At 41.2% G+C, this 56,306-nt stretch carries 70 protein-coding genes and 9 tRNA genes; 69 read left to right on the forward strand and 10 right to left on the reverse strand.

What is annotated here, in order from left to right:
* The first annotated feature begins 7 nt into the window (after positions 1–7).
* The 11 genes from V1L65_RS22550 to V1L65_RS22600 all read left to right on the forward strand — a co-directional run bounded on the left by V1L65_RS22550 (position 8) and on the right by V1L65_RS22600 (position 3,151).
* A tRNA-Gln gene (locus V1L65_RS22550) sits at positions 8–82 on the forward strand.
* Positions 83–87: 5 nt separating this feature from the next.
* Positions 88–163: transfer RNA gene (locus tag V1L65_RS22555), tRNA-Lys, on the forward strand.
* Positions 164–187: 24 nt separating this feature from the next.
* A tRNA-Leu gene (locus tag V1L65_RS22560) sits at positions 188–272 on the forward strand.
* Positions 273–652: 380 nt separating this feature from the next.
* Positions 653–737, forward strand: a tRNA-Leu gene (locus V1L65_RS22565).
* A 97-nt stretch (positions 738–834) separates the two neighbouring features.
* The gene (gene aspA, locus V1L65_RS22570) at positions 835–2,247 is read left to right on the forward strand and encodes an aspartate ammonia-lyase (RefSeq protein ID WP_331701600.1); all 1,413 of its coding nucleotides are present in this window, start codon (positions 835–837) and stop codon (positions 2,245–2,247) included.
* 2 nt (positions 2,248–2,249) lie between these two features.
* Positions 2,250–2,399 (forward strand): hypothetical protein, encoded by a 150-nt coding sequence (locus tag V1L65_RS22575; RefSeq protein WP_331701524.1) that lies wholly within the window; start codon positions 2,250–2,252, stop codon positions 2,397–2,399.
* A gap of 12 nt (positions 2,400–2,411) precedes the next feature.
* Positions 2,412–2,496, forward strand: a tRNA-Leu gene (locus V1L65_RS22580).
* 317 nt (positions 2,497–2,813) lie between these two features.
* Positions 2,814–2,888, forward strand: a tRNA-Gly gene (locus tag V1L65_RS22585).
* 6 nt (positions 2,889–2,894) lie between these two features.
* Positions 2,895–2,971 (forward strand) — tRNA-Arg (locus V1L65_RS22590).
* Between the two features lie 19 nt (positions 2,972–2,990).
* Positions 2,991–3,067: transfer RNA gene (locus V1L65_RS22595), tRNA-Pro, on the forward strand.
* A gap of 10 nt (positions 3,068–3,077) precedes the next feature.
* Positions 3,078–3,151, forward strand: a tRNA-Gly gene (locus V1L65_RS22600).
* A gap of 93 nt (positions 3,152–3,244) precedes the next feature.
* Here the strand turns inward: V1L65_RS22600 and V1L65_RS22605 are convergent.
* The 4 genes from V1L65_RS22605 to V1L65_RS22620 all read right to left on the reverse strand — a co-directional run bounded on the left by V1L65_RS22605 (position 3,245) and on the right by V1L65_RS22620 (position 5,901).
* Entirely contained in the window at positions 3,245–4,444 is a 1,200-nt protein-coding gene (locus tag V1L65_RS22605) for a tyrosine-type recombinase/integrase (RefSeq protein WP_331701525.1), read from the reverse strand.
* Positions 4,445–4,465: 21 nt separating this feature from the next.
* Complete coding sequence (locus V1L65_RS22610) at positions 4,466–4,840, reverse strand: hypothetical protein (RefSeq protein WP_331701526.1); 375 nt, start codon at positions 4,838–4,840, stop codon at positions 4,466–4,468.
* Positions 4,837–5,454 (reverse strand): ImmA/IrrE family metallo-endopeptidase, encoded by a 618-nt coding sequence (locus tag V1L65_RS22615; RefSeq protein ID WP_331701527.1) that lies wholly within the window; start codon positions 5,452–5,454, stop codon positions 4,837–4,839. The genes V1L65_RS22610 and V1L65_RS22615 overlap by 4 nt, the downstream gene beginning before the upstream one ends.
* A 69-nt stretch (positions 5,455–5,523) precedes the next feature.
* A complete protein-coding gene (locus tag V1L65_RS22620; RefSeq protein ID WP_331701528.1) occupies positions 5,524–5,901 on the reverse strand; it encodes a helix-turn-helix domain-containing protein in 378 nt (125 codons plus the stop codon).
* A 136-nt stretch (positions 5,902–6,037) separates the two neighbouring features.
* Between V1L65_RS22620 and V1L65_RS22625 the strand changes: the two genes are divergently transcribed.
* The 48 genes from V1L65_RS22625 (at position 6,038) to V1L65_RS22860 (ending at position 41,418) form a co-directional block, all read left to right on the forward strand.
* A complete protein-coding gene (locus V1L65_RS22625; RefSeq protein WP_331701529.1) occupies positions 6,038–6,256 on the forward strand; it encodes a helix-turn-helix transcriptional regulator in 219 nt (72 codons plus the stop codon).
* Between the two features lie 19 nt (positions 6,257–6,275).
* Positions 6,276–6,584 (forward strand): helix-turn-helix domain-containing protein, encoded by a 309-nt coding sequence (locus V1L65_RS22630; RefSeq protein WP_331701530.1) that lies wholly within the window; start codon positions 6,276–6,278, stop codon positions 6,582–6,584.
* A gap of 2 nt (positions 6,585–6,586) precedes the next feature.
* Entirely contained in the window at positions 6,587–6,886 is a 300-nt protein-coding gene (locus V1L65_RS22635) for a hypothetical protein (RefSeq protein WP_331701531.1), read from the forward strand.
* Positions 6,887–7,022: 136 nt separating this feature from the next.
* Complete coding sequence (locus tag V1L65_RS22640) at positions 7,023–7,274, forward strand: helix-turn-helix domain-containing protein (protein WP_331701532.1); 252 nt, start codon at positions 7,023–7,025, stop codon at positions 7,272–7,274.
* Positions 7,275–7,289: 15 nt separating this feature from the next.
* Positions 7,290–7,568 carry a hypothetical protein gene (locus tag V1L65_RS22645; RefSeq protein WP_331701533.1) on the forward strand — a complete coding sequence of 93 codons (279 nt, stop codon included), beginning with the start codon at positions 7,290–7,292 and terminating at the stop codon, positions 7,566–7,568.
* Positions 7,565–7,786 carry a hypothetical protein gene (locus V1L65_RS22650; RefSeq protein WP_331701534.1) on the forward strand — a complete coding sequence of 74 codons (222 nt, stop codon included), beginning with the start codon at positions 7,565–7,567 and terminating at the stop codon, positions 7,784–7,786. Before V1L65_RS22645 ends, V1L65_RS22650 begins: the two co-directional genes overlap by 4 nt.
* A gap of 279 nt (positions 7,787–8,065) precedes the next feature.
* On the forward strand, positions 8,066–8,218 hold the full coding sequence (locus V1L65_RS22655; protein ID WP_331701535.1) for a DUF6906 family protein: 153 nt from the start codon (positions 8,066–8,068) through the stop codon (positions 8,216–8,218).
* A 27-nt stretch (positions 8,219–8,245) separates the two neighbouring features.
* Entirely contained in the window at positions 8,246–9,223 is a 978-nt protein-coding gene (locus V1L65_RS22660; RefSeq protein ID WP_331701536.1) for a DUF4373 domain-containing protein, read from the forward strand.
* The gene (locus tag V1L65_RS22665; RefSeq protein ID WP_331701537.1) at positions 9,201–9,563 is read left to right on the forward strand and encodes a hypothetical protein; all 363 of its coding nucleotides are present in this window, start codon (positions 9,201–9,203) and stop codon (positions 9,561–9,563) included. The genes V1L65_RS22660 and V1L65_RS22665 overlap by 23 nt, the downstream gene beginning before the upstream one ends.
* Positions 9,511–11,055, forward strand: a complete 1,545-nt coding sequence (gene dnaB, locus V1L65_RS22670) for a replicative DNA helicase (RefSeq protein WP_331701538.1) — start codon at positions 9,511–9,513, stop codon at positions 11,053–11,055. The genes V1L65_RS22665 and dnaB overlap by 53 nt, the downstream gene beginning before the upstream one ends.
* Complete coding sequence (locus tag V1L65_RS22675) at positions 11,052–11,204, forward strand: hypothetical protein (protein ID WP_331701539.1); 153 nt, start codon at positions 11,052–11,054, stop codon at positions 11,202–11,204. The genes dnaB and V1L65_RS22675 overlap by 4 nt, the downstream gene beginning before the upstream one ends.
* 4 nt (positions 11,205–11,208) lie before the next feature.
* Positions 11,209–12,897 (forward strand): DNA cytosine methyltransferase, encoded by a 1,689-nt coding sequence (locus V1L65_RS22680; RefSeq protein WP_331701540.1) that lies wholly within the window; start codon positions 11,209–11,211, stop codon positions 12,895–12,897.
* 12 nt (positions 12,898–12,909) lie between these two features.
* Positions 12,910–13,725 (forward strand): DNA adenine methylase, encoded by an 816-nt coding sequence (locus V1L65_RS22685; protein WP_331701541.1) that lies wholly within the window; start codon positions 12,910–12,912, stop codon positions 13,723–13,725.
* 11 nt (positions 13,726–13,736) lie between these two features.
* Positions 13,737–14,195: an ASCH domain-containing protein gene (locus tag V1L65_RS22690; protein ID WP_331701542.1), complete on the forward strand. Its 459-nt coding sequence runs from the start codon at positions 13,737–13,739 to the stop codon at positions 14,193–14,195.
* Positions 14,192–14,344, forward strand: coding sequence for a hypothetical protein (locus tag V1L65_RS22695; protein WP_331701543.1), 153 nt, complete (start codon positions 14,192–14,194; stop codon positions 14,342–14,344). The genes V1L65_RS22690 and V1L65_RS22695 overlap by 4 nt, the downstream gene beginning before the upstream one ends.
* A gap of 217 nt (positions 14,345–14,561) precedes the next feature.
* A complete protein-coding gene (locus tag V1L65_RS22700) occupies positions 14,562–14,732 on the forward strand; it encodes a hypothetical protein (protein WP_331701544.1) in 171 nt (56 codons plus the stop codon).
* Entirely contained in the window at positions 14,729–15,052 is a 324-nt protein-coding gene (locus V1L65_RS22705) for a hypothetical protein (protein ID WP_331701545.1), read from the forward strand. The genes V1L65_RS22700 and V1L65_RS22705 overlap by 4 nt, the downstream gene beginning before the upstream one ends.
* Positions 15,049–15,234 (forward strand): hypothetical protein, encoded by a 186-nt coding sequence (locus tag V1L65_RS22710; RefSeq protein ID WP_331701546.1) that lies wholly within the window; start codon positions 15,049–15,051, stop codon positions 15,232–15,234. Before V1L65_RS22705 ends, V1L65_RS22710 begins: the two co-directional genes overlap by 4 nt.
* Positions 15,188–15,535 (forward strand): hypothetical protein, encoded by a 348-nt coding sequence (locus V1L65_RS22715; RefSeq protein WP_331701548.1) that lies wholly within the window; start codon positions 15,188–15,190, stop codon positions 15,533–15,535. The genes V1L65_RS22710 and V1L65_RS22715 overlap by 47 nt, the downstream gene beginning before the upstream one ends.
* A 46-nt stretch (positions 15,536–15,581) precedes the next feature.
* Complete coding sequence (locus tag V1L65_RS22720) at positions 15,582–15,950, forward strand: hypothetical protein (RefSeq protein WP_331701549.1); 369 nt, start codon at positions 15,582–15,584, stop codon at positions 15,948–15,950.
* A gap of 646 nt (positions 15,951–16,596) precedes the next feature.
* Positions 16,597–16,935 carry a YolD-like family protein gene (locus tag V1L65_RS22725; protein WP_331701551.1) on the forward strand — a complete coding sequence of 113 codons (339 nt, stop codon included), beginning with the start codon at positions 16,597–16,599 and terminating at the stop codon, positions 16,933–16,935.
* Positions 16,936–16,957: 22 nt separating this feature from the next.
* Positions 16,958–17,218: a hypothetical protein gene (locus V1L65_RS22730; protein WP_331701552.1), complete on the forward strand. Its 261-nt coding sequence runs from the start codon at positions 16,958–16,960 to the stop codon at positions 17,216–17,218.
* Positions 17,219–17,264: 46 nt separating this feature from the next.
* Entirely contained in the window at positions 17,265–17,813 is a 549-nt protein-coding gene (locus V1L65_RS22735) for a tyrosine-type recombinase/integrase (protein ID WP_331701553.1), read from the forward strand.
* A 242-nt stretch (positions 17,814–18,055) separates the two neighbouring features.
* On the forward strand, positions 18,056–18,364 hold the full coding sequence (locus V1L65_RS22740) for a hypothetical protein (protein WP_331701554.1): 309 nt from the start codon (positions 18,056–18,058) through the stop codon (positions 18,362–18,364).
* Positions 18,361–18,705: an HNH endonuclease gene (locus V1L65_RS22745; protein WP_331701555.1), complete on the forward strand. Its 345-nt coding sequence runs from the start codon at positions 18,361–18,363 to the stop codon at positions 18,703–18,705. Before V1L65_RS22740 ends, V1L65_RS22745 begins: the two co-directional genes overlap by 4 nt.
* Positions 18,706–18,814: 109 nt before the next feature.
* Positions 18,815–19,132 (forward strand): P27 family phage terminase small subunit, encoded by a 318-nt coding sequence (locus V1L65_RS22750; RefSeq protein ID WP_331701556.1) that lies wholly within the window; start codon positions 18,815–18,817, stop codon positions 19,130–19,132.
* Positions 19,132–20,808 (forward strand): terminase TerL endonuclease subunit, encoded by a 1,677-nt coding sequence (locus tag V1L65_RS22755; RefSeq protein ID WP_331701557.1) that lies wholly within the window; start codon positions 19,132–19,134, stop codon positions 20,806–20,808. Before V1L65_RS22750 ends, V1L65_RS22755 begins: the two co-directional genes overlap by 1 nt.
* A 21-nt stretch (positions 20,809–20,829) precedes the next feature.
* Positions 20,830–21,966: a phage portal protein gene (locus tag V1L65_RS22760; protein WP_331701558.1), complete on the forward strand. Its 1,137-nt coding sequence runs from the start codon at positions 20,830–20,832 to the stop codon at positions 21,964–21,966.
* A complete protein-coding gene (locus V1L65_RS22765) occupies positions 21,966–22,703 on the forward strand; it encodes a head maturation protease, ClpP-related (protein ID WP_331701559.1) in 738 nt (245 codons plus the stop codon). Before V1L65_RS22760 ends, V1L65_RS22765 begins: the two co-directional genes overlap by 1 nt.
* 24 nt (positions 22,704–22,727) lie before the next feature.
* On the forward strand, positions 22,728–23,894 hold the full coding sequence (locus V1L65_RS22770) for a phage major capsid family protein (RefSeq protein WP_331701560.1): 1,167 nt from the start codon (positions 22,728–22,730) through the stop codon (positions 23,892–23,894).
* A gap of 38 nt (positions 23,895–23,932) precedes the next feature.
* Positions 23,933–24,232, forward strand: a complete 300-nt coding sequence (locus tag V1L65_RS22775) for a hypothetical protein (protein WP_331701561.1) — start codon at positions 23,933–23,935, stop codon at positions 24,230–24,232.
* A 5-nt stretch (positions 24,233–24,237) separates the two neighbouring features.
* On the forward strand, positions 24,238–24,537 hold the full coding sequence (locus tag V1L65_RS22780; RefSeq protein WP_331701562.1) for a hypothetical protein: 300 nt from the start codon (positions 24,238–24,240) through the stop codon (positions 24,535–24,537).
* Entirely contained in the window at positions 24,524–24,889 is a 366-nt protein-coding gene (locus V1L65_RS22785) for a phage head closure protein (RefSeq protein WP_331701563.1), read from the forward strand. Before V1L65_RS22780 ends, V1L65_RS22785 begins: the two co-directional genes overlap by 14 nt.
* On the forward strand, positions 24,882–25,268 hold the full coding sequence (locus V1L65_RS22790; protein ID WP_331701564.1) for an HK97-gp10 family putative phage morphogenesis protein: 387 nt from the start codon (positions 24,882–24,884) through the stop codon (positions 25,266–25,268). The genes V1L65_RS22785 and V1L65_RS22790 overlap by 8 nt, the downstream gene beginning before the upstream one ends.
* Positions 25,269–25,646, forward strand: a complete 378-nt coding sequence (locus V1L65_RS22795) for a DUF3168 domain-containing protein (protein ID WP_331701565.1) — start codon at positions 25,269–25,271, stop codon at positions 25,644–25,646.
* A 5-nt stretch (positions 25,647–25,651) separates the two neighbouring features.
* Positions 25,652–26,239 carry a major tail protein gene (locus V1L65_RS22800; RefSeq protein WP_331701566.1) on the forward strand — a complete coding sequence of 196 codons (588 nt, stop codon included), beginning with the start codon at positions 25,652–25,654 and terminating at the stop codon, positions 26,237–26,239.
* Between the two features lie 3 nt (positions 26,240–26,242).
* Positions 26,243–26,752, forward strand: a complete 510-nt coding sequence (locus tag V1L65_RS22805) for a hypothetical protein (protein WP_331701567.1) — start codon at positions 26,243–26,245, stop codon at positions 26,750–26,752.
* A gap of 20 nt (positions 26,753–26,772) precedes the next feature.
* Positions 26,773–31,164: a phage tail tape measure protein gene (locus V1L65_RS22810; protein WP_331701568.1), complete on the forward strand. Its 4,392-nt coding sequence runs from the start codon at positions 26,773–26,775 to the stop codon at positions 31,162–31,164.
* A gap of 14 nt (positions 31,165–31,178) precedes the next feature.
* Positions 31,179–32,030, forward strand: a complete 852-nt coding sequence (locus V1L65_RS22815; RefSeq protein WP_331701569.1) for a phage tail family protein — start codon at positions 31,179–31,181, stop codon at positions 32,028–32,030.
* 15 nt (positions 32,031–32,045) lie between these two features.
* Positions 32,046–32,762 (forward strand): hypothetical protein, encoded by a 717-nt coding sequence (locus V1L65_RS22820; protein ID WP_331701570.1) that lies wholly within the window; start codon positions 32,046–32,048, stop codon positions 32,760–32,762.
* Positions 32,763–32,765: 3 nt separating this feature from the next.
* Positions 32,766–34,829 carry a Gp37-like protein gene (locus tag V1L65_RS22825; RefSeq protein WP_331701571.1) on the forward strand — a complete coding sequence of 688 codons (2,064 nt, stop codon included), beginning with the start codon at positions 32,766–32,768 and terminating at the stop codon, positions 34,827–34,829.
* Between the two features lie 14 nt (positions 34,830–34,843).
* Positions 34,844–35,404 carry a hypothetical protein gene (locus tag V1L65_RS22830; RefSeq protein WP_331701573.1) on the forward strand — a complete coding sequence of 187 codons (561 nt, stop codon included), beginning with the start codon at positions 34,844–34,846 and terminating at the stop codon, positions 35,402–35,404.
* An 11-nt stretch (positions 35,405–35,415) separates the two neighbouring features.
* Complete coding sequence (locus V1L65_RS22835; RefSeq protein ID WP_331701574.1) at positions 35,416–35,694, forward strand: hypothetical protein; 279 nt, start codon at positions 35,416–35,418, stop codon at positions 35,692–35,694.
* A 61-nt stretch (positions 35,695–35,755) separates the two neighbouring features.
* Complete coding sequence (locus V1L65_RS22840; RefSeq protein WP_331701575.1) at positions 35,756–35,902, forward strand: CD1375 family protein; 147 nt, start codon at positions 35,756–35,758, stop codon at positions 35,900–35,902.
* Between the two features lie 54 nt (positions 35,903–35,956).
* Positions 35,957–36,424: a phage holin family protein gene (locus V1L65_RS22845; RefSeq protein ID WP_331701576.1), complete on the forward strand. Its 468-nt coding sequence runs from the start codon at positions 35,957–35,959 to the stop codon at positions 36,422–36,424.
* A complete protein-coding gene (locus tag V1L65_RS22850; RefSeq protein ID WP_331701577.1) occupies positions 36,390–37,988 on the forward strand; it encodes an N-acetylmuramoyl-L-alanine amidase in 1,599 nt (532 codons plus the stop codon). Before V1L65_RS22845 ends, V1L65_RS22850 begins: the two co-directional genes overlap by 35 nt.
* A gap of 360 nt (positions 37,989–38,348) precedes the next feature.
* Positions 38,349–38,873 (forward strand): hypothetical protein, encoded by a 525-nt coding sequence (locus V1L65_RS22855; protein WP_331701578.1) that lies wholly within the window; start codon positions 38,349–38,351, stop codon positions 38,871–38,873.
* 64 nt (positions 38,874–38,937) lie between these two features.
* Entirely contained in the window at positions 38,938–41,418 is a 2,481-nt protein-coding gene (locus V1L65_RS22860) for a hypothetical protein (protein WP_331701579.1), read from the forward strand.
* Between the two features lie 308 nt (positions 41,419–41,726).
* Here the strand turns inward: V1L65_RS22860 and V1L65_RS22865 are convergent, their stop codons facing one another.
* The 3 genes from V1L65_RS22865 to V1L65_RS22875 form a co-directional block, all read right to left on the reverse strand.
* Positions 41,727–42,281: a hypothetical protein gene (locus V1L65_RS22865; RefSeq protein WP_331701580.1), complete on the reverse strand. Its 555-nt coding sequence runs from the start codon at positions 42,279–42,281 to the stop codon at positions 41,727–41,729.
* A 565-nt stretch (positions 42,282–42,846) separates the two neighbouring features.
* Positions 42,847–43,227, reverse strand: coding sequence for a WGxxGxxG family protein (locus V1L65_RS22870; protein WP_331701581.1), 381 nt, complete (start codon positions 43,225–43,227; stop codon positions 42,847–42,849).
* Positions 43,228–43,840: 613 nt separating this feature from the next.
* Positions 43,841–43,972 (reverse strand): hypothetical protein, encoded by a 132-nt coding sequence (locus tag V1L65_RS22875; protein ID WP_331701582.1) that lies wholly within the window; start codon positions 43,970–43,972, stop codon positions 43,841–43,843.
* A gap of 235 nt (positions 43,973–44,207) precedes the next feature.
* Here V1L65_RS22875 and V1L65_RS22880 point away from each other — a divergent pair, with 235 nt between their 5' ends.
* Positions 44,208–44,462 carry a hemolysin XhlA family protein gene (locus V1L65_RS22880; RefSeq protein ID WP_331701583.1) on the forward strand — a complete coding sequence of 85 codons (255 nt, stop codon included), beginning with the start codon at positions 44,208–44,210 and terminating at the stop codon, positions 44,460–44,462.
* A gap of 87 nt (positions 44,463–44,549) precedes the next feature.
* Here the strand turns inward: V1L65_RS22880 and V1L65_RS22885 are convergent, their stop codons facing one another.
* Complete coding sequence (locus V1L65_RS22885; protein WP_331701584.1) at positions 44,550–44,888, reverse strand: L,D-transpeptidase; 339 nt, start codon at positions 44,886–44,888, stop codon at positions 44,550–44,552.
* Positions 44,889–45,061: 173 nt separating this feature from the next.
* Here V1L65_RS22885 and V1L65_RS22890 point away from each other — a divergent pair, with 173 nt between their 5' ends.
* Positions 45,062–46,135, forward strand: a complete 1,074-nt coding sequence (locus tag V1L65_RS22890) for a glucose-1-phosphate thymidylyltransferase (protein WP_331701585.1) — start codon at positions 45,062–45,064, stop codon at positions 46,133–46,135.
* 86 nt (positions 46,136–46,221) lie between these two features.
* Here the strand turns inward: V1L65_RS22890 and V1L65_RS22895 are convergent, their stop codons facing one another.
* Together V1L65_RS22895 and V1L65_RS22900 are read right to left on the reverse strand one after the other, a co-directional pair.
* Positions 46,222–47,307, reverse strand: a complete 1,086-nt coding sequence (locus V1L65_RS22895; protein ID WP_331701586.1) for a glycosyltransferase — start codon at positions 47,305–47,307, stop codon at positions 46,222–46,224.
* Entirely contained in the window at positions 47,304–48,077 is a 774-nt protein-coding gene (locus V1L65_RS22900; protein ID WP_331701587.1) for a glycosyltransferase family 2 protein, read from the reverse strand. Before V1L65_RS22900 ends, V1L65_RS22895 begins: the two co-directional genes overlap by 4 nt.
* 261 nt (positions 48,078–48,338) lie before the next feature.
* Here V1L65_RS22900 and V1L65_RS22905 point away from each other — a divergent pair, with 261 nt between their 5' ends.
* From V1L65_RS22905 to V1L65_RS22940, 8 genes are all read left to right on the forward strand, one after another.
* The gene (locus tag V1L65_RS22905; RefSeq protein WP_331701588.1) at positions 48,339–49,319 is read left to right on the forward strand and encodes a phosphotransferase; all 981 of its coding nucleotides are present in this window, start codon (positions 48,339–48,341) and stop codon (positions 49,317–49,319) included.
* A gap of 2 nt (positions 49,320–49,321) precedes the next feature.
* Positions 49,322–50,398 carry a glycosyltransferase gene (locus tag V1L65_RS22910; RefSeq protein WP_331701589.1) on the forward strand — a complete coding sequence of 359 codons (1,077 nt, stop codon included), beginning with the start codon at positions 49,322–49,324 and terminating at the stop codon, positions 50,396–50,398.
* A gap of 16 nt (positions 50,399–50,414) precedes the next feature.
* A complete protein-coding gene (locus V1L65_RS22915) occupies positions 50,415–51,248 on the forward strand; it encodes a glycosyltransferase family 2 protein (RefSeq protein WP_331701590.1) in 834 nt (277 codons plus the stop codon).
* Entirely contained in the window at positions 51,245–52,015 is a 771-nt protein-coding gene (locus V1L65_RS22920) for a GT-D fold domain-containing protein (protein ID WP_331701591.1), read from the forward strand. The genes V1L65_RS22915 and V1L65_RS22920 overlap by 4 nt, the downstream gene beginning before the upstream one ends.
* A 30-nt stretch (positions 52,016–52,045) precedes the next feature.
* A complete protein-coding gene (locus tag V1L65_RS22925; protein WP_331701592.1) occupies positions 52,046–53,377 on the forward strand; it encodes a UDP-glucose dehydrogenase family protein in 1,332 nt (443 codons plus the stop codon).
* Positions 53,374–54,330: an NAD-dependent epimerase/dehydratase family protein gene (locus tag V1L65_RS22930; protein WP_331701593.1), complete on the forward strand. Its 957-nt coding sequence runs from the start codon at positions 53,374–53,376 to the stop codon at positions 54,328–54,330. The genes V1L65_RS22925 and V1L65_RS22930 overlap by 4 nt, the downstream gene beginning before the upstream one ends.
* Positions 54,331–54,340: 10 nt before the next feature.
* Complete coding sequence (locus V1L65_RS22935; RefSeq protein ID WP_331701594.1) at positions 54,341–55,405, forward strand: YheC/YheD family endospore coat-associated protein; 1,065 nt, start codon at positions 54,341–54,343, stop codon at positions 55,403–55,405.
* An 82-nt stretch (positions 55,406–55,487) separates the two neighbouring features.
* The gene (locus tag V1L65_RS22940; protein WP_331701595.1) at positions 55,488–56,189 is read left to right on the forward strand and encodes a histidine phosphatase family protein; all 702 of its coding nucleotides are present in this window, start codon (positions 55,488–55,490) and stop codon (positions 56,187–56,189) included.
* Positions 56,190–56,306: the final 117 nt, after the last annotated feature.

Here is a 56,306-nt window from a genome sequence, read left to right on the forward strand (position 1 = left end):
CCCTTGTTGGGGATTAGCCAAGCGGTAAGGCAACGGACTTTGACTCCGTCATTCCAAGGTTCGAATCCTTGATCCCCAGCCATTTATGAGCCATTAGCTCAGTTGGTAGAGCACCTGACTTTTAATCAGGGAGTCGAAGGTTCGAGTCCTTCATGGCTCACCAGTTTTACTGGTCATATTGTAATGTGCGCGTGTGGCGGAATTGGCAGACGCACCAGACTTAGGATCTGGCGTTTAACGACGTGGGGGTTCGACTCCCTTCACGCGCACCACTACAGCTACTCAAACTCTTTGGATATTTCATCCGAAGAGTTTTTTATTTTGCTACGATTTTAGGATTTAAGCGGTGACACATCATATGTGTACAGAGAGCGCTATTGGCTTTCTAGGCCGTTCGCTAAGCTGACATGGATAAAATGTACATACTAAGATAGCGTGGCGCAATGGAGCGTCTGCGAGGTGATGAGGAGAAAGTTTGCTTTTTCTCGAAACCCCAGCAATTACTGGACGGATAACGAAGAACTGGAAGTATGTAGTTGGAATAAATTTTTAATTGCAAAAAAAGAAAATGGTATTGCATTTTTTGATTATATTCGGTATTATATTAATGTTCTATTAAAACATGCTTCATTCACTTGATTGCATGCAATATGCGCGTGTGGCGGAATTGGCAGACGCACCAGACTTAGGATCTGGCGTTTAACGACGTGGGGGTTCGACTCCCTTCACGCGCACCACTTATGATAATTAAGCTCTTTGGACATTGTAATTAATCCAAAGAGTTTTTTTCATATGTGCACAATAGTTCAGGAGGAGAACGAGTTGCTTAAACAAATGGAGCTAGTAAGGGTTGAACGAGATTTTCTAGGAGAAAAATCAGTTCCTGCGCAGGCCTATTACGGTGTTCAAACCTTGAGAGCCGTAGATAATTTTCCAATTACCGGATATCGTATTCATGAAGGATTAATTACTGCGATGGCGATGGTGAAAAAGGCTGCGGCGCTAGCTAATGTAGATACAAAGCAAATGAGCAAAGACACGGGAGAAGCTATTGCTCAGGCTGCTGAAGAAATTATTCAAGGTCGGTGGCATGAACAGTTTATCGTTGATCCGATTCAAGGGGGCGCTGGCACTTCAATTAATATGAATGCTAACGAAGTGATCGCCAATCGCGCAATCGAGCTTCTAGGCGGTCAAAAAGGCGATTATACGATCATTCATCCTAATAACCATGTTAATATGGCCCAATCGACGAATGACAGCTTTCCGACGGCTATTCATATAGCTATTTTATCATTAGTGGACAAGCTGCTTTTAACGATGGAGGAGCTATATCAAACGTTCCAGCTTAAGGCCAGCCAGTTCGATTCTGTTATCAAAATGGGAAGGACTCACCTCCAGGATGCCGTGCCTATTCGTCTAGGACAGGAATTCGAGGCTTACAGCCGTGTATTAAACAGGGATATCAAAAGGATTGCCAAGACGAGAGACAACCTGCTGGAGGTCAATATGGGCGCTACAGCGGTTGGTACGGGGCTGAATGCTGAGCCTGCATATATTAAGCGAGTTGTTGAAATATTGGCTCAGATTAGCGGCTATCAGCTTAAAAATGCCGAGCACCTGCCTGATGCAACTCAAAATACGGATGCCTATACCGAGGTATCAGCTGCTTTAAAAATTTGTATGATAAATATGTCCAAGGTAGCAAATGACTTAAGATTAATGGCGTCGGGGCCGCGTACAGGCCTTGCAGAAATTAACTTGCCAGCACGCCAGCCTGGCTCCTCAATTATGCCGGGCAAGATTAACCCTGTAATATGTGAGGCAGTAAATCAAGTGGCATTCCAAGTAATCGGTAATGATCATACGATTTCACTCGCTTCGGAAGCAGGACAATTTGAGCTTAATGTCATGGAACCGGTTATGGTATTTAACTTGCTGCAATCCCTGGATATAATGAATAATGTGTTCAAAGTATTCCGTACGCATTGCTTGGAAGGCATTGTCGCAAATGCAGAAACCTGCAAAAGCTATGTTGATAACAGCGTAGGCATCATTACAGCGCTTAACCCCTATCTGGGCTATCAGACTTCAGCAAAAATCGCATCGGAAGCGATAGCAACCGGTCGGCCTGTACGTGAGTTATGCCTAGAATATAAAGTGCTGACCGAGCAAGAGCTGGATGTGATTTTAGATGCATTCCAAATGACGCAGCCGGGCATATCTGGGAAGCAGCTGCTGAAATAAATGTGATAAGGAGAGGAGCAGGTGCTGTTGGTTTCTCTCCTTTTTGTTATTGGAAAATCTTTGTTGATAATTTCTTAAAAAAAGACTTGCATTTTCCCGAAAAACTTGGCATAATATTAATGTTAGCTCATCGCCTATTGGCTTTTGACTAACTTGCCAAATGTGCGCGTGTGGCGGAACTGGCAGACGCACCAGACTTAGGATCTGGCGTCTAACGACGTGGGGGTTCGACTCCCTTCACGCGCACCACTTCATAAATGACAGCTCTCAAACCTATCGGAATGAGAGTTTTTTATTTCTAAAATAAATCGATGAGGTGCTGTAGTTAATCTCAGTGTTTATTTCATGCTTTCGACGGAGCAACTAAATACCAGTAATTAAGCTTTAAAAAGTTATGATTTTGCTGATTTTGCTAAGTGTTTTTCCATGAATTCCTAGAAAATTTCAAACTGGTAAAACTGTTGAAATTTTTTTTGAAAAAAATAATAAAAATAGTTGCAATTCATGCGTGAAGATGATATATTATTACTTGTCGCTACGATAATGAAATTGAAGCGAAACGTTATGCGGAAGTGGCTCAGCGGTAGAGCATCGCCTTGCCAAGGCGAGGGTCGCGGGTTCGATTCCCGTCTTCCGCTCCATAATGTGCGCCCTTAGCTCAGCTGGATAGAGCGTTTGACTACGAATCAAAAGGTCAGGAGTTCGAATCTCTTAGGGCGTGCCATTCTTTTCAGGATTTACTACGGGACGTAGCTCAGCTTGGTAGAGCACCTGGTTTGGGACCAGGGGGTCGCATGTTCAAATCGTGTCGTCCCGACCATTTATAAGATGCGGGTGTAGTTCAATGGTAGAACTTTAGCCTTCCAAGCTAATAGCGTGGGTTCGATTCCCATCACCCGCTCCATAACTTTCGGAGCTCAGAAGCCTTGATATTCAAGGCTTTTTTTGATTTCTAAGTTCTCAAAAATTCACAGCTACTGGCGAGTCAGGTGACAGACTAGGTGACAGATTTTTTATTTTTTGGATTTAGCACCTCTAATCGATCAGCAGTATCCCTGCTAATAAGTTCTGTTTCATGCATATATATGTCAGTTGTAGTACTTAATTTAGTGTGGCGCAAACGTTCTTGAATTTGTTTTAAGTCGGCTCCATATTCCCGCAATAACATTGCAGTTGTGTGGCGCAGATCGTGCAGACGAATGTATGGCAACTCCTTCTTGGCCAGAAATCTCCTCCAGGTAAGCGAAGGAGTGTTAGGATAATACATTTGCCCATCTCCCGGGTGAAACACATATTGCTTTATGCCGCCATTCCATGCCTTGCAATTTTTCTTTTCTATATCCCATAACGTTCGGTACTTTTTCAATTCCTCCATATACCATATCGGCATGGGTACAAAACCCTCAGAATGCTCCGTTTTCACTTCATCTTCTGCTTTATCTCCATCTTCATCAAATGTTATTTGTTTCTCGATGTATATTCCACCAGCTTCAAACTGTACGTTGTCCCACTGCACAGCAAGCATTTCGCCGCGTCTAAAGCCTCCAAGCAATACACCGATATAATATAACCTCCACCTGTCTGGCAGCTCGTAGAGGGCCGACATAACCTGTTCTACTTCTTTTGCAGTATATGATTTTTTTCGTTGGCGCATTTCTCGCTTTTCCTTTTTTGCAGCTGAAGGCTTGTCCACTCCTTCCATTGGATTATCTGCTATAAGACGCCACTTAAAAGCATGGCCGAAGAGGCTCTTTAATACTTTATATATGTTATGCTTTGTATTTGTTGCCATAGGCTTGCCATCTTTACGTTTTAGTTCCGCAAAAAAATTAACAAGATGCAATGTTTTGATCTTATCAATATATTCTGCTCCAAATACAGGCTGAATATAAATTCTGTAGACATTATTAGTCATGTAACGTGTGTATTCACCCATAGATTGATCCGCGTAACCTTTTTTCCATTGAACTAGAAACTGATCAAGAGTTACTTTATTTGATTTTATGATTTCTCCATTTTCAATTTTTTCTGCGAATATTGCGAGTTCTTTGTTTAGCCAAAGTTGCGTTTTTCGCTCAGAATTAGATAATTCTGCTGGAACCTCTACCGTTAAACAAATCCTTTTGCGTTTTATTGACTTTGGATCGTCAGTGCACAATTTGTACTTCCTGTCTTTTACATGTTGAATATAAGGCATTTAACTCACTCCATTTATTAATTAATTATTCCATTCTAAATAATTTTGAATAGTGTATTGAAGGCAGTCTTCAATATCACTGATTCTCATCACAAGTCGTTCAATTTCCAAATCATTTGGATTAGCATACGTTTGTGATTCAATGAAATTTGCAAGGGTTGGCATATGTATTCCAAAGGATGCCGGTTCATAAGGATTTCTCACATACGCGAAATCAGGAATACTTATCGATGAAATATCTACATCAAAAGATTCAAGTGTAAGAAGTTCGAAAGGTGTATGTAAATTGATATAGAGTGTATTACTCCAGTCAAGTCGAATTCGATCCAACACGATCCAGCTTGGAATTAATGAACCCGACTCGCTCTCATGTTCAAAAAAAGCAATTTGTCTCATAGAATTAATCCTCCTTTCATGGTTTGGCGATTAAGTTTTGCTATTAAATCTAAAGTTTCTTCAGAGTAGCCATAACTTGCCTTAACAGGCGCTATCAGAGCTTTAAAATTACGTTCCTGGTATTCACGATATATACGTCGCTTTATTTGATCAATCCGCTTTTCAACAAATGAATAAGGGACTTGGAAGGCGTCAGACAATGTTAAGAAATATTCATGCCAGGTTCCTTTGGGTTCAATATTTTTAATCATAAATATCGGCATAGATGCGTAGAGCTGGAAAGCAGCAGCTTGCGATTCTTGTAAATCTGCAAATGCTTCCTTCATTCGCCGTTGATCACCTACATGTAAAGCAGGATGCGATAACTCATGGAAAAATTCTAATCGTTGTTCTTTTTCACAATTGTTTGCACCTAAGAAAATCATCCCTCCATCTATGTCGTCAAAAATCACCCTTGATCGTCTAGCTGAATAAACAATGACACAATTAAATAGATCAGCAATTGCATCTAAGTCCATATCATCTGGATTAAGTATAAAATTATCTTGATATATGTTAATAATCCATTGTTCGAGTTTGGTCGTTTTGTATAAATTTAAGTTAAATGGCATCATAATCCCTCCAAACGAGAATATATGTTCGTATTTAGTGGTAAAAAAATATAGCCTTGTAGTGGCCATATTTTATTTTTTATTGTTGCCTTCACGTTCTTTTCTTCGTTTCTCACGAAATGCTCGGAACATTTCCAATTCACGTTCCAAGTGCTCTGCTTCTTCTTCGTCCAGTACTTCTTTGCCTCCACCTAAGAAGGCGATGGAGAAATCAGACTCAACCTCTGATTCTTTTTTATGAGGTGACGGATCATTAGTGCGGCCAAGTAGGTAGTCAGTACGAACATTAAAATATGCAGCAATTTTATCAATTGTTTCAAAGTTAGGTTCCCGTTCTCCGCGCTCATACATACCGATAGCACTTTCACTAACATTAAGAATTTTTGATAATTCTTTTTGAGTAATTTTCTTACCTTCTCTAAGCCCTCTTAATCTTTGGCCAAATATCATTTAGCATCACCTTTAATAGAATATAACACATAATGTGTGAATTTAAATAATAAAACACAAAATGTGTTGACAACACGAATCGTGTTGTGATACATTTGATTCAACAACACAAAGTGTGCGGAAAGGAAGGGGAGTCATGAAAGAAATAGTAGCCAAGCGACTAATTCTTTTACGGGCGGATAAACCTCGTGAAGAAGTAGCTGAAGCATTAAATATCAGTGTTAGTGCACTGCAAATGTATGAAAATGGGCAAAGGGTGCCTCGTGATGATATTAAATTAAGAATTTCTTCGTTTTACGGTAAATCAGTACAGGAAATTTTTTTTGACAATATACCACACGAATTGTGTTCTTAATATGAAAGGAGATGGAGATATGAGTCAAGCTGTTGAATCTCAGGCGTCCACTACATCAGATTTTATCAGTTTACTTCGATCGGAGATTGAACAAGGACTACTTGATCAAACATTGGCGATTCTCGAACCAAAAATTAATGAGATGTTGTACAGCAATGTATTTAATTGTACTGAAGCAATTGAATACTTGAAAATTTCAGACTCAACGTTGCGTCGTTTGATTAGAGATAAGGAAATCCCATATTTTCGACTACGAGGAACGATTTTGTTTCGCCAGTGGGAACTCGATGACTTTATTTCAAAGAGAATGATTATAAAAGGGGGCTAAAAATGATACCAGATCATTTACTAAGAGATCGTTACTGGAAAGCAATGCTGTATTTATTTTCTAACCATCCAAAGCTGGAACGTTATTTTACAGCGCAATACTTTGACTTGGAATCTGGGACAGTTAGAGCAGCTGCTTTAAAAAAAGCAGCGGCGCCGTGGTCTGAATCGGAAAAATTTGTTTTAAATCTCGCTCTTCACTGTTTTAACGAAATTCATAAGGTGAATTTGAGTGACATGGATTATTTGGACCAGCAGAGTAAGCAGCTAGCTTTCGAAGCTATTAAATTGCGGTTTGGTTGAAGGGAGCTGCCGATCGGCCAGGCACAATCGGCAGCGGGGGAATGTTGAGGAATGTTTAACTTTATTTTACAACATCATTGTCCTCATAAAATTCCAGTTAGGAATTATTCCTACTAGGAATAGGGGGTGAGTATAGATGACGGCGGGCAATTTATTAAAAGCTTGTCGTGAACGAGCTGGGCTGAGCCAAGTAAAGATGGCAAGGTTGCTGAATAGAACCCAGTCGAGTATTAGCAAGCTTGAACAAGATCATAATCCTGTAGACGTAGTAACGTTTCGAGATTGGACAAGGGTAACAAATCAGATGGAAGCAGGCATAGCTTTTTTATATGGGGTAGATCCTGCAGCTATTTTACAAACTATTATGCAAGTTACTGGGGTAGCTTGATAGGGAGGAATTACATTGTCACGAGAACAATTGGTAGCAGAAGCATTGGCTGCTGGACAAGCTGCTAAGCACAATCTGCGTTGGATGGACAAGCATCCTGATCGTTTCGATCAGAGCAAGCGTGAGGATATGAAGGAGTATTTGAATAACATGATTCGCTTTTCTAAAGTAGAAATGAAAAACGCCCGGCTGGCGGGCCGGACGTCCAAGTTGAGAACACGTCTAAGTAGTCTCGTTGTGTCTATTATACCACATTTAATTGCAAAACAACATATGAAAGGGATGGGGAAATGAGAGAAGCAGAAGAAAATTGGATGAAGGAACATAGGGAACGCACAGCACTCGAGCTGCAAGAACGTGGTTTTATTGCAGTAAATGAATATGGTCAAGCTCATTTGACTGAGAAAGGGAAGAAGCGTGCAGCTGCCCGCTTGGATAACATGCCTATTGGTGATGATATTTTGCTGGAGATAGCTGTATGTGAAGCATACAACGTGTCAGCAAATATTTAATAGATTGATAGAGCGTCAGCTCTATCGAAGGCTTAGCGAGCTAACCCCCTGCTCGTTATGTCCTCGATGCAGCTGACAAGGAGGGATTACCAATGATACTTAAGGGCGATAGCGTGCTTTTGAAAGATGGTAGCACTGGAGAGGTAGTTGAGCTTTGGGGCTTCGCACGTACGTTTGCGCGTATAAAGCTAGATTCAGACAATAAGCTCATCCCTGTCATGGCATCGTACATTGTTAGTTATCAGCGGCCTATACAGCCGAAGTGGGGAGGTGTTCGACGTGAAAAACGGAAAAAATCCAACGCTTAAGCAAAAGCTGGCTATTGCCAGTTGTAATTTAACGCCGGAGAACTGGCTTGTTTTTAAGGTTGAGCCGCACCGCCTACATATTGTGCACCGTCTGTCTGGCAGGCCGCGAATTATACCATCATAATATCTAAAACAAGAAGGGGGGAGTGGCATGGCTCGTCCTGCAAAAGAGGGATTAGATTACTTTCCGCTGGATGTAAGTATCGACCAGGACGACAAATTAGTCGTCGTAATCAGCAAGTTTGGCATGGAAGGATTTGGCGTCATTATTCGCTTAATGTCAGAAATTTATAAAAACAGTTATTACTATGCGTGGGGTGAACGTGAGCAATATGTGTTCAGTAACCGAGTTAATGTAGACATTAATACGGTAAAAAGCATAGTTAATGAGTGCATTAAGTGGGGTTTCTTCGATCAAGGATGTTTTGATAATCATCATATATTAACTTCTCGTGGATTTCAGCACCGTTACATTGGTGCATCCAAACGTAGAAAAAGCATTACTTTTATAGATGACTATACATTGATCGACTTGCAACAAGCATGCGAAAAGGTGAGTTACCCCATAATTTCAGTAGATGCCTGCGGAAACCAAGTTAATGTATACATTAATGAAGTTAAGGCAGACATAACGAATACAGAAAGTACACAAAGGGAGAAGGAGATAGAGAAGGAGAAGGAGAGGGAGAAAGATATAAAAGATATATCCGCTGAAATTAAAAATTTCCGCATCTCTTACTCAACTGAACTACTCGAAATCATTGATTCCTATTTTGAATTCATTGCAGGGATGCGTAAAAGCAAAAAGATTGGTGACGGCATTTATCTAAAGGTGTATAGGCAGTTTATGCGCTATTCCTCTGTAAGAATTGAGTTTGCAATTAAAACACATATGGGTAGCATAGAGCATTCCAAAGCCCAAGAAGAATATACGTTTGGCATTCTTAGGAATACGACTGATGACGAGGCTGCAGCAAAGCTTCGAAAAATGGCAACGAAACCAAACCGTCCGTCTGCAAATGCAAATGATCGCCTTGCTGACCGAAACCGAAAAGAAGCCGAGAAAATAAGGGAGGCGATGGAACGTGAGAGAATCGGAACTGAGAATGTTATTATTGCGAATTTCTAATTTTTACAATGCGTTTTACTTTGATGATTTCAAGGTTACCGAATGGCTAAATTTACTGTCGCATATACCTTACGACCAAGCATCGGCTAATCTCGAAGCATATACGCTCAACATACAAAATCAATATCCGCCACACCCTGGCATACTTGCTGCAACAGCTATTCAGCAATCAACAGGTCAAGCTGTACTTGATGCAGCAGAGACACGACTTATGTTGGAGGGGCGCATGGTGGAGGAAAAGGATTTTGTAGGCATGCCGGAGCATGTAAAGGAGGCGGCAAGGCAAATTGCACGGGAATCAACCGATACCGGAGTTCCATCCATTACTTCAAAACCTTGAAGCAGAGCAAGGCATACTTGGTGCAGCCCTAATAAATTCTAAAGCATCTGACGAGGCACTAAGCAGCTTGAAAGGTAGTGAATTTACAAGTCTTACACATAAACGCATTTTCAAAGTGATGCTGGACGCCGCGGCAGCAGGACAGCCAACAGATGTTATTATAGTGGCCGAACGATTAAGGGCAAAAGGATGGCTTGAAGACGAAAGTATCAGTTACATGTCGAAGATGACAAGTTCTATTCCGACATCGGCATATATTGGGCACTATATCAAAATTGTCAAAGACCTGCATACTCAAAGAGAAATTATTGCTGAGCTTGGCAAAAAGACCGAAGAGGCCCGGCAACTCGATAATCCATCAGAGTTTATATCAATGGTCCAATCCAGCATGGACGCATTGGCCGACCAGACAATATCACAAAAACCGTATCGATCGATCAGGGATATTGTGCCTGAGGTCATCGAAGATTTGGAAGTAAAGCAATCTGGCCGTGATGGAGATGTTACAGGGGTACCATCAGGATTTGTTGATTTGGATCGAATGACAGCCGGTTTTCAGCGAAGTGATTTAATTATTATTGCAGCTCGTCCATCCGTTGGTAAAACAGCGTTAGGACTGAATATAGCGAAAAATGCAGCTGAATACACAAAGAAAGTAAACGAGTCAGTGGCTGTGTTTTCACTGGAGATGTCTGAAAAGCAATTGGTCAATCGGATGATATGTGCCGAATGCAACATAGATGCTTCAAGGTTTAGAACAGGGCGATTGACAAAAGAGGATTGGGAGCGTGTATCCATATCAATCGGACAACTGGCCGAATTACCAATCCTTATCGACGATACACCTGCAATTAGTGTCAATGAAATTCGTTCAAAATGCCGCAAAATAAAGCGAGAACGGGGGTTAGGGCTAATTGTCATTGATTATCTCCAGCTCGTTTCGGGAAAAGGATCTAACCGCCAAGAAGAAGTATCTTATATTTCCCGTACATTTAAACAAATCGCGCGTGAGCTCGATGTACCTGTCATTGCGCTTTCCCAGCTCAGCCGAGGTGTGGAGCAGCGGCAAGATAAGCGTCCGATGATGTCAGACCTTAGGGAGTCGGGATCAATTGAGCAGGATGCAGACATTGTAGCGTTTTTGTATCGAGATGATTATTACGATAAGGAATCTGATCGTAAAAACATTATCGAAATTATCATTGCTAAACAGCGAAATGGTCCTGTTGGCACCGTAGAGCTTGCTTTCCTTAAACAGTTTAATAAATTTGTTAATTTGGATCGGTCGCATCATGAGGAATCGAATACTCAGAGTAGCACGAAAAACGATCCTTGGTGGAAGGTACTAGGTGTTCTCAAAACTGCGACTTCGCAAGAAATTGAAAAAGCATATCGTGAGTTATCGAAAAAGTATCACCCTGATAGAGGTGGTAGTAACGAATTAATGGTTCGCATTAACAGAGCTATTGCAGAAGCGAGGCGAGCTGTTTGAAGGATAAGATACGAAATAATGAACTAGATTATAGGTCAGCATCAGACGGAGAGCTTCAAGACATAGCCTACAACGACGATCAAGCTTCATGGATAGATAAGGCTGCTGCTGTAGCTGAATTGATGCGGAGGAATTATGAGGGGCGGTAGAAAGATGAATGAAATCATCGTGGATAACTTTGCAGGAGGTGGCGGAGCCAGCACAGGCATAGAATTAGCTACTGGCCGCAGCGTAGACATTGCTATTAACCATGATCCAGCAGCCATTGCAATGCATAGGGTTAATCATCCTGATACTGTACATTATAACGAAAGCGTTTGGGATGTTGATCCAAGAGAAATAACAAAAGGTCGCAAGGTAGGTCTTTGCTGGCTTAGCCCAGATTGTAAGCATTTCAGTAAAGCTAAGGGTGGTAAGCCGGTTGAAAAGAATATTCGCGGGCTTGCTTGGGTAGCAGTTAGATGGGCTGCAACAGTAAGACCGAGGGTTATCATACTTGAAAATGTAGAGGAGTTCAAAACATGGGGTCCACTGCTAAAGAATGGATATCCTGATCCAACACAAAAAGGCAGGACATTTAATTGTTTTGTCAATGCGCTTAAGAGACAAGGATATAAGGTTGATTGGCGCGAGCTGCGCGCTTGTGATTATGGGGCGCCTACAATACGCAAGAGATTGTTTCTGATTGCACGCTGTGATGGCAAGCCAATTCAATGGCCTAAACCTACACATGGCGATCCACAAAGCGAAGGAGTTAAAAAAGGTAAGCTTATGCCTTGGCGTACAGCTGCAGAAATCATAGATTGGTCAATTCCTTGCCCAAGTATTTTTGAACGCAAACGACCTCTAGCAGAAAATACAATGAGGCGTATAGCTAGAGGAATTGAACGTTTTGTCATTAATAATCCTAAGCCTTTCATAGTCCGTGTTAACCACAGCGGAAGTAATCATCACTATACAGATTCAATAGAGGAACCATTTAAAACTGTAACGTCTAAAAATGGTTGGGGGTTAGTAACACCATACATTGCCCGCATTGGTCAGACAGGATTTGGTGGCGACCGCCTTCAATACGAAGCTGAACAGCCACTTACGACAATTACAACTAAAGCTGAGCATTTACTCATAAGTCCTACATTGATCGAAATTGGATATGGAGAAGGACCAGGACAATCACCAAGAGTACCCGGGCTGCAAAAACCATTAGGAACTGTTGTAGCTGGAGGACGAAAGCACGCTTTGGTCACAGCATTTATGGCAAAGCATTACGGCGGGAATTACACAAGTCCGGGCACTGATTTAAGTGATCCACTAAGTACTGTGACTACAGTAGATCATAATGCACTCGTCTCAAGCCATTTGATAAAACTGCGCGGGACTTGTCAAGATGGACAGCTAGTTACGGAACCAATGCCTACCATTACGTCAGGCGGTTTACATGTAGGAGAGGTTAGAGCTTTCTTACTTAAGTATTATGGCAGTGCAGATAATGGACAGAAGTTAGAAGGTCCACTGCACACAATTACTACAAAGGATCGTTTTGGACTCATTACGATTCAAGACACCGACTATCAAATAGTTGATATTGGAATGAGAATGCTAGAGCCACATGAGTTATTCGCAGCACAAGGATTTCCTAAAGATTATGTACTTGATGTTGATGCAGAAGGCAATAAATACAGCAAGAGTGCTCAAGTAGCACGCTGCGGAAACGCTGTACCGCCGCCATTTGCGCAAGCTTTAGTAAGAGAAAATCTGCCAGAGTTATGCACTGGATCAGGCAATACTTTAACATTTGAGCGATATGCGGAAGCCTATGGGCAGCTGCAGTTATCGATATAAGAAGGTGAAACCTTGAGTTTACCACGTATATTGCATTACCCAGGCAGTAAGTGGAGCATGGCAGATTGGATTATAAGCCATATGCCGCAGCATACGACATACTTGGAGCCGTTCTTTGGATCGGGTGCGGTATTTTTCAATAAAGCGCCAAGTGGGATTGAGACAATCAATGATTTAGACGGAAATGTAGTAAATCTATTTAAGGTGATAAGAGATAAACCGCAAGAGCTTGCTGATTTGGTCAAATGGACGCCATACAGCAGGCAAGAATACTACGAATCATATCACTCGACTGAAGAAATGAACGAATTGGAAAGAGCTCGTTTATTTCTAGTCCGCTGCTGGATGGCCCGTGGTGGAAAAACAAGCGATAGAACCGGTTGGAAGCATAACATAGATGCTTCTAAATCTCCAAACAATCGCATGCCTGATCAGTGGAGCAAGGTTCCGGAAAGAATCATGGCCGTAACGGATCGGCTCAAGAGCGTGCAGATTGAGCAGCAGCCTGCTTTGAAATTAATTGAGAGATATAATGCACCGAGCGTAATGATATATGCGGATCCGCCTTACTTACTCTCTACTAGAAGCAAACGATTATACGCAAATGAAATGAAGGATGAGGATCATATCGAGTTGCTGGCTGCATTAGATAACCATGCAGGGCCAGTTATCCTAAGTGGTTATGATCATCCTATGTATAACGAAACATTAAAAGACTGGCACAGAGAAGAACGCCAAGCGGTTGCTGATATGGGAAAGGTTAGGACAGAGGTTCTTTGGATTAATCCAGTAGCAGCAGAGTATAGTAGGCAGCTAACACTTTTCTAGGAGGCATAACAATGCGAGCAATAACACTTATACAGCCTTGGGCGACGCTTATAGCACTAGGTGAGAAGCGCTTTGAAACAAGATCAAGACGCACTCATATTCGCGGACCACTAGCAATACATGCGGGTAAAAAGATTGACCGGGAAGCCTGTGAGCGTGAGCCTATTAAATCAACTCTCGCAAAGCATGGGTATACAGCTGATAACCTGCCTACTGGTGTGGTGGTAGCTGTAGCAGAGTTAAAGGATAGTTTCGTAATTCATCCTGATTACATTGGCGGGGCGGTTATGCTGCATTCCGAAACAAGGAAAACTCACTTCTCAACTTTGAACAAAGAATTTGAATTTGGTTGGTTCGAACAGGGGCGCTATGCTTGGGAACTTGCAAATGTACAGCAGCTGCCGGAGCAGATACCAGCTAAAGGGCAGCAAGGCTTTTGGTTCTTTGATGGATTGGAGGTAAGGGAATGACAGAGGAATTGTGGAATGACCATGCTTGCGTGACCTGTAATAACTCAACACCAATGAATGAGGACGAAAACGGAAATCCCAAATACGTTATATGCGGATTGAACGGCAAGGAAATGCCTTTGGATGGCATTTGCATCGATTATGAGTAGTTGGAGGGCTAACCATGCGTGAATACAGAGGTAAGCGGATAGACTTAACTGCTGGAATCAGAATAGACACATATTACGAAATAGAAAGGACGCGAAAATATGCAAGAGTATACTGTCGGAAAATCTACAATGGAACGCTATAACATTCGCCTAAATGGCGGAAATCATTGGCGGTGTGCTTGGGCAATCATCTCAATAAGCGCTGATGGTGTTTTTAATGCACAAACAGATTGCGGCGATTTTTCATATCGTTGGGGATCATTTGGAGACTGTTTTAAGTCGTTCCTTCTCGAAATTTGCTCTAAGGACACCAGTTACCTTTACAGGAAAATCAGCGATCCAGAACGTGAAGGTAAAATCGATATGGAGAAAACCATCGACAACATGAAGCTTCGAATCCTCAAAAAGCGCAGGGAAGATGGGAATAGAAAACCGTACTTGCATGATGAACTATCGGAATATGAAGCTAGGGAGTTATGGGATGCGTTGGATTCGGTTGACCATAGCGAAGTATCCAACGATGCTTTCACTTCGATCTTCTATTACGAGCTTCCGAGCGATGAACGGAGAAAAGTTTTTTCGGATGAATTTTGGTATGATGATCTACTTGTCACGTTGCCGGACAGAAGGGCCCAGGCATTCTGTGAAGCGGTTGCGCCGATATTTGCAGAAGTATTGCAAGCTGAGCTGCTGGAGGTAAAGGGATGAAACGGATATATAGGCATTATTCAGATACCGAAGTAACTCAATTATCAACGTATGTTAAATGTCCATATTGCGGTGAAGAATGGCTAGAAGCTGATAAGGATGAATGCGGCACAACCTATGTATTAACCTGTGAAAATGAAGACTGTGAAAAAGAATTTGAAATGCACTTTGATGCTAGTTAGGGGAGGAGAAAGCAAAAAATTGATAACTCCAAAAGCGATGTTACTTATTGAAAGCAGTCTATCATCTTTAATTAGATCGGGAAAGAAAATAAACAACTTAAGTTTAATGGTGAACCGATCATCTGTTATATCACAGCTGAATGAGGTCAATACAAGGTTTGGTAAACTGAAGGTTGTTCCTGGGGAGTATATTCCGAAAGGATATAGCTATTTAATAGAAAGGCCATTGAGTAAAGGTGGAATAAGTTTTAAATGGGTATCAAAAAGCCCACCGGCAGCTGTTGGGGAACGGAGCCAGTGAGCTAATAACGAAACTCATCTCTATTATAACAGAGGGGATGAGGGGAATGTTAGCTATGCAATTATATTTTTTTGAACCAGCTAATGAGGAAGAGATAAAGCAAACCAAGTCTCTGTTAATGAGGTATCGGAGACATAAGGCACTGATCGCTGAGTTGGAGCTAGTTGGGGAGCTTGCTCCAAAGCAAAAAAGAGCGTACAATGCATATTTAAAAGCTAACAAAGAAATTGAACGTGCAGTCAGGCTGATTATAGACCAAGACATTAAAAGAGCTATTCAAATGCGCTTTATTGATGGGATACGGAGAAAAGATGTCGTGACTCACTATCGTTTTCTTGATCCATCGACTGTCGACCGTCGGATTAATAAAGGGATAGAATCCATAGCAAATACGATCAAAGAGTTTGAAAGTTGAAAATGCGTGTAAAATGCGGGCAAATTGCCTGCATGACACTAAACAAATGCGGGTTTTATAAAGGTACATTGTTTTTAGGAAGATAATTCTTCCAAATAACAGTGTACCTTTTTTTGTACTTTGAAAAGTAAATAGGTCGTGTGAAAAGTCTTTTGACGAAGTAGCTAGGGAAAAGTAGGCGCGGTATCCGTAAGTGACTCGGAGGTTCAGATGCCTTGCTCTAAGCAGCGACCACATTTATTTTCTAACAAGATTGTACGATTTTTTTCGATCCATTTTGTTAGTAAATAAATAAGAAAGAGGTGAGCCGGTTGCGGTTTACTCGCAGGATTACGCAAAAAAGTGATAGAGAGCTGCAGCCGGCTAAATGCCAGGGCTGCTTGTGGGGAAGATTTGAAGGATCAAAGCAATACTGTTCAAAGATTCGATGTGTAAAGGAGGACAAGCATAGTGAAGCTCATAGAGTGGCTAGTAAATAAATTAGCTCCGTTTACTGTACCAGCTCGCAATCGAAGTGAACGAAGAAATGGGCGAGTAAATCAAAATCCCAAGCGTTTGGGAAAATGAATTGGATAATGTCAAGACTTATATAGAAACAAATGTTCGCATATAATTAAATTAACTCTAAAAAAGGACGGTGTTAATTATGGCGAATACTGCACAACCAAAAAGGTTTCAAAATAACGGATTTTGGGAAGCAAGTCGAATGATGCTGCCAGAACATAAAGAGGCATTACAACAATACTTGCAGAAAACAAAGATAAAGCAGCGCAAGGAACTTGACGAGCAAGAGTGGGAGGATGTTTCAAGGGTCGTGGCAGCGTCATTAAAGGCCCGTAAGATCGCTGTTATCGAAATGTATCACCAGTACGAAGACTTACAAATAGTGGGTGTTGTGGATCGCATTGATAGGCTCGCCGGTCAGTTTATGGTTGATGGTGAGTGGTTTAAGATCAAGGACATCCAAGGTGCAATACTAGATTAAAGCAAATATGAAAAATTACCCTATGGACAGCCGGCAATTAACTGTGAGACAATCCATTAAAATGGAGATTGGAGGCGGTTGGATGGTTGTAAGGGAAGAAATTATTTGCGGGCATAAACTTGTTGGTGAGATCAATGAGGATAACAGTTGGTTTGTGGCAACATTGTTGATGACTGCGCCTGATGGTACTGTCGATCCATTTTACCGAACGGCTCCTGATTATCAAACTGCGTTAAACTGGATAGATGATTCATTGGAAGAATTGAGAAAGTTAAAGTCATAAATATAAAGTCACTCTAACGAGTGGCTTTTTTTAATGAGGTGGTGAAGTGCGATATGTAGAACCGATTAGGGATAGAGAAATTATTGCAGACATAAGACGTAGGTTATTAGATAAAGAAGATAAGCGAGATTATATATTCTTTCAACTTGGCATTAACACCGGGTATAGAATATCCGACTTATTAAGGCTAAGGGTTCATCATTTAAGGGCGAAAGAAATCAAAATCATCGAGAAGAAAACAAGAAAGCAAAAGTCATTCGAGATGAATCCTAGTGTCAGAAGGGAACTGCTGGAGCTGCTAAAAGATCGTGATGACTTTGAGTTTATTATCAAAAGTCGAGAAGGTACAAACAAACCTTTAACACGATCTATGACATACAAGATTATCCGCGACATAACTGCAAAGTATAACATCGAAGGTGGAATCGGTAATCATACATTGAGAAAAACATACGGATACCATTTCTACTTAGAAACAAAGGATGTTGTGGCCTTGCAGAACATTTTTAATCATTCTGATCCAAGCATCACGCTTCGATATATTGGATACGCCCAGGATACAATGAACGCCATTACCAAGCGCTTCAGAATATGAGTTATCCATAAATGAATAACGATGAACTGCATTTTTCAAATACGGGTAAAGCCTTGATAGATAAGGCATTGCGGGCTGTTCACCAGTTACCCACAATATAAGATATGGATAACTCAGTTTTTATTCATTTTCTGCATAAAACCCATAGAAAAGCATACATTCATTCGTTATTTAGTATGAAAAAAACCTGTAGAATAAAGGGTTTTGAGTGAATGAATAATTATACATGGAGGATTGATCAAATGACAGCCATTGAAACAGTATGCAATTCTAGCTGCGGCCGAGGGTTCAAGATCAATGAAATGCCGACAGAGAAGCTAAAAGGCGGCATCGAGAAAACCTATTTCACATGTCCGCATTGTCAGGAAGAATATATTTGCTTCTATACAGATGATGAGATTCGTAAGCTGCAAAGTCGCATACGAAGGGTACAAAGTCGCTTCGCTGATCCGAATGACAATCATAATGATGCAGCAAAGAAAGAGGCAGAACTACAGGCAATAATCAAAGTGAAGATGGATGAGCTGAGGCAAAGGGTGGAGTCGGTGTGAAGATATACCAGACTCTTGAACAGAAACGAAAGTTCTATGATTCTCCGGAATGGCGTGGATCAGACGGAATTAGAAACAAAGCATTAGAACGGGATAATTACGAATGCCAAGAGTGCAAACGTAACGGACTGGTTACTATCGACACTAACGAGTACAGCGAGAAAGCAGGGCGCAAGAAGATAGCATTAGTAGTTGACCATATAAAAGAATTGGAAGACTATCCTGAGCTGGCGTTAGAGATAGATAACCTAGAGACTCTTTGCGTTGGGTGCCACAACATAAAACATGGACGAGTATTCAAACAGAATTTGAACAAGTGGGAACATGACGAGAAATGGTAGTACACCCCCCGGTCAAAAGGTTTTGCCTAATTTTAAATCTAGGGCACCGGTGAGGGGAGTCTATTAGCACATTTTTTTTGATCACATCGCGCATAAGGGGGGTTAGGCTATGGATGATAAGAAACTGAAAGCCATAAGAAGTGAATTGATGAAGCGGATTGATCGGAAAAGCAAAGTGGAAGTCGAGAAGGTTGATCGCTATGTTAACCTGGTCGGAATTTATTACATGCTTGACGAAGCCATTGAAGAACAAGGTGTAATGGTAATAACAGAAAACGGCTCACAGAAGTTCACCAAGCCTAATCCGGCCATAGCGGAAAAGAATAAAGTCAACAGTTCCTTGATTGCTCTCGGTAAAGATATGGGTTTGGATGTTCCGTTAAAGCCTGCAGAACGTGACGGAGATAGCAAAAGTGACTTGATCTAATGCTAAAACAAAAATATGTTGATGAATATATAGCTCTTTATCGAGAGGGCAAAATCAAGTTAAACGAAGATCGAAAACTTTTAATTGAATATCTAGAACGTGATGTGCTGCCGCGTAATGATTTGCGATTTAATGACGAATTGATTGAGAACTGTATAAGGTTTGCCGAAAAGTGGTATTTTCCTCTGCAACCTTTTCAAAAGTTCTTGATTGCATTCGTTTTTTTATTTTTCAAAGACAGTGACCGGGTATTCTACCGCAAACATCTTTGGATGATGGGACGCGGAGCTGGGAAAAACGGCCTTATAACTGTTATATGTAACTTTCTAATAAGCGAGCTTCATGGAGTTTTAGAATATAACATATCCGTTATTGCCAATTCGGAAGAACAAGCAAAAACATCCGTTGAGGAAGCTGCTAAGAACATTAAGCGGAATCCAACCCTGTTAAAATCATTTAAGCCAACCGCAACCCAAGTGCTGGCAAGGAAAACGGACAGCATATTCAAATTCCGTACTTCAAACGGAAACACAAAAGACGGTTTACGTGACGGCGCGGTAGTCTTTGACGAGATCCATTATTTTGAAAACAATGCGGATGTGCGTGTCCATATTTCTGGATTAGGAAAAAAGAAGTATCCGCGTGAGTTTTACATTGGCACAGATGGCTATGTTCGTGATGGCTTCTTGGATAAATTTAAAGAGATTGCAGCTAAAGTCTTGAAAGGCGAGTCTCGCCCAAATGCCGTATTTCCGTTTATCTGCAAGCTTAACAATGAAGATGAAGTGGACAACCCGGATAATTGGGAACTATCCAACCCCATGTTAAGCAATCCACGTAGCGATTATGCTCAAGGGCTTTTCGACACGATTTATGAAGAATACGAAGATTTAGCAGACAATCCCTCTAATCGCGAAGAGTTTATGACCAAGCGCATGAACCTACCTTTAACGGACTTGGAAAAGTCAGTTGCTAAGTGGGAGGAAATAGCTGCTACTAATCAGCCGCTGCCTAATCTTGAAGGTATGGAGTGCATCGGCTGCATCGACTTTGCACAGATTAGAGACTTTGCAGCTGTAGGCTTGGTATTTAAGCATGATGGCAAGGTACCGTTCATTACACATTCTTTTGCGCGTAAGGAGTTTGTAGATAAGTATTATGGCTACTCAATGCGTGAAGTGGAGACGAAGCAAAGGTTCGCTCCAATAGGTGAATGGGAAGAACAAGGGTTACTGACAGTCCTGAATGAAGAAATGATCAACCTAGAGCATATCGTAAATTGGTTTGTTACCGCGCGAATGAAGTACAACATTAAAAAGATCATTGGCGATAACTACCGCATGGAAATGCTTAAGCCGATGTTGGAAGCTGTTGGCTTTGAGGTTGAAGTCATTCGCAGACCGGAAGCTATTCACGGCTTGCTTGCCCCGCGCATTGAGACATATTTTGCAAAGAACATGTTTATATGGGGCGACAATCCTTTAATGCGTTGGTACACAAACAACGTGCTTGTCACTATCAAGAAAGATGGCAATAAGGTATATGGCAAGAAAGAAGAGATCAGAAGGAAAACAGATGGCTTTCAGGCGCTAGTACATGGTTTGTACCGATTCGAAGAATTGAGCGAAAGCAGCATTGAAGATGCCTTAGATGCCTTAGATGCTCTTGATTTTTAACAAGGGGGTGAGCAAAGCGAAATGGGATTTTTAGAAAGTATATTTAAACGACATAGCGAGCTAGAAAGTCTATTTGATTTTGAGTTATTCAAAGATTCATCAAATCGTTTATATCTAAAAAAGATTGCTCTGGAAACATGCATGAATTTTATTGCAAGAACGATTAGTCAAAGTGAATTTAGGATTATGAAAGATAACAAGCGGATAAAGGATAAATGGGATTACCTTCTCAATATCAGACCAAATGCAAATCAATCTGCGACAGAGTTTTGGCAACAGTTTGCCTTTCAACTCATTGATGAAAACGAAATATTAGTTGTTTTATCTGATGAGAATGATCTATTAATAGCAGAAAGTTTTTCTCGCGAAGAATATGCTGTATACCCGGATACATTCAAGGATGTAACGGTTAAAGGGTTCACCTTCAAGCGCACTTTTCGGATGGATGAAGTTATTTACATGACATATAACAACGAAAAGCTAAAAAGGTTTATGGCTGAAATGTTCAAAGATTACTCGAGTCTGTTCGCTAGAATGATTGAAACGCAGAAACTGAGTAATCAAATTCGAGGCACGGTTGAGTTAGAAGCCACGCAAAAACTAGACAAAGAAAACCAAGCAAAGTTACAAACATTCATTAATCGGTTGTTTGAAGCATTTAAACACAAAGCAATTGCTCTTGTACCTAAGTTAAAGGGTTTTGAATATAACGAAGTAAGCAGCGGTCAGCATAGTGGAAAATCGGTTGATGAATTATCCAAGCTGAAACGTGACATTTTGAATGATGTTGCTTCCATACTAGGAATACCTCATACGCTCATACATGGTGATATGGCTGAGTATGAGACAGCAATAAAAGCCTATATAAAATTTTGTATTAATCCGTTAACGAAGAAAATACACGATGAATTAAATGCCAAGACCATTCCCATGTCGGATATCGAAAAAGGTAAACGTATCGAAGTCAGAGGAATTGCCGAAATGAATCCTCTTGAATTGGCAAATGCGGTCGATAAACTTCGCGCCAGCGGCGTATACAACGGTAATGAAATTCGTATCAAATGTGGAGATGAACCAGTAGACAACCCTGCGCTTGATGAATATGTAATTACCAAAAACTACACTACTACTTTATCGGAAGGAGGTGAAACGAAATAATGCGTAAATTTACAAAGCAAGACCTTCTCAAAACATTCAAAAATCAATCCTATGTTGAACAGTTACAGAAGATTGAACGAAAGTTTGAGACGCGAAAAAACGAAGCGAATAATACCACTGAAATAACGATTTACGGAGTAATAGGCGAATCACGTTGGGAAGATTCCGTTTCTGCTTCCGACATTGACCATGCATTAAAAAGTATCACCGGGGATATTGTTATCCATTTGAACAGTCCGGGCGGTGACGCTTTTGATGGTGTTGCTATTTATAACCGCTTAAAGAAGCATGACGGTAAAATTACGATAAACATTGATGGATGGGCGTGTTCTGCGGCTTCTGTTATCGCTATGGCAGCAGATGAATTGTTTATGGGTCTAGGGTCTATGTTTATGATCCACGAAGCCAGCTCGTTCGTTTGGGGAACCAAAACGGAAATGCGCAAAGAAGCTGATGTGCTGGATGAATTAGAAGAAGGAATCATTGATATTTATATGACAAAAGCAAATGTCAGCCGTGAAGAAGTCAGAAGCATGGTTGATGCGGAAACATGGTTTAGCGCTTCGAAAACGGTTGATATTGGTTTTGCTACTTCGACGGCATTGAGTGACAGCAAGGATAAAGAAATCGCTAATCTCAGGACACAATTGGCAACTATGCAAAACGAAATAAATCAATTAAAAGAAAAAGAACCTGCCCCAGCTCCAGAAGCTACGGCATCAAGGTTCTTTTTTTAATTAAATAAATGGAGGTCATGGAAAATGACGATGAAGTTAAAAGGTAAAATGGAAAACTTTGAATCAAAGAAAGCTGCTTATATGAATCTTGTCAAAGAAGGGGCAGACGCTGAAAAGCAAGCTACAGCGTGGAACGAAATGCAGGATGCGCTTGTTACTGATTTAACCGAGAAAATCACAACGGAAGTGCGCAACGAGAACATCGATAGTCAAATTCTTTCTTCTCGCGGACAAAATGTGCTGACTTCGGAGGAAAAGAAGTTTTTCAATGCAGTTATCGAGTTCGAAGGGTTTGACGACGATTCTATTTTGCCTGTCACCACGCAAAATCGTGTGTTTGAAGATTTGGTTGCAGCACATCCCATTTTAGATGCAATTGGCTTGCAGGACTTGGGCGCAGTAACTCGCTTTATTCACGCTGATCCTTCCAAAACGTATGCATGGGGTAAATTATTCGGTGAGATCAAGGGGCAAGTCGGCGCGGCATTCCGCGAGGAACAGATCGGCCAACTTAAACTCACAGCATTTGCGGTTATTCCAAAAGATATGTTGGAGCTTGGACCTGAGTGGGTTGAGCGCTATGTCAGAACGCTGCTGGTTGAGTCCTACAGTGTTGGTTTGGAATATGGACTTGTTAAAGGTCGTGGTCCTGCACAGGACGAGCCTATCGGTTTGATGATGGACGTTGCAGAAAATGGCGCAGTTACAGTCAAAACTTCTTCTGGAACACTTACTTTCGCGCCATCCCAATTTGGGGAAGTGGTGTCCGGTGAATTGCATGATGTAATTCAAGCACTGGCAAAGGATGAAGCGGGCAAGTCGCGAAAAGTGATGAACAAGATTGTTATGGTCGTTAACCCTGTAGATGCGATCAGCGTTCAAGCGCGCAACACTATCCAAACCGCCAATGGACAATGGGTTACAGCACTACCTTACAATATTAAGGTTGTTGAGTCGGAAGAAATCCCGGAAAAGAAAGCACTATTCTTCGTTAAAGGTCAATACATCGCTGCGCTGGCTGGCGGTTACAAAGCTAACAAGTTTGATCAAACGTTGGCGATTGAGGATGCAATGCTTTACACAATCAAACAGTTTGCAAACGGGAAGCCAAAAGATAATAAAGCAGCATTGCTGTATGATCTTGACATTAAATTTATTACTGGTGGTGAAGAAGGTCCAGAGATTCCTTAATGGAGTCTCTTTATCTTTATTTCAAGGAGGATTTATGAGTGAGATTACAAGCTAAAGTAGTAAATAAATTCAAAGCCAATGAACATGATGGGCGTACCTACTTGCCAGGTGAGATTTACCCGGCAGAAGGTTATACCGCAGAAGTAGAGCGAATTACTTTTCTTTCTGAAATTCACCCTCAGTATAAGAAAATCTATTTAGCTGATGTTCAAGAAGTTGCGGGTCTTAATACTGAATTTCCAAAACATATCGGCGGTGGTACTTTCGAACTCTCAAATGGTGAGAAAATTAAGGGTAAGGAAGAAGCGATTGAAGCCGAGAATGCGTTGAAGGAGTGATATGAATGTCGGTTATCACTCAAGAGATTGTCGACGAGTTTATGCTACGCATGCACTTAGATGACGATGAAGATGGTAATTTATTGCGCATCCTTAAAGCATCACAAAATGACTTGATTCGCATCTGTGGCGATTACGACATTAACAGTGATGAAGTGTTCAAAGAGCTTGTGTTTGAGCGTTCACGGTACGCTTACAATGATGCGCTTGAGTATTTTTATACCAACTTCTTGACACATATCAATAATTTGAATCTTGCCAAAGCGCTAGAAGCGATTGAAGGTGATTCGGATGCAACCATTTAAGTATAGACCAAAGTTAAATGCTGGGAAAATGAGAAGGCGAATAACCATTCAACGCAAAGGGCGAACTGAAGATGATGCCGGCTATCCAATCCCTAACCCGCAACCGGAGGTCGTTTGCACCGTTTGGGCTAACCGTGAACCGCTACGTGGGAGAGAATTTTTTGCTGCTGATGCTGCACAGTCAGAAATAACCGTCCGTTATAAAATCCGTTACCGCAAAGGAATAACCCCGGATATGCAGCTATTTGATAAAAAGGAAGATCGAACATACGAAATCAAGGCTGTACTAGATGACGTATATGACGATCTCACAGAAACGCATCTGATGGTGTCTGAGGTGTCAAATGGGTAGTGGGGTAGAGTTACAAGGCGTTGATCAGATGTTGGCTGCTATCCAGCGAAAACTCGCTTCAGGCGTGGCTCGTTTAGAGAATCAAGGACTCAGGGAAGCGGGAGAAATCCTTGCCGAAGCACAGCGTAATCACGTTCCCATTAGTTCAATTGATCATTTGCATATGCGAGATGATATCCGTGTCAGTCGAGTACGTCGTATTGATGGTCTTAAGGTGATTACTATAGGTCCGGGTAAAAAAACAGCGTGGAGGGCGCATTTTTCAGAGTTTGGCACCAAACATTCCCCTGCTCAACCATTTATTTATCCAGCATTTCATGAAAACAAGGAACGGATTACTAGATTATTAGCAAGTGTACAGCGGGAGGGGATGACTTAGATGTATGTGGATTTAAAGCCAGATATATTACAGGCCCTTCGAAGTCACGCTATACTTGCTTCTTTATTGGGTCGCGACGAAAAAGGGAAAGTAAAGGTTTATCCAGAAGTCGCACCGGATATCGAAGGTCCTTATGTTACTTTTCTTGAACTCACAAATTTTGATAATCAATACGGGAATAACAGAGCACTAAGCAGCGAAATCCATTTTCAAATCGATGTATGGTCGCCAGGCAATACTACAGCAATTGCAATTGCAGCAAACGAAGTGATGGAAGAACTTAACTTTATTCGTACAAGCTCCATTGATCGTTACGAAAGCGGCACACAAACATATCACAAAATATTGCGTTATAAAAAAATACATTACAGGAGTTGATAGTTATGCCAGAAGAAAACCAAAAAGTGACTGTACCTGTAGGTTTGCAGGATATTCACTATGCCATACTTATAAAAGATGATAAAACAGGGGTAACATATGGAACGCCCAAATTAATGCTACCAGCAATCCAGGCAAATATAACACCTACTGTTAATTCGGCCACACTCTTTGGCAATGATGGACCTGTTGTGACTGCAAATGCGTTAGGTGAAATTGCAGTGGAAATTGGCGTTGCGGACCTACCATTCACAATGCAGGCTGAGCTGCTTGGATCAAGATTAACGGAAGATGGGTTGTTAATTGATAATGCTGATGATCAAGCACCAGAAGTTGCTTTAGGGTTTAAGCGCAGCATGAGTGACGGCAGCTTTCGTTATACATGGCTACTGAAAGGAAAGTTCCAGTTGCCAACGGAAGAGGCGCAAACCAAACAAGGAACGCCAAACTTCCAAACTCCAACGATTAGAGGTGTATTCTTGAAAAGGATGTACGATGCTCATTGGAGATTCCGCGCAGATGGAAATGATCCGAATGCTACAGATCGAATTGCGAATTGGTTTACAGCAGTACCGACAGAAGGAACTCCATAAGCTGTGAAACAGCAATATCTAGCTGTAGAACTTGATCAAACGAGGTACTTGCTATTCGATATGAGCGCATTTTACGATATGGAGCAGGAGTATCATTCGATACCTAAAACTCTATTAGCATTAAAACTCAACCCGATTACTGAGTTAGCTAAAGTATTGAGACTCGGCCTTGCTCATGAGGTGCAACTACCAGAAGACCATATTGAATTATGTATCCATGTAGACAATAGGCTTTTACTTACACAACAAGTCGTAAATGCTATATCGGTAGCCCTACCCAATTCAAAAAAAGAATCCAGTACCAGTCAGACCACACCAGATCAGGAAGGTTGGGATTGGGCTTGGATTTACTACATCGGAACCGTCTTACTCGGAATGAGTGAGGCGGTTTTTTGGCGCTGTACACCTAAAAAGTTGTTTGCTTTATGGGATGCACATAAGAAATATCACGGGCTGGAAGATAGTGCTGAACAAGAAAAGACATCGACTAGCTATATCGACCAATTCATTTGAGATAGGGAGAGTGAGTCCAAATGTCAGAAGAAATTGAAGTATCTAACCTTGTCACAAAGCTATCCATTGATGATACTGGTGTTGAAAAATCAATGGCTGCGCTCTCCCGTCAAATGAATGTTGTCCAGTCAGAGTTTCAGGCTGCCAGTACGCGACTTGGAGAACATGCTAGTTCACAAGAGGCATTAAAAACAAAAACTGATGGACTGACTAAACAACTGGAAATTCAAGGTCAACGCATCATTAAACTTAAAGAGCGACATGAGGAAGCGGCCAAGGCAAAGGGCAAGGATGCAAAGGAAACGCAAGAACTGGAAGTTAAGCTAAACAAAGCCGTTGCCCAATATAACAAATTACATCATGAGCTTCAGTCTACAACTAGTGAACTAAATAAACAAACGGATGAAATAAACAAACACGCCACTGCATGGCAAAAGGCATCAGATACGTTAGATGCGGCTGCAAAGAAACTTGATGATATAGGTAAGTCCATGTCACAGGCAGGTCAAAGCTTATCTTTTATGGTGACTGCTCCGATTGTTGGGGCTGGAGTTGCGGCAGGCAAAGCATCCATTGACTTTGAATCTGCCTTCGCGGGAGTACGTAAAACAGTTGATGCCACAGAGGAAGAATTTAAGCAATTTGAGCATGAGATTCGTGAATTGTCTAAGCAATTACCATCTGCAGCGACTGAAATTGCAGGGGTAGCAGAAGCAGCAGGACAACTTGGTATCAAAAATGAAGCGATCATGGGTTTTACTAGGACAATGACTGACTTAGGTGTCGCCACGAACATGTCCTCTGAACAAGCAGCTACAGCCCTTGCACGGTTGGCCAACATTACACAAATGCCGCAATCTGAGTTCGATCGACTTGGATCAACAATCGTAGCTTTAGGGAACAACTTGGCCACAACCGAGTCAGAAATTACTGAGATGGGTTTACGATTAGCGGGAGCTGGAAAGCAGATCGGCTTAACAGAAGCGCAGATACTCGCTTTTGCTGGTTCACTCAGTTCCGTTGGTATTGAGGCAGAGGCGGGGGGATCGGCATTTTCTCGCGTCATGATTGAGATGTCCCAAGCTGTTATGACTGGAAGCAAAAACCTAGGTACCTTTGCAGGTGTGGCTGGCATGACAACAGGGCAGTTCAAGACTGCATTCGAAAAGGATGCTGCTGGCGCATTAGCATCATTTATCGAAGGCTTGGGCAAAATGTCTGCCGCTGGGAAAAACACATTTGCTGTGTTGGATGATTTGAAGTTGTCTGAAATTCGTGTTCGCGATGCATTGCTTCGCGCATCTAATGCCGGTGATTTATTCCGAAACAGTCTGGAATTAGGAACTAGAGCCTGGGAAGAGAATGTCGCTTTGACGAACGAGGCTGAGCAACGTTATGAAACAACAGCATCAAAACTGAAAATGTTAGGAAATCGAATTGTAGATTCTGCAATAACATTGGGTGATGCGCTTGTACCAGCTCTAATGTCGGCATTAGATGTTCTTGAACCATTAATGAACTCTATTGAAGAGGGAGCAGAGTGGTTTGCAAATTTGGATGCCAGCTCTCAAAAGTGGATCATCACTGTTGTAGCCATGGCAGCAGCAGCTGGGCCGCTATTAATTCTTACTGGAAAGTTAGTAACAAGTATCTCTGCTCTAATACCAGTAGTTAAGGGGCTAGGTGTCGCACTTAATTTTCTCGCAACCAATCCAATAGGGTTAGTTATTTCCGGACTTGCTGTAGCTGTTGGAGCGTTTCTATCTATAAAAAATAGCATGGAAGAAGCAAAAAAGGCGAGCGAAGAACTGGCTCAAGCACAAACTGATCTGCAAGAAGTGCAGCAAAACGGGATTGAGCGAAGTGAAGTCGAAGCAGCTCAGGAGAAGATCGATAAACTTAATGAACTGATCGACACGTACCAGAAGCTCATTGATAAAGCATCTGAAAGTAATGCAGCTCAAAATGGAAATAATGTATTAGCCCTGGATGTAGCTATTAAAGAACTTGGCGTTGACATGAAGAAAACCGAAGCGGTAGCTGCTGAGTTTGGTGTAACTCTTAAGTACGTTGATGAGACTGGAAAATTATCAACGGAAAGTATGAACGAATTAAAGAATGCTTTACAAATTTACACCAAAGCTGTTAGTGATGCTAAGAGAGAAACTGCTTCAGAAATAAATAATCAAGCCAAGACAATTGCAGGCCGCAAACAAGAAATAGCAAGTATTCAGGATCTTGTCAAAACTTATAGCACAGCAAAAAAAGGTTCTAATGAGTGGACCGCAGCTCAAAATGAATTAGCCCGTCAATTTCCGCAATTTGTTACAGCCACAGGGCTTAATATTGAAGCTATTAATGGTTTAATCTTGGTAAAAGAACGTGAGATTGCTCTAGAATGGGCAAGTATTCAAGCCAAGGCAACTGAAGCGTTACATGAGAAGAATAATGCAATCGCCAAGCAGGAAGCAGCAATTAAAATAGCGGAATCAATTACAAAAATCACTGGTTCTAGTGGCCTTGCTGAATCTGCAGTTAGGCGTATGAACGATGAACTTGAACGGCTTCGTGGTGAAGCTGCTTCATTACAAGCTCTTGTCAACATGAAACCTGAGGACATTCCTGTTATTAAAGTAACCCCTTATTCTGGTGGCGGAGGGGGTGGGAAGAAGGGGAAAGAAGGGAGAAGCGGAAGTAAAGCCTATGAAAATAAGGCGCTTGATGAAGCATATAGGCAGCTTGAACACAAAAAAAGATTAGATCAACTCTCTCTTGAAAGTGAATTAAAGACTCTTGAGCAAATTAATGCCAAGCATATTATTACAGCGCAGGAACGAATGGCCATCGAGGAACGCATTTATGATGTTAAGAAAGCAATTGGTGATCGCACTCTTGATGCAGCCCTAAAGGCATTTGAACGTGAAAAAGAGCTTGGTAAGCTCAGTGAAACAAGCGAAATAGAACGACTTAGAAACATACGCAAGCTCTATGCAGATTCAGCAGAAGAACGCGAGCGTATAGATGACATGATTTTTGAAGCATCACAGCGCAAGATCGAATCTGAGAAGAGGGCAAGAACTGACTATTTTCAGTACACCAGCCATCAATTACAAGCGGCTCTCGAAGATCGCATAGTTCGTGAAAAACTTTCTGATGAAGAAATCTTCAAACTTAAAGATAAGTTGATTAACGAACAAACATATTTGAATAAACGTTATCTAGAAAAAGTTTTAGCAGATGATCGTTATACAGCCACCGAAAAACGGCAAATTGAACGTGAAATCACAGAAGCTATAAGGGTTCAAACCAATGAGCGCCTGCAGCTACAAAGAGATTATAACGAGGAAGTACGCAAAGCGCAGATCGAAAGTGTAAATGAACTTTCTAAAGGTTTGCAGGATGCATTGAAATCAAAGTACCAGGCAGAAAAAGAAGCTGCAGAGAATAGGCTTAAAGCTGAACGTGATGCCAATGAGCAATGGAAATCGAGCCAGCTTGAAGCAATTAAACAAGTTTATGATGCTCGCACCAAAGCAGCTCAAGCGGCAGCTGACGCTGAGATTGAACGGATTAATCTAATATATAACGCGCAGATAGATGCTATTCAAAAAGAGCTTGATGCGCTCAACCAAGCCGAAAAGCAAAAATCGCGTGACGAGATGAATGCAGAGGATCAAAAGAAAATCGATCGTCTGCGAAATCTGATTGAATACGAACACGATGAGTTCAACAAAGCCCAGCTTCAGAAAGAGTTGAATAAGGTCCTATCTGATCAAGAGAAACGGCATCAGAAGGAACAGCTTGAGGATAAAAAGGAAGCATTGAGGGATGAGCAACAAGAGCTTAAAGACAAGCTCAAGGATGAATTGGATGCTGTGAAGCGTCAACTTGATCAGAAAAAAGAGCAGTTTAAGTTTGAGTATGAAGCGCAGCAGGCTCACATTAATGCATTGTATGCTACACAAAAAACTTCATTAGATCAACAGCTTAAAGATACACAGGAACACTATAATCAATTGTTACTCGCTAAATCTTTGCAAGCTGAAGCTGAAAAAATGATTATTCAAAACCAACAGGACGAAATCATTAAGCTGCTTGAAGGCTTTGGTGATTCATATAAAATGACGGGTCAAACGTTAGGCGAAAAAATGTATGAAGGTTTTAAAGACAAGGTGATGCAAATCCAAACCCTGATCGAAAATATAAACCGTCAGATTGATGCTGTGCGCAACGCTGCTTTATCTGCTATGTCCACAGCATCCACTCAGCAGGCAAACAAAAGCGTTGGATCATCGAGTACAACTAACAATAAAAACGTAACAGTTAATAATACTTTTAACACGCCGGTTACATCTCCGTCTGACGTAAGCAGAGCAACGCAAAAGACTGCACAGCAACTGGTGGGTTTTTAGGAGGGAGAAGTAAAATGCAAAAACTTGAATATATCAATTCCCGAGGCGAAGCAATTTTGTTTGAAAATGCTAAGCCGTTTCTCCTTTCTCAAATCGATGGGTTGGGGGCTGTGACAGCAGAGCTTCATAAAACGCGCAGCCCGTTTCAGGATGGATCATCTATTTCCCGTGTACAGATACCTGATCGACCAATCACACTGCAGGGAGCTATTATCGCCAGTTCACAAGAGGAATTATACGAACTCCGGCGGTTTATGAGTCGTGTACTTAATCCGAAGTTAGGCGGCCGCTTAATTTACACAAACGACTATCGTAGCTATGGTGCAGAAGCGATAGCTGATGATGGGCCTGTATGGGGAGAACGTCATGTTTATAATCAAATGTTTACTGTCTCGCTAATATGTCCATTGCCATTTCTGCTTGATGTTTATGAGCAATCCGAAGTTATCACGACTTGGCTTGGAGGCATTAGTTTTAGGCTTGTTTTGCCGACGCGTTTTGCAATGCGTGGGCCTAAGCGAATTAATGTCATCAATAATGGTGATGTTGAAACGCCGATTCGGATAGAATTTCGCGGTCCAGCCTCGAATCCTATCGTTACGAATGAGACAACGGGGGAATACATTCAAGTGAATCGGATATTAACAAGGAATGATACTCTTGTTATAACAACGGAATTTGGTAACAAGAGGGTTGAGATCGTGGACGATAATGGAGGCCGGACGAATGTTCTTAATTGGATATCGCTCGGCAGCTCGTTTTGGCAGCTGCAGCTTGGTGACAACATCGTTTCGTATGCAAGCGACGATGAGATTGAGTCTGCAACCGTATCGCTCAGCTACCGCAATAGATATATGGGTGCATAGGGAGGTGTGACATGCATGGAGCATTTTAGATTTTTTAACTCGACTGCCGAAGATCCGCGAGAATACTTGGCCAGTGAATTTGCCGAATACTTCAATCGATTTTTGTCTGATGGTCTTTATTCGCAAAACGGCAATGCCGGCTTAAAAGTTTCGCTTGGCAGCGGGCTTGGTGTGGTAGTGCAATCCGGCTACGGCTTTATACGTGGGTATATGTACCACAACGACGAAAATCTTATAAAGAACTTAGATGCAGCGGATACCATGCTGGATCGAATCGACCGCATCGTTCTGCGATTTGATGAAGTGGCGAGGGAAATCCGCATACATGTCAAAAAAGGAACGCCATCAAGTAGCCCTGCCGTGCCTCCTTTAACAGATGAAACTTATGTTAAGGAGCTTGGCTTGGCTCAAGTGAGGGTGCGTAGAGGAAGCTCATCAATTGCATTAAGTGACATAACGGACGAGCGCCTGACCAGCGCATGTGGTCTTGTGTCCAGTTTGATAACAATTCCAGCGCAGGAAATGTGGGATGTCTGGAATAATGCTCTTTCAGATATACAAGCAGCCTGGGCAAATGATGAAGAAAACATTATCACAGAATGGCAGCAGATCAAACTTGCGTGGGAAAATTGGTTCGATAGCGTCCAGAATGTGCTTGGTGTACGTGTCATGATCGGAGAGGTTGAGCCGCCTGACCTCGAAGCAGGGGATTTGTGGTTCCGGGAGGTGTAGATCGTGCAGCCGGTTCGAATCATTGACCTAGATTTTAATTTGTTGGGCGAGATTGATAATTACGAAAGTCTCCAGTTCATTCGCCGGCACTTTCGCGCTGGCGAGTTTGAATTGCATATCGCGGTTGGTAAACGCTATGTTGATGAACTCATTAAAGATAGAGTCATCTTTTTAGGAAATCAGACACAAAAAGCTGGTTATATTATCAGTCGCGATATAAAGCTAAACGAGGACGGCTCCGAGACAGTCGTGGTTAAAGGTCCTACACTCGGCGGCATCCTTGATCGAAGGTTAACAATTACAGACAGTTACGACCGTGTTCGCGGAGCAGCTGAAACAGTCATGAAGTATTACGTTAATCGGCATATTGTAGACGGCGTTTATCCGGAGCGGAAGATGCCGTTTTTTATTTGTGCGCCAGATCAAGCTAGAGGCATCGAAATACCGTGGCAAACACGATATGAACCACTTGACCAAGTAATAGAGAAAATTGCGAACAGATGCGAGCTTGGATGGCATGTTAGCCTTAATTTCGACACCAAGAGATGGGTGTTCGACGTTCAGACTGGCCGGGATTTGACAGTTGATCAATCTATTAACCCGCCTGTTATTTTTTCTCGCGGATTTGATAACGTCTCTAGTCAGCAATTTATTGATTCTGATGCTAGTTACCGCAATGTTGGTTATGCAGGAGGACCTGGCGAAGAAGAAGATCAGACAGTGTTGGTGATCGGAACTGCATCTGGATTCGACCGCCGCGAGGTTTACTTAGATGCGTCTGAGGCTGCTGATGCGGCGGAGATTGCAGAACTTGGCGACGTCAAACTGGCCGGATACAGGCAGATTAAAACATTTGATGGGAAGGTAATCGATACTGGAAGCTTCATTTACGAACAGGATTGGGATCTCGGCGACATTGTTACTCTGCAAAATCTTGATTGGGGCTTACAATCAAATACACGAATTATCGAAGTGCGAGAAATCTATGAACAGGAAGTTAAAATTGAAGTGCTTCTCGGCGATGAGATTCCAACGATTACAAGCGTTGTTCGTTCTCTGCAAACCCAAGTCGGCCGTACTCAGTTAATCGGCTCTACGGGGGAACGCGGACAGGAAGGACCACAGGGTCCAATAGGGCCTGCTGGTCCAAAAGGGGATCAAGGGCTACAAGGACCAAAGGGTGATCCCGGTCCACAAGGATTACAGGGAATAAAAGGCGACAAGGGTGATGTTGGCCCACAGGGACCAATAGGGCCCAAAGGAGATACTGGAGAGCGTGGTCCAATTGGTTTAACCGGAGCAAAAGGTGATCAGGGCATTCAGGGACCAAAAGGTGATACTGGTCCACAGGGCTTGGCTGGACCAAAGGGAGATAAAGGGGAACCCGGTTTAAAGGGAGATACAGGTCCGAAAGGTGACACAGGTTTGCAAGGCCCAAAAGGCGATAAAGGTGATCAAGGGATACAGGGTATTCAAGGCCCCAAAGGGGATACTGGTGCAACCGGATTGCAAGGGCCTAAGGGCGACACTGGAGCAAGCGGTCAGAAGGGCGCGGATGGAAAAACCATTCTGAGTGGTACTACAAACCCAACGTCCGCAACCGGCTCTGATGGCGACTTTTATATAAACACCTCGTCAAATGTAATCTTTGGTCCTAAATCTTCAAGTTCGTGGGGCAATGGTAAATCCCTTATTGGTCCGAAAGGTGATAAGGGTGATATTGGTCCACAAGGCATCCAAGGGCTTAAAGGTGATAAGGGAGATACCGGAGCAACAGGAGCAACTGGTTTGCAAGGACCAAAAGGTGATACAGGAGATAAAGGCCCGCAAGGACCTCAAGGTATTCAAGGCTTGAAAGGTGATACTGGACCGAAGGGCGATAAAGGAGATCAAGGAATACAAGGACCGCAGGGTACACAAGGTATCCAAGGACCGAAAGGTGACAAAGGTGATCGCGGTGAACAGGGGATACAGGGTCCTCCTGGTACATCTGGCGGGCTTATTGTCGCTAGCCCAACAGAGCCAACAGGCATCGAGGCAGGAGATTGGTGGTACAGAGAAGTTTAATAGGAGGTGCAAGGATGGCAGGAACTATTGTCGAGACGAAAAATGTTGATCTTTTGCGTAAGCGGCCAGATGGAAATTACACAAAGCATAATCCAACGACGATCGCTTCAAACGTGAAAACTTCTGACAATAAGACAGTTGAAGAAAGATTAAAATTAGCTACTCAGGCACAAGCAGAAGCTGGTACGGATAATGGTAGTCTTATGACTCCGATCCGAACGAAGCAACACGTAGACAAGCGACTATTAAACAATATTATTTGGCGAGTGAATAACGGTCAGCCTGAATGGTCAAATAATAATGGAGGGAGTTGGAACACAGTGGGTGCAGTAAAAAGTATTCAGCACGGTAATGCAGATGTTACACTTGGCACACCTCTTAATGTAACGGTAGCAAGTGTAAATCGCTTGAAAACAGCGGTTAGTATAGTATCCAAAAACATACGAGCGTATGAATCAGCTGCAGTTTTAAGTATATTTGCCGAATTAACTAGTGATACAACTTTAAAAATAACCGCATCGGGCAACATGCCTACTCCTAACCCTGTGCGTTGGCAACTCATTGAATACTATTAAGGAGGATATGTATGTATAAATACGCTCAAATAGACGATGCAGGGCGTTGTGTTGCGGTATCCGACTTATCAGGAGTTGTTGATATTCCGCACATGATCGCACTATCTATAGAGGATGATGTACAGCCTGGCGATATTTTCGGTAATGGTGTTTGGACTCGTCCTGATCCATTGCCACAGCCTGATCCGGAGCCATCAGCGCAGGAACGCATCGATCAGTTGGAATCTCAAAACTTAATGTTAATGGAAGCTGTTGCTGATTTATACGAAATGATGCTAGGAGCTGGATAACATGATCACTGATCTGTTGTTACGGCTTCTTTTTATTTTACCGAAAGGAGGTGTATTGAAAATGGCAATCGTGACTGTATACGTAACGCTTATTATTGCAGGCAGACGCACATACGACCAAGTACCGGCTAACCTTCAAGCTGATGTACAAGCTGATCTTGAAGCTCAAGGGCTAGGTATTGACGGTAAACCGCTAGGCTCCGAATAATCGGAGTCTTTTTTATTGGTCAGGAAAATTTTCCTTAACGAGGGGATGAAGTGAATGTTTAAACAATTAGGACAAACCATATTAACCGCTGCTATTGGCTCAACCGGGAAAGAAACTGCAATTGGCGGTGTTATCGCGGCAATAGGAACAGGGATTGTAGGCTTTTTAGGTGGATGGGATAAGGGGTTGCAACTTCTATTGTGGCTCATGATTGCTGATTATGTGAGCGGTCTGCTCAAGGCATTAAAGACTAAGTCAGTTGACAGCGAAGTAATGTTTTGGGGTGGGGTCAGAAAAATAATTGTTCTTGTTGTTGTGGGGTTGGCTGCTTTGGTAGATCAATGGCTAGGCGATTTATCAGGGCTTTGCAGAACGGCAGCAATTTTCTTTTATATTGCCCGAGAGGGGCTTTCTGTTACTGAAAATCTAGGCGTATTAGGCGTGCCTATGCCAGATGCTATTAAAGATCGTCTTTCACAGGTTAGTAATGGAAAGAAAGGTGATTCGCATGATCGCACATAAGCGTATACGGGTCCAAGCAGGTAAAGTCGAGGAAGGCTCGTTAACTTATCCACTCAGCGGCGCCAATTCAAAGTCTCAAGGCTGGACGGATATCCGAGCGGTTGATGTGCCGGCTGCTGCTGTGTTGCGTGTTGAGTTGGTCACAGCTAAAGGTAAAACAGCAAGCCAGATACTTTCCAATTTAGTCAAGCAGCACGGCGGAAACTGGCTTGTGTTTAACGCTTCGTATTTCGGATCAGACGGCACGTTGTTGGGTAAGACCTATAAGGATGAAAAGGTAATCTTCCCAGACGTGGTTGGTAAGACGGAAGGGCGACCGCATCTGTATTTCAAAGATGGCCGCTTTGGTATTGGAAGATTGTCCAGCGCAATAGGCGTTAAATGTGGTGTGTGTGGAGTGCCTACGTTGACCACGGCCGGCAAGGCAGTCGATCCGCCGCGATCAGCGGAAAAGACTCCAAGTGATGTTCCTGGCACAAATCCGCGTATGATAGCCGGAATTAAAGCTGACGGAACGTTAGGGCTCATCCTGGTTGATGGTCGCGGCTCTTATGACAAAGGGCTGACTAGCAAAGAGGCGGGCATTATGACTACTCATTACGGATATGCTGAGTCAGTCAACCTTGATGGGGGTTGGTCCGCATCGTTCGCGACTAATAACAGGCAGTTGCTCGATGCGATGGAGATCGACAATGCGAACAAAAAACGTCAGTATCACGTATCAGATATGAGCCAAAATTATGTGGAGCGAGTCATTCATCATGCCGTTGCGATCCAATTCGATCCGGGAAAATTGTTTGTACGTGAAGGTATTCCGGAATTGATCATTGACCCAGGACACGGCGGCAGCGATCAAGGAGCAAGCGGGAATGGAATCATCGAGAAGCAAATGACTCTGGACATATCATTGTACCAGTACGAGAGGTTTAAGCAGTTGGGCGTACCAGTTATGCTGACTCGCCAGAACGATACAACGCTTGATCCCAATCAAAGAACTGAGCTTATTAAAGCGAGCGGTGCAAAGCACTGCATGAGTAATCATATTAACGCAGCATCTTCCAGTACTGCTGCCGGTGCTGAAATAATTCATAGCATACATTCTGATGGGAAATGGGCAAAGATAATTGCAGATGAATTAAAGGCTGTTGGTCAAGTACTGCGCCCTACATCTACTTATTCTAAAGCCCAATCAAATGGGCAGGACTACTATTACATGCATAGGCTTACTGGCAACGTAAGCACTATTATTGTTGAGTATGGGTTTCTGACCAACGCTGCTGATGCAGCACGCTTAAAGGCAAACTGGCAGGCATACGCAGAAGCTGCTGTTAAAGCTTACTGCCTATTCACTGGACGCAAGTACGTACCGCCTGCAACTTCTCCTCCTGATCTTCCTGCAGCAGTCAGTGATCAAGTGAACATTATCGTTAATGGTCAGTTACTGGAGCAAAAAGGAACACTTAAAAAAGGAGTAACAACTGTGCCTGTGCGAGCAGTAGCTGAGGCATTAGGTGCAAATGTAGTATGGGATGGCAATATTAGAACCATATTAATCAATAAATAAGTCAATGCCCACTGGCCTGCATGGTCGGTGGGCTTTTTTTAATTGTAACTTTAATATCATTTTAAGTGTTCTGCAGGTTATATGCTGATATTCTTGAAAATTAACAAAACACAAACTTTACAAACATAAAATTGTTGTGTATTATGAGATAAGAAAATTGATTTGACGTGGTATTGAAAATTTGGTAAAATTCTTTGGTTGTTCCTATTTTGTGTCGATTTTAATTTTATATTCAACAAACTCAAACTTGAAGCATATAATAACTTGCGGGTTTGATTTTTTTGTTGTTAGTTGAATAAAGATCAAGTGATCTGGAAAGATTATTATTTAAATATTTTATTGTGTAAGGAGTAGTTGGAGATGTCTGCAGTAATTAAAACTGAAAAACATAATATTGCTGTAGAACTTCTTTTGCCTTACTTGATTTATAAATATGTAGTTGGAGAAGAACCATCGAATGCAAACATTTCTTACAGAATACTTTGGCAAAAAATTGGGTACTTTGCTAAGAAGTTAGGATTGCCTTTAAATAACTATGATTTTTCATGGTATAAGCGTGGTCCATATTCGTCTAATTATACATCTGTGTTGTATAAAGTGTGCAATGATTCAGATGACTTAAATCAACAATCATTTAATTTTGAATTAAATGATTTGACTAAAGAGAAGCTAATACCATTATTAAATGCGTTCAGAGCAAAACCACCTAAAGTGTCAGAATCTCATTGGATGGAGCTATTAGCATCTATTGACTATCTGTATGAAGTAAATAATGGAGATAAAACCAAAACTTTAATTAGCCTAACAAGACTAAAACCGATTTATAGTGATGAATATTTAAAGGAAATGGCTTGGAATGTTTTAACAAACCAAAAAATGATATAGAATAGTACCTAGAAGTTACTTTTTAAGTAATTTTTAGGTACTATTTTTTTTGGGGGATGAAATAATGACTGATATAGAAAAATCATATCAATCCTGGTGTGAAAGAGAAGAAGAACTAAAAAAATTAGTTGCTGATTTGGAAAAAAATGAAGCTTCTACCCGCTTTCATATTATCGATGAAATATTTGTGCAAATATTAGGTTGGAATAAAAAATCCATTGAGGTGGAGTTCTCTGTAGGTAGCAGCGCTGAAGACGAAGCTCATAAAAAATTATTCGCAGACTACAAGATTGAATCTAATTATAATAACTTTCTCATTGAAGCAAAGAGAATTGGACGATTCTTCACATTACCAACATCATCAACTAGAAAATATACAAGTGATGGTGTGATTAAAAAGAGTTTAAATAACGCCTCATTCATTGAACAGAGTGAAAAATATATGAGGAATCTCGGAATTCCGTTTTGCGTATTAACAAATGGGTTTCAATTTATGATTATTCGCCAGAAAGTATTGAAGAACCAGAAAGATATTATAGTATTTCGTAGCTTTGATGATATTAAAAATAACTTTATAACATTTTGGAGCATATTAAGTCCATTTTCTAATGGAGTAGAGTATTTAGATAAATTATTATCAACACCTGAAGAAATTAGGACTCGTCCTCAGTATGAGAAAAATATACGCTCCCAAATCTTAAAAAAAGACGAACAAGTATCAACCGGGAATATTAGAGCCACAACAGAAAGGTATCTAAGAAGGTATTTCTCGGAATTAACTTTGGAAAACCAAAAACAACTATTGAAAGATTGTTACTGTGATCCAAGTGGTCGCTTTACGGTTTTCGCTGAAACATTAAAAAATGAAATTTTACCGAAAGAATTAAGTTATATTAAAAAAGTAACAATTAGCAATTATTTTAATGAAGAAGGGAATTTTCGAAATCAATACATTGAAAATTTCGATGAAGAAGTTGGTACAGTTTTTGTCTTAGTAGGAGGTGTGGGGGCTGGAAAATCGACCTTTGTTAAATATTTTTACGAACATGAGTTAGATACAATAACGAAACAACGACTTGTATGGGTCAGTATTGATCTACTTGATTTCTCTAGGCAAATTGATGAGTTGAATGATTTTCTAACAGAGAAAATATTTGAATCCTTAAAAACTAACTATAAACATTTTGAACTTGAAGCATGGGATACCTCTAAAATAATGTATCAAGATATTGTTGATGAAACTACTAAAGGTATGCCGCCATTCATGAGATCAGATCAAAATAGTATTGATTCTGAAATATATAGAAGAATTACAATTGAGAAGCAAAATAAAGAAGACTACCTCAAAAGAGTATTTCATTATTTAAAAAATAATTTAAATATAAGGCCATGTTTTGTTTTTGATAATGTAGATCAAAAACCTTCAGCGTGGCAAGAAGAAGTCTTGTTACTAGCTTTCAACAGAGCTACCATATTTAACGCTGTAGTAATATCGTCCCTAAGATTGGAGAATTACTTTTCACTAAAGGATAAACCAGCATTTGATTCTATAGAGCCTAATGTTTTTAGAATTGAACCACCAGGAGTTAAGGAGTTATTAAAGAAAAGGATAGCTGCATTTAAGCAGTATCCTCAAGGTGAATTTTCGGTTGAAATTCCACCAAATATAAAAATGAGTGTTCCTTTAGAAAAGTTTATTTCTGTATTAGATAATACTCTAGATAGCCCTTCACACGGAAAACAAGTTGAGGCCATGCTAGAAAACTTGTCTGGTGGAAATATGAGAAGAGCACTGAATTTATTTAAAACGTTTATACAATCCGGTAATACAAAATTATATGAATTGTTAAATCAATACAGGAGAATTGATAATGTAGAAGTTGATTATAACTATGTATTCGATAGCCTGATTTTGAAAGATAATGTACACTACAATTCAAGTGATTCTGAGTTCTTTAATGTATTTAATTATTATAATGACGGATTTTATTCTCACATGACGGTAGTTAATATTTTGAAATACTTAGACAGATTGAGTTATAACGAGAAAAATAGTTTTGTTAGCATTGATGATCTGATCGAAAAATTTAAGGACTCATTAATTGATAGAGATAAGCTGTTAAATATTTTGGAGCCGTTATTATCTTCATATTTGATTAATTCTAACTATGGTGAGCGATCTCGTTTAGTATTAACCACATCAGTTTCAATTTCTTTACTTGGTAAATACTATATTAATGATTTAATAACCGACTGGAGATATCTATATTATGTATGTACTGATACACCAATAACTGACGTGCAAGTTTTAAAAACAATGAAGAGAATTTATGAGGCAGTTTTAAGAACCAAAAACACTTTAGCATTGTTTGGACTAAAGAGACAGCTTATAGATACATTTATGGAGTATTTAAAAGATTGTGAAAATGCAGATATTGAATTTATGAGAAAATTAACACATAAACAAGTCCAGGGATGTTTCGATGAACTACAAGCAAATTATAGACATAATATAGAACTACACGTTAAATCAATTAATAATTAGAACTATTAAGCTAATATTACCATATCAGTGCTTATGAGGTATAAAAATGAGCCGCAGAGAAAGAACCATGTGGCTTTTTTTGTTTTTCTTTGATATAAGGTAAATTGCAGTTGGCAAAATAGCTGTCTTTTATTCCAAAAAATATTCCAAACAAAAAAGAGCCGTATGGGAAGGCATCCCTATGGCTCTTCATTTTTTTGAAGGAGAATAGGTATTACAAAGATACGAATATTTCAAGTTCACCGACCCTATGCAGTAGGTGGCTTTTATTGATTTAACCTAGTTCTTGACCTCGTTAACTACTTTATCTAATCTACATTCTCAAACACAAGACCGTAACTTTTGGCAGCTAATTGAAGGGAGGCATTTGATACTATTAGCCTGCTCTCAATATCTTGTGCAGTTTTTTCATTAACTTCATTGGCATTTACAGATTCAATTAAGTAGTCAATTATGTCAATTCTTCCTTGAATGGCATTCGATAAACTTTTCAAGGTTTCACTTATGAATAAGTTGGCTTCATCTTTAAAATCTAATTCGTTAGGTATCTTAAAGTTCTCGATTTCTTTGATTTTGTTATTAAATTGTTTTTTTGATAATTCCAAATCAGAAACTGTTGATTCAGCACTCAATAGTCCAAATTGAAAGTTATCGACCGAATCGGAAACGGTTGTTTTCCAAGTCAAATCAATAAGTGAACTTGTACTTTTTATTAAACTATCCATCTTATCTTCAATAAATTTTTTTTCAGGAGATCTTAGATCAGTTTTAACATGCTCTGGTTCGTTCTTGGCTTTAGGACTGGTTGTTGTACCACAACCTGTAATTAGGAAAATACATAAAAGTAAAAATAATATTCGCATAACTTCCCCCTAGATTCGATAGTAAATTAAGTCTATCAGAACTAGGAAATTATTTCTATTTAAACAAGGGGTATGTTTATGTCCTCGCGTCTTATACATGTCGGACAAGTATCGTGTAATATTACCAAGCGTTTGGGATTATGTTAGAGGAATAATTACTTACTACTTCAAAAGAGGTGACAAACAAGTGACAAAATATTTCTTTAGTATGAATATCATAGACATTTACTGACTACCAAAAAATGCGTATTTCTTTGGTTATCAAAGGTGTGAAGACGATGGAATTTAAGGGAATAACATCATCGATAGCCTTCCAAGCTAATAGCGTGGGTTCGATTCCCATCACCCGCTCCATAATTACGGAGCTAACAAGCCTTGCGCAGCAAGGCTTGTTTTGTTTTTGTAATTCGACAAACTCTAAACTAATTAGTGTTCAGGGGGATAACTAGAGGACAAATTACACTTACTTATTCCTAACTCCTGTCTCCATCAAGTCGCGAATTTCCCAAGTTTTTTATCCACTCAAACCCGAAAAAACCCCTAATTCCTTAGGGGGTTAAATCTGTTATGAACGTTCTCTTTCGCGGTTTCTTAATCCAAATAATCCTGCTAAGCCAAGCAAGCCAAGCCAGCTCCAGTTAAAATCACGATTGTTATCAACAGCGGTTGCACGATAGTTGTTTCCATCTAGTCCATAAGTGTTCATTCGGTCATTTGTTACATTGTTAGTTCTGTTATTGTTCATACGATCATTTGTTACATTGTTAGTTCTGTAATTGTTCGTGTTCGTTACATCATTTGGAATAAAGCTGTTCAATGGGGTACCGTCATTTTTTCTAGCATTGGTTTGTTGAGTCATTTGGTCATTTGTCAGTGCATAGGCTGGGACTGACAGTAAAGATAACATTATCGCAAAGGCAAAGGCAATTGTGAAAAATTTTCTCATGCGTATTCTCCTTGTTTTTTATTTGGTACAAAGATAAGTTTCCCGTATTATAAATTGAATATTCAGTGGTTATTATAGTAAATCGGGATCATTGAGAGTAAACATTTTTAAATTGTGTAGTTGTCAGGCTGTAAAAAACGAAACAAGTACTTTGCAATGGCAAACTCAGTTTGTGGAATAAGTACTCACGCGCCAAAGCTAACTGCATTTCCTCAGTTTGTTGAGGAAACTTACATTGGAGAACTCCTGACGTGTATCGCATGAATACAGAGGCAGGTACCAACCAGCAACCAGCATATATTGCTTGTTGGTCTGTCTACAAGGAATTGACAAATTCAATAGATGGTCAGTCGTTCCGCTATTTGGCCCAAAATAGCAGTTTTGAGGAGGTAAAGTGACAGACGATCCGCTATTGGTCAATAAACCGAAGAAAAAGTCCCGTTTAGAGCCAAATAGCGGAATGTGTGTCCTCCAAATTAAGAAAATGGCGGTTTTTAGGCAGATAACGGAACGTATGACCGTGTACATTCATTGTGAGTACATTTGGTAAGCAAAAGAAAGAAAAATGTAACGGAGAGCAAGATTGGGATTGGAGAAGAGGTAGCATTCGACTTTATAAGCCAATTTTAACCATTAGAGTTTTATAGGTGCCCAAAAACTGGCGTACAACAGCGGTAGTAAGCTCAAACTTGATCGTAGTGCGATGGCATGGCAGTGCCACCTCTTCTGTTGCTAGTTGCATCATCCACCATGAATTGTTAATCTCGTCAGCTGCGAGCACTTAAACATTCTTACATTCTTCATTATGTACTTTTTCAAAAGCCTGAATTGTCACACGACTTTTTGTTGCAGGGCATATTCATTATTTTTCCCTCTTGTTTTAGCATGTCCAATCACTTCAAAAAACTTTGCATAAATTGTTATAGAAACATATTTGTTATAGAAACATATATTGTAAATTTACTTAAGGGGGGAAAGGTATGCCGGAAGATACACAAACAGAAGTATTACAAAGACTGACAAGAGTCGAGACGGTTGTTGATGGTATGAATCAAAAGCTGGATCGGGCTATACATGCAAATGAAACGGCTGTTGAAGCTCGTTCGTCGGCAAAGCAGGCACATCAAAGACTGGACAAAATCGAGGATACTCAAAAATGGCTGTGGCGTACCGCTGTAGGTGCTGTTATATTAGCGATTGCAGCTTTTATTATTAGCGGGGGCCTAAATCCTTAGATTGGTAATCGAACATACGCCTCATATACGGCCAAATAAAAGAAGCCAGTTTCCTCGTAAGGACTTGGCTTCTATTTCTCGTTCCCACTACGATCTAATGGTGACACGCGTACCTATAGGCACTAGATTAGCCAGCTGAATAACATCCTGATTATGCATTCTTATGCAGCCATGGGATACAGCATACCCTATGGAAGCAGGATTATTAGTACCGTGTATGCCATAATGAGGCCTTGATAATCCCATCCAGAATGCCCCGAAAGGTCCGCCAGGGTTAGGTGCTTTATTAATAATGGTATATTCCCCTTGAGGGGTTTGGGTCAACTCTTTGCCAATGCCGATTGGAAAAGCTCTTACAACGACGTCGTTATCGAGCAAATAAAGTCTCCGGTCAGACAAGTCAACAATGATACGGTAATTAGGCATGTAAAATATCGCCTCCTTTTTGTAGTTAGCTTATGTTAGGCGGTAGATGAAGGTGCGATTAGCTATATATTGGCTATGCTACATGACATATGCAGTGTCGATAGAAACAATATTTTCATATAATGCTATTACTTGTTCATATTATAAAAACTACATTCTAGGGGGGGGTTGAATTGAAAGGTTTAATATTGTGTGCTGGAATGGGCTCGCGGCTGCGTCCGTTAACTTATTCCAGACCTAAACATTTATTGCCATTAATAAATAAACCGGTACTATTCTATGGAATTGAATCTATGATAGAAGCTGGAATTACGGAAATTGGAATTGTAGTGTCTCCCAGCTTTAAAAAGGTGTTTGTTGAGGCGCTGCAGCGAGTAATTCCGTCTCATATACGCATTGAGTTGATAGAACAGAATGAGCCTAAGGGCTTAGCGCATGCGGTAAGTGTAGCGAGGTCATTTACTCAGTCAGAGGAGTTTATTTTGTACCTTGGAGATAATATTATAGATGGTCCTTTAAAGCCGCTAATTGAGCAATTTTATAGTGATAATTTGGACGGGCTAGTATCCGTCAGCCCTGTTGAGCATCCGGAGCGATTTGGCGTGGTAGAAATGAGTGGCAATAAGATTAGTAAAGTTGTAGAAAAGCCAAAGAATCCGCCAAGCAATTTGGCTATTAATGGCGTTTACTTGTTTAGGGAAACTATCTATGATGCAATTGCCAAAATTGTACCTTCAGCTAGAGGAGAGTATGAAATAACAGATGCGATACAGCAGCTTATTGATGATCAATACCAGCTTGGCATTTTTCACTCGTCTTATTGGTGGAAGGATACAGGTCTTCCTCAAGATTTAATTATTTGCAATCAATATTATTTAAGCAAAATAAAAGGGATAAACAACAAGGGAATGATAGACTCAAACTCTAGCGTTTCGATATCGGCCATAATAGGAGAAAATACGAAAATAGTGAATAGTGTCATCCGCGGGCCGGTAATTATTGGTCCAAATACAACGATTGAAAATTGTTATATCGGTCCTTTTACGTCGATTGCTGAAAATGTAACGATGAACAGCTGTGAGCTGGAAAACAGCATTGTGATGGAAAATACGGTGCTTAATGAGATCCCGCATCGCATCGATGAAAGTTTGATAGGCGGAGATGTGAAGATGATGGGCAGCTCACAAATACCAAATCGCATTCATATGTGGATGGGAGATCATACTTTAATCAATTTTCCAAAATAAAGGGAAGAACGAACGGCGGTTCAGGAATACGATACCTGAACCGCCATTTTTTAAATATATATAAGTTTTGATCCGGTTATCCTGGACTAATATTTTTTCTTTTGCTGGTGCAATATTTCCTCGTAAAATTGTTTTTGCTTTTGTAATTGAATCTTTAGGTTAAAGTCGGTATTAATTTTTTCACGCGCTTTCGTTCCAAAGTCTTCCCAACGCTCGGGGTGTCCAATCAGCCATAGCATGGCATCTGTTAATTTACTAATAGCTCCTTCAGGAACGAGCAGTCCTGATACTCTGTCTGTTACTAGCTCGGGGATACCTGCATGAGTAGTTGAAATAACAGGCAATCCTGTCGCCATTGCTTCTTTCAAAGTATTGGGAATTCCTTCCTGATTGCCATTTTTATCGGTACAGCTCGGAGCACAGAAGATGTGGGCGCGATAATATTGCTCCTGAATAGTTTTGTAATTTACCCAGGGAATAATTTCAACATTTTTTTGAAGACTATATTTTTTGATCAGCTTACGATACTCACTTTCAAGAGGGCCTTTGCCGATTAGGGTCAGTTTGATATTGCTATAATACTTTTTCACTTCTGCAAAAGCATGTAAGAGATCAGTGAAGCCCTTTTTCTCGACAAAACGGCCGACTGCCAAAAAACGAATCGTTTTATTAGCATCAAATTTACGTGCACGATATTCAAACCGATCTAAATCTAATCCGCCATACAATACACGAATTTTGCTTTCTGGACAGCCAAGCTCCATAATGGTTTCTTTTAAATGATGACATACTGGGAAAAATAGGTCAGCGGTTTTAAATAGCTGTTTTAAACGGCTTAAGTTTTTCTTTTTCTTAGGATAGGCAGTGGCATCATTGCCGCGGAAGCTGACAAATAGGGGAAGCTTATGTTTAAGCTTTAGAAACTGAAATTTTGGAGCTAATGATCCGTGATGAATATGAACCCCAACTACATTTGATTTTTTTAGAAGTGCGGGCTTTGCTTTGATTGCTTTTAAGAGAAGAATCGTCTTATGTGGAGATTTTTTTCGAATTTCTGAAGCTTTATCAATCATCATAAGACCGCGATACCCTTCAACACTTATTATTTGCTGGGATACATGCCCATCCTCCATGGAATGTTTATGGTGCAAAATTGTGGGGGTTTTTGTCATCGGTGTTCACCTTCCCATTTAAATATTTTATTGGCATTTTTCCTGATTTGACTATGACGCTTGCTGCCGGGTATTCTTTTGCGCCTGTGCCTGCGGTATACAGCCAAATATTTTTTTTGGCAATAGCCTTTGTAGTGGCATGCCAAACGGAGCCACATGTCCCAATCCTGAGAGTACCGGTAGGACGGGTTGAATAATCCTATTTTATTGAAGCAGCTATGATGGACAACAACAGTAGAGGTCCGAATCATCATCGATCTTTTATATAAGCGATTGCGTAATTTGTGCATATCGTTGTAGCTCTTTACTTTCTTGACACGTCTTTTGCGCCCTCTTCGAGCCTCGTAATACCAGCTGTACAGAAACATGGCTTCTTGATTCGCCTCTAAAAATTGTTTATTTTTCTCCAGCTTACGAGGAAGGAAGCGATCGTCGGAATCCAAAAATGCAATGTATTTCCCTTTAGCCAAGCGAATTCCTGTATTTCTAGCTGCGGAAGGTCCTTGATTTTTTTGATAGACATATCGAACCTGAGCTCTAAATAGGCTGACAATTTGTTTGGTCCTATCTCTAGATCCGTCATCTACAACAATAATTTCATAGTCCTTGCAGGTTTGCTTTAAGACGCTCATGATCGCTCGTTTTATAAACCGCTGCCGATTATAGGTTGGAATAATAACGCTAAAGAAAGGCATCTCGTTTATATTCTGAGTTCTCTTATCTGTAACGTCGTTACTTAATTGCTCTAACTTTTCTGCCTGTGTGGACAAATTGAAGTCCTCCTCTATTCATTTCCTTTCATTTTTTTCAGATCCCATAAATGACTGTAGCCCTCCCTTATGCATAATTGCTCTTCCTTCTAACTTATGACCCTTTGGTAGAAAGGGTATAGACTGATGCATCTAGCACACTTATTTTTTTGCAAGAAGAAGTATTAGCCCAAGATTTTTAAAGCAATATGCATAATCTAGTAAAAAAGATTAATAGTGATGTGAAGGAAGGTGGAGATTATAAAAGCTTTAAAAAGGAATGTGGAGAAAGATTACGGCTTCAAAATAAAAAAGTGGAAAGTCATTAAAAATGTAAAGAACTCTAGCCTTGTCGTTCAAATTGTTACTAACAACGGTAAGAAGTATGCTCTAAAAAATTTGTATTTGACGCGGGCTAGACAGCAGTTTATTGCTAAGTCAGAGCAGCTGTTGGCCGATAGAGGTGTCAAGCTGGCTTCACCAGTTTTAACCCATAACGGCGAGCTGCTAATGGAATATAATAAAAACCCTTATGTGCTGTATCAATGGATTGACGGCAAAAGCGCCTCATTGCGCAATCAGGAAGATTTGGAGGCTATTGTTGAAGCGATGGCTCGTTTTCATCAAGCTTCAAAGCAGCTTCAATATCCTGATGATATGAAAATATACGGTCATGAGCATTGGGAGAACGAATACAAGGAACGAATAAAAACGATGAGAAAGTGGTCTAAAGAGCATAAATCATCAAATAGCGGCAATGCGCCTTTAATTAAGAAGTATATTGGCTTCTTTCAGAAGATGGCTTACAAAGCGCTGCAGGAGCTGCAGAACAGCCGATATGAAAGTTATTTCAACAGTGAAGCTTCAGCCAAGAGCCTGGTGCATGGAGATTTGCATAGTAATAACGTCATCGATAGTAAAAATGAAAAAGTGTTGATTGATTTTGAGGATGTTCGGTATGACTTGCCCTCCAAGGATTTGCTTCGCTTATTCAGCATGTATAGTAAAAATCATTCCTTTCAAGGGAAAACGTTCAGCGGCATGCTGGAGAAATATGAGGGTTACCATAAGCTATCTTCTGAAATTAAAAAACTTGTTCTGATTGATTTCATGTTTCCTCATATTTTTGAACGTCTGCTTCGCAAGAAAAAATATATTGGGATGGAAAACAAGGAACTCAAGCACAGACTGAAACAAGAAAAGAAAAAAGCAGCGTATGTCTACGAAAAATACTTTTCAAATAATCAAGGCGCGGGGGGATAATTTTGAAAAAAATCGCATTTGTCCGAACACGATATCTTCCTCCATCTGAAACCTTTATTTACGAAGAGCTTAAAAATATTAATACGGTTAAACCGATTGTCTTTTCTCGCAAAAAAATGAACCTCGACCGATTTCCATACTCCGATATTAGAAAATTATCCCACGGCACAAACAATATTATAAAAAGGTTCCGGCAAGAAAAAATCAAATTAATTCATGCTCGCTTCGGTAATGCAGGCGTCCGTTTAATGGAGGTGAAAAGACGGACTCGCCTGCCAATGTTGACTTCCTTTCACGGATTTGATTTGCCTGTAAAAAGAAGCAGGAAAAATTTATATCATAGAAAGCTTCCGCGATTGTTTAGAATAGGCGACCGGTTTACGGTCCCATCCTTTCATATGAGACAGAAGCTCATTAACTGGGGATGTCCTCCAAACAAAATCAATGTGATGTACAGCGGAATCGATTTGAAAAAATTCACCTATTTAAAGCGGGATCTTAAAACGGAAAATGTGGTCATTATAGCGGTTGGACGGCTTCATAAAAAGAAGGGCTTTCGTTATTTATTAAAAGCATTCAAGCAAGTAGTCGTTCAATATCCGACATCCCGTCTAATTATTGTTGGCGAGGGAGCGGAAAGAGGCAAATTAACAGAGCTCATATCAGCATTGAACCTAAAAAAATATGTAAAGCTGGAAGGCATTGTTACCCATAGCCAAATGTCTGCAATGCTCAGCCAAGCAGATATTTTCTGTCTGCCAAGTGTCACTACAAAGGAAGGCAATCAGGAGGGAATTCCTAATGCAATTAAGGAAGCGATGGCGACAGGGCTGCCGGTTGTGTCTACGCTTCACGGCGGAATTCCGGAACTCGTTGCTGATGAAAGCGAGGGACTATTAGTTCCTGAAAAAAGCGTTAAGCTGCTAGCCGAAAAGATTATGTATTTAATTGAAAATCCATCCGTTCGCAGAGAAATGGGGCAAAAGGGACGAGCAAAGGTTGAAAATAGCTTTGATTCTTCCAAGCAGGTTAGAATGCTGGAGGACATTTACAAAGAATTGATGGGAGACAACAAATAGAAGAGAGTTGATAGGTATGAATGATAATCATGACACGGAACAGGTGGATGAAAGGATGGAACAGTCCACCTTGGTAACCGTAGTGATCCCGACCTACAATCGCGCCAAATTTATTACGAGAGCAATCGATAGTATATTGAATCAAACGATGGGGCAGTGGAAGCTGCTAATTGTAGATGATGGATCAAAGGACAATACCAAATCAGTAGTGGAAAAATATATTGGGGATTCTAGAATTCGCTATGTCCGTCTAAAAGGCAATAAGGGAGTTTGCTACGCCTTAAATCATGCCTTGTCACTAGTAGACACCAAGTATTTTTCACAGCTGGACGCTGACGATTGGTATGAGAAATATACGTTGGAAGCCTGTCTTAAAAAGATGGAGAGCTCCAGCTCCAGAACAGCAGTGGTATATGGGCATGAAAAAATATGGCGGCTGGCAGGTTCTAACCGCTTGCATTATGTAGGCAAAAAAAGAAAAAAAACGATTACTGGCAAGTATCAGTTTATTACGTATCATGACATGATTTATCCGCGGTTTTATCGTACGGAAGCTCTTCGGAAGATGGGCGGCTGGTCGCATAAGGTGCCGCAAAAAGGCCGTTATGCCGAGGATCGGCAAATACTGTTAAAGCTTGCGGGTAAATTTAAATTTAAACGGGTTGACCGGACGTTGTATAACCGTCTCAAGCATAAGAGCAATAATTCACGTAAGCAAAATCGGCTGAAATACGCAAAGGTAACGAGATATCTTTATAAGTCGGCATTAAAAAGATGGGGAAATAAGTATAAGGCCAAATTTGTATGGGTAGGCGGACGATTAAAGGTAGGGAGATTGATAAAGAAATGATTACAGATGTCCCGAAAAGCAGCCAAAAGAGCGAGGATATGCTGACCACAATGGAGGTTATTGAAAAGGTTAGAGAGGCGCTTGTAGAGAGAAGGCCATTATCCGTAGTGCGTGTTGGCGACGGTGAAAATTTATGCTTAAGCCAATACAAGGTATGGCCGATTCGCAAAGTATTATCAACGCGCTGGGCCAGACTGTCGAGAAGCACGAACTGGAAAGGGGTACGGCTGCCTAATGTCAGGCTTCGCGATGAGCTGATTACCTCTATTAAAAAAGCGGATATTGTAGGCATTCCCTATTACAAAGATAAGGAGATTTTAGCAAAGCAAGGGCATCTGCTCTCGCTCACACAGCGCTGCTTTGAGCAGTACAATATTCAGCCCAAGCAGCTTTGCCATACTTTTGTTAATCGGCATATGGTCGAGTATCCGTTGTTCTGGGAAACGCTCAGGAGTAAAAGAATAGTTGTTATTTCACGCTGGGCTGATAAATTCAAAAATTTGGTAGGCAAAAAGTATAAAGACTTTGATATTAGCTTTGTTAAAGCGATACGTATGAACAATTATAGAGAGATACCAGCAGTGCTTGAGAAGATGAAAGCTGTCGAATGCGACATTGTATTTATTTCTGCTGGCGTTAGCGCGGTAATTTTGGCACAGAGGCTGGCTGAGGAGCAAGGGCGAATCGCGATCGATTTTGGCAAATCGGCAATATTTATGATAAGCGGCAATCATAAAGTCCGTCCATGGGACCCGAAAGCAAAATAATCAAGTCATTTTATTAGGGGGATGGGTGAATTGAAGGTAACAGTAATTGGTTCTGGATATGTCGGCACAACGACTGCTCTGGTGCTTGCTTATACTGGCCATGATGTGATTGGATTGGATGTTGATAGCAAAAAAGTAGAGAAGCTAAAAAATGGAGTTCTTCCTTTTATGGAGCCGGGACTGGATAGCTTGCTTCAGGAGGCTTTAAGTAAAAAGAAAATCCAATTTACAACTGACAGCAAAAAAGCAGTTAAGCTGAGCAGCATACTGATGATAGCCGTGGGGACACCTTCCACATTAACCGGGAAGGCCGATCTTACCTACGTCCGGCAGGTGCTGGATATGATTGCCGAGCATGCGGATGAACCGAAAATTGTCGTTACAAAAAGCACGGTGCCGCTTGGCACTAATCGGTGGATCAAACAATATATGAAAGAGAAAATGGGCGAACGCCATCAGGGGATAAGTATTATATCTAACCCTGAATTTTTGCGTGAGGGCAAAGCACTCCACGACTCCTTGCATCCGGCAAGAACAGTAATCGGAGGCGAGGACAAAGCGGCAATGGCGAAGATAAAAGAAATGTATGCTCCTCTGCCTACTTCTTTTTTCACTTGCAGCTATGAAACTGCGGAGCTGATTAAGTATGCGTCAAACGGGTTTTTGGCGACGAAGATTTCCTATATTAATGAAATAGCGCGTCTGGCGGATGAAGTAGGAGCGGATATTGAGGGCGTTGTAGCAGGAATGGGGATGGATCCGCGCATTACGCCGAGCTATATGCAGGCCGGTCTTGGGTACGGCGGCTCCTGCTTTCCGAAAGATGTAGACGAATTAATTGCTTTTGCCAAGCAAAATGGCGTAGGTGCTAATTTGCTTGAGCAGGTGAAGCATATCAATGAAACACAAATCAGCTGGTTTGTTCGAAAAATGGAAGCTGTTCTTGAGCTTAAAGGAAAGAAAGTGCTAGTGCTGGGCGTTGCTTTTAAGGAAGATACCGATGATCAGCGCGAGTCTGCCGGTATACGCTTAATTGAGCATTTGCTTGAGAAAGGGGTAGATGAGATTACGATTATTGACCCTACAGTTTTTTCACCGGATCAAATTAAGTGGACGAAAGCAATGGATGATGTTCACAAGCAGCGAGTTAAGGTGACAGCTTTGAATGAGGAAGCTGCTGATGGCATTCATGCGGTATTGCTGGCTACGCCTTGGCCGGCCTTCAAGGATTATCCTTGGCAGGCTTGGGGGAAGAGAGCGGCATCGGCTTATTTATTCGATGGACGGAATTTCCTTGATCCAGAGCAAATGCGTCTAAGCGGCTGGCACTATTCTGGCGTAGCAAGGAGGGGGCAGGGATGAATATTGTCATTACCGGCGCAGCGGGCTTTATTGGCTCTCATTTAAGTGAAGCGTTGCTAGGAAGCGGCCATACGGTTATAGGGCTGGATTGTTTAGACCGCTCGTCTAACAGGAGTATTAAACAGGACAATCTGAAAATTGTGTTGAACCACCCGTGCTTTAAATGGCATGACATTAATTTGCTGGATGCTGATCTGGAGCAATATATTTGCGATGCTGATGCGGTTTTTCACCTTGCCGGCATAGCAGGCGTAAGAAATAGCTGGGGAGCTTCCTTCAGCGATTATTTGCAAGCTAACGTTCTGCTTACTCAAAAGGTGCTAGAGGCGTGCAAAAAAGCTTCTGGCTTGAAAAAGCTTGTATATGCCTCTTCTTCCTCCGTTTATGGAGGAAGCGATGAGTCATATAGCTCTGAGCAATCGCCGACCAGGCCGATCTCACCCTACGGGCTGACTAAGCTTGCGGGTGAGCAGCTATGTTCGCTTTATTACAAAGAGTACGGAATTCCGTTCTCGGCGATGAGATACTTTACCGTTTACGGACCTAGGCAGCGGTCGGATATGGGCTTTCATCGCTTCATGAAGGCAGCTTTGCTCGATGAGCCTTTAACGATTTTCGGCAACGGTGAACAAACACGCGATTTCACTTATGTGGATGACGTAGTTGCCGCCAATATTAGCGCAATGAATTGCAGCAAGCATGGTACTGTATTTAATATCGGAGGCGTGGAAACAGCGTCTGTCAATGAGGTGCTTCATAAGATCGAAAAGTTATGCGGCAGGAAGCTGCAGCTGAATTATGTAGATGAGCAACCAGGAGATCCTTTCACTACACGCGCTGACATTTCATTTGCACAGGCTGAGCTGAATTATAAACCTGTTGTTACGTTAGATGAGGGATTAGCTAGACAGTGGAAATATATTTCTGACTTATATCGTATGGAAAGAAAGTAGGTGAGCGGCAATGATCGGAATTTTGTACCCCAGGTCGCTGCTGCGTCCTTTAATGCTAGGCAAGCAAAGCTTTGAAAAACCAGCTTTCTATATTAAGGCAGCTAGCGAGGCAGGAGAAAAGGTAATCTTCTTTTCACTTTCAGATATTAATTGGGCGAAAAGGACGGTTACAAGCTGGGATGGAGTGGGAACGGTCCGCTCCATGCATCGGCTGCCGCCAGTCATTATAAATCGGACGAGGACAAATGACTCGCTGACCAAGCGCGTGATTCAGCGGTTGAAGAAGCTGGGCATCATCGTATTCAATGAGCATAATGTAGAGTCTAAATTGCATGTTCATCGTATTTTGGCTGCAAATAAGCACTTGCTGCCGTATTTGCCGGAAACGGATGAGGTTAGCAAAGACTCGCTCAAAAACTTGCTTGGCAATTATGACTGTTTGTATCTCAAACCAACGACGTCATCTGTAGGCACTGGGATTATTCGCGTAAGAAAAGAGAAAAGCGATTGTATAGCTGATATTAATATGCGTGGTAAAACGAAGCATAAAAGAGCGAGTGTTAAAAAAATTGTTAAGCTTGTTAAAAAGCGCAAATATAAGTATTTAGTGCAGCAAGGCATCTCGCTTATGACCTACAAGGAGCAGCCGGTTGATTTTCGCGTATCGATCCAAAAAGACGAGGATGGCGCGTGGCAATATGTAGGAATGGTTGGACGGGTAGCTCAAAAAGGGGCGGTTGTGACTAATCTGCATTGCGGAGGAAAGTCATTCAAGGCATCAGAATTGTTTGAAGCATGGGGCTGGAATGGGAAGCGTGTTGAGGAGCATGTAGCGGCACTTGGATTAAATATCGCAGTAACGCTGGAAGCTAATCTGCCGACTATCGCCGATTTGGGGATCGATATCGCACTTGATGAAAATCAGCATCCGTGGCTCATTGAAGTCAACTTTCGTGATTTGAGAATTACATTCCGCGATGCGGGAGAGCGGGATAAGTGGAAAAAAACATTTTTTAATCCTGTTTATTATGCTGCTTATTTGGTGAGAAATAGCGAGGGCAGCTATTATAATTGAAGCGGGTAGAAAACATTTATTACCATACAAATTATGGTATACTATGTTCACCAAATAATAGTGCTGGGGAGATAGATATACTATGAGACTATATATTATTCGTCATGCTGATCCGGATTATGAGAGAGATACAATTACTGCTGCAGGCCATTTGGAAGCGCAGGCGCTATCCAGACGGCTGCAGCGTATGGGAATAGATGAGATTTACAGCTCACCAGTGCCAAGAGCTTTGTATACGATGCAGTACACGTCTGAATTAATGCAGATTGCGCCGTCAATCCAGCCCTGGATGGCAGAGCTGGACTGGAGGGTTACCGATAAGTCGGGAGTGAAGCGGTCAATATGGAATACCGACGGAGAATGGATCCGCGGACAGCGGCCTTTGCCGAATGAAGACAACTGGCATCAGTTCGAGGCTTTTCAGGAGGATAATTTTCTATCCAAGTATATTAATCTCCAGGGAGAGTCGGATAAGTTTATGGCGTCCCTTGGTTACTTTAGAGAGGACGGCGTATATCGCATGGTGAAGCCGAACAAGAAGCAAGTAGCGGTCTTTTGCCATTTAGGCTTTGGCATTACCTGGCTCTCACATTTGCTTGAGCTCCCGCTGCCTCGCTTATGGGCTGGCTTCTCGATGGCGCCCAGCTCCGTAACAACAATATTGCTGGATGAGCGCTCTGAAGAATTTGCAGTACCGCGTTGCCTCAGCTGGGGAGATACTTCTCACCTATATGAAGTGGGTTTGCCGATAAGCAAGCAAGGCATTGTTGCCAATACAGATTAGTAATGCAAGGAAGCAGGGCTGTCCCATTAGTCATCATGAAGATGCCGGGGACTGTCCTTTTCTTTTGTGACCGAGGGCATATCATCCGGTTGGCAGCTGTATGCAGGCTCTTATTCT

The sequence above is a fragment of the Paenibacillus sp. IITD108 genome (assembly GCF_036541265.1).
GTDB lineage: Bacteria > Bacillota > Bacilli > Paenibacillales > Paenibacillaceae > Pristimantibacillus.

Coding starts and splice junctions, on each gene's coding strand:
- aspA (WP_331701600.1), top strand. CDS start 835: ATGGAGCTAGTAAGGGTTGAACGAGATTTTCTAGGAGAAAAATCAGTT.
- V1L65_RS22605 (WP_331701525.1), bottom strand. CDS start 4,444: ATGCCTTATATTCAACATGTAAAAGACAGGAAGTACAAATTGTGCACT.
- V1L65_RS22610 (WP_331701526.1), bottom strand. CDS start 4,840: ATGAGACAAATTGCTTTTTTTGAACATGAGAGCGAGTCGGGTTCATTA.
- V1L65_RS22615 (WP_331701527.1), bottom strand. CDS start 5,454: ATGATGCCATTTAACTTAAATTTATACAAAACGACCAAACTCGAACAA.
- V1L65_RS22620 (WP_331701528.1), bottom strand. CDS start 5,901: ATGATATTTGGCCAAAGATTAAGAGGGCTTAGAGAAGGTAAGAAAATT.
- V1L65_RS22625 (WP_331701529.1), top strand. CDS start 6,038: ATGAAAGAAATAGTAGCCAAGCGACTAATTCTTTTACGGGCGGATAAA.
- V1L65_RS22630 (WP_331701530.1), top strand. CDS start 6,276: ATGAGTCAAGCTGTTGAATCTCAGGCGTCCACTACATCAGATTTTATC.
- V1L65_RS22635 (WP_331701531.1), top strand. CDS start 6,587: ATGATACCAGATCATTTACTAAGAGATCGTTACTGGAAAGCAATGCTG.
- V1L65_RS22640 (WP_331701532.1), top strand. CDS start 7,023: ATGACGGCGGGCAATTTATTAAAAGCTTGTCGTGAACGAGCTGGGCTG.
- V1L65_RS22650 (WP_331701534.1), top strand. CDS start 7,565: ATGAGAGAAGCAGAAGAAAATTGGATGAAGGAACATAGGGAACGCACA.
- V1L65_RS22660 (WP_331701536.1), top strand. CDS start 8,246: ATGGCTCGTCCTGCAAAAGAGGGATTAGATTACTTTCCGCTGGATGTA.
- V1L65_RS22665 (WP_331701537.1), top strand. CDS start 9,201: ATGTTATTATTGCGAATTTCTAATTTTTACAATGCGTTTTACTTTGAT.
- V1L65_RS22680 (WP_331701540.1), top strand. CDS start 11,209: ATGAATGAAATCATCGTGGATAACTTTGCAGGAGGTGGCGGAGCCAGC.
- V1L65_RS22690 (WP_331701542.1), top strand. CDS start 13,737: ATGCGAGCAATAACACTTATACAGCCTTGGGCGACGCTTATAGCACTA.
- V1L65_RS22695 (WP_331701543.1), top strand. CDS start 14,192: ATGACAGAGGAATTGTGGAATGACCATGCTTGCGTGACCTGTAATAAC.
- V1L65_RS22700 (WP_331701544.1), top strand. CDS start 14,562: ATGCACAAACAGATTGCGGCGATTTTTCATATCGTTGGGGATCATTTG.
- V1L65_RS22705 (WP_331701545.1), top strand. CDS start 14,729: ATGAAGCTTCGAATCCTCAAAAAGCGCAGGGAAGATGGGAATAGAAAA.
- V1L65_RS22710 (WP_331701546.1), top strand. CDS start 15,049: ATGAAACGGATATATAGGCATTATTCAGATACCGAAGTAACTCAATTA.
- V1L65_RS22715 (WP_331701548.1), top strand. CDS start 15,188: ATGAAGACTGTGAAAAAGAATTTGAAATGCACTTTGATGCTAGTTAGG.
- V1L65_RS22720 (WP_331701549.1), top strand. CDS start 15,582: ATGTTAGCTATGCAATTATATTTTTTTGAACCAGCTAATGAGGAAGAG.
- V1L65_RS22725 (WP_331701551.1), top strand. CDS start 16,597: ATGGCGAATACTGCACAACCAAAAAGGTTTCAAAATAACGGATTTTGG.
- V1L65_RS22730 (WP_331701552.1), top strand. CDS start 16,958: ATGGACAGCCGGCAATTAACTGTGAGACAATCCATTAAAATGGAGATT.
- V1L65_RS22740 (WP_331701554.1), top strand. CDS start 18,056: ATGACAGCCATTGAAACAGTATGCAATTCTAGCTGCGGCCGAGGGTTC.
- V1L65_RS22750 (WP_331701556.1), top strand. CDS start 18,815: ATGGATGATAAGAAACTGAAAGCCATAAGAAGTGAATTGATGAAGCGG.
- V1L65_RS22755 (WP_331701557.1), top strand. CDS start 19,132: ATGCTAAAACAAAAATATGTTGATGAATATATAGCTCTTTATCGAGAG.
- V1L65_RS22760 (WP_331701558.1), top strand. CDS start 20,830: ATGGGATTTTTAGAAAGTATATTTAAACGACATAGCGAGCTAGAAAGT.
- V1L65_RS22765 (WP_331701559.1), top strand. CDS start 21,966: ATGCGTAAATTTACAAAGCAAGACCTTCTCAAAACATTCAAAAATCAA.
- V1L65_RS22770 (WP_331701560.1), top strand. CDS start 22,728: ATGACGATGAAGTTAAAAGGTAAAATGGAAAACTTTGAATCAAAGAAA.
- V1L65_RS22780 (WP_331701562.1), top strand. CDS start 24,238: ATGTCGGTTATCACTCAAGAGATTGTCGACGAGTTTATGCTACGCATG.
- V1L65_RS22785 (WP_331701563.1), top strand. CDS start 24,524: ATGCAACCATTTAAGTATAGACCAAAGTTAAATGCTGGGAAAATGAGA.
- V1L65_RS22790 (WP_331701564.1), top strand. CDS start 24,882: ATGGGTAGTGGGGTAGAGTTACAAGGCGTTGATCAGATGTTGGCTGCT.
- V1L65_RS22795 (WP_331701565.1), top strand. CDS start 25,269: ATGTATGTGGATTTAAAGCCAGATATATTACAGGCCCTTCGAAGTCAC.
- V1L65_RS22800 (WP_331701566.1), top strand. CDS start 25,652: ATGCCAGAAGAAAACCAAAAAGTGACTGTACCTGTAGGTTTGCAGGAT.
- V1L65_RS22810 (WP_331701568.1), top strand. CDS start 26,773: ATGTCAGAAGAAATTGAAGTATCTAACCTTGTCACAAAGCTATCCATT.
- V1L65_RS22815 (WP_331701569.1), top strand. CDS start 31,179: ATGCAAAAACTTGAATATATCAATTCCCGAGGCGAAGCAATTTTGTTT.
- V1L65_RS22820 (WP_331701570.1), top strand. CDS start 32,046: ATGGAGCATTTTAGATTTTTTAACTCGACTGCCGAAGATCCGCGAGAA.
- V1L65_RS22830 (WP_331701573.1), top strand. CDS start 34,844: ATGGCAGGAACTATTGTCGAGACGAAAAATGTTGATCTTTTGCGTAAG.
- V1L65_RS22835 (WP_331701574.1), top strand. CDS start 35,416: ATGTATAAATACGCTCAAATAGACGATGCAGGGCGTTGTGTTGCGGTA.
- V1L65_RS22840 (WP_331701575.1), top strand. CDS start 35,756: ATGGCAATCGTGACTGTATACGTAACGCTTATTATTGCAGGCAGACGC.
- V1L65_RS22845 (WP_331701576.1), top strand. CDS start 35,957: ATGTTTAAACAATTAGGACAAACCATATTAACCGCTGCTATTGGCTCA.
- V1L65_RS22850 (WP_331701577.1), top strand. CDS start 36,390: ATGGAAAGAAAGGTGATTCGCATGATCGCACATAAGCGTATACGGGTC.
- V1L65_RS22855 (WP_331701578.1), top strand. CDS start 38,349: ATGTCTGCAGTAATTAAAACTGAAAAACATAATATTGCTGTAGAACTT.
- V1L65_RS22860 (WP_331701579.1), top strand. CDS start 38,938: ATGACTGATATAGAAAAATCATATCAATCCTGGTGTGAAAGAGAAGAA.
- V1L65_RS22865 (WP_331701580.1), bottom strand. CDS start 42,281: ATGCGAATATTATTTTTACTTTTATGTATTTTCCTAATTACAGGTTGT.
- V1L65_RS22870 (WP_331701581.1), bottom strand. CDS start 43,227: ATGAGAAAATTTTTCACAATTGCCTTTGCCTTTGCGATAATGTTATCT.
- V1L65_RS22875 (WP_331701582.1), bottom strand. CDS start 43,972: ATGATGCAACTAGCAACAGAAGAGGTGGCACTGCCATGCCATCGCACT.
- V1L65_RS22880 (WP_331701583.1), top strand. CDS start 44,208: ATGCCGGAAGATACACAAACAGAAGTATTACAAAGACTGACAAGAGTC.
- V1L65_RS22885 (WP_331701584.1), bottom strand. CDS start 44,888: ATGCCTAATTACCGTATCATTGTTGACTTGTCTGACCGGAGACTTTAT.
- V1L65_RS22895 (WP_331701586.1), bottom strand. CDS start 47,307: ATGACAAAAACCCCCACAATTTTGCACCATAAACATTCCATGGAGGAT.
- V1L65_RS22915 (WP_331701590.1), top strand. CDS start 50,415: ATGAATGATAATCATGACACGGAACAGGTGGATGAAAGGATGGAACAG.
- V1L65_RS22920 (WP_331701591.1), top strand. CDS start 51,245: ATGATTACAGATGTCCCGAAAAGCAGCCAAAAGAGCGAGGATATGCTG.
- V1L65_RS22930 (WP_331701593.1), top strand. CDS start 53,374: ATGAATATTGTCATTACCGGCGCAGCGGGCTTTATTGGCTCTCATTTA.
- V1L65_RS22935 (WP_331701594.1), top strand. CDS start 54,341: ATGATCGGAATTTTGTACCCCAGGTCGCTGCTGCGTCCTTTAATGCTA.
- V1L65_RS22940 (WP_331701595.1), top strand. CDS start 55,488: ATGAGACTATATATTATTCGTCATGCTGATCCGGATTATGAGAGAGAT.